The following is a 57,671-nucleotide window of genomic DNA, read 5'->3' as shown; positions in this document are numbered from 1 at the left end:
GGAAAACAACGTTCTCATTCTATCATGTGTTTAACTAGATTAATAGAGACTTATTCCCCAAAAATGAGCCAATGTGGGTTTTATTTACAATAGAAATAGACGGAAATACAACCAGTATATATCTATATACTCATTGAATAGCAATTTGTTTCGCTAATGAATCGATTTGCTGCTTCAACTGATCTTGCCGGTCAGGGAAGTTTGCTAGTAAAGCGTCGAACACCGCTTGATCGTCTCTCGACTGTTTCCGTAAGGTAGCAAGGTAGTAAATAGCCGCCGCAGTATCGTTCGAATCGTCAAAATTAACATCTACAGCGTTGCGAAGCATTCCCTCCGCTTGAGGAATTTCTCCGCGGAAGAAATACACTTGACCTAGCGGTAACGCCAACCCCGGAGTAATACCGAATGCGCGTCCTTGCAGCTGGGCTTCAGGCAGTGCCTCAAGCGCTTTAGCCTTGTCCAACACCCGAACCCGGACCGAGAATACCGTATCCCACTGTGCCTGTGCCTCGTCCGCATTCTGCGATTGGAGCAGGTGGATCCCATACTGAAAATGTACGCTTGCCAATTGTTCATAAAGTGTCATATCCCAGGGAAAATTAGGGATGGATTGTTCGAGCAAAGCGACAGCATCAGGAAATTTATTCTGTAATAGTCTAAGCTGCAGCTCTCTGTAAATAAAAGGTTTGAAATACGGTTCGCGTTTCTTCATCATGGCCAACAACTCTTCAGCCTCGGTTACATACTGTTCATCATTGGTTTGCTGGTACAAGGAATTTAATACCTGTAACTTCAGGTCGACATATTCAGGATGTTTTAATTTGCCGATGGCTTCGTCCAACGGCCCTGTAATCTGATCGACCGAAGCGCCCTGAGCAGCATTGTGTCTGGCCTGAGTGTACAGGTTGTTGCTAGCCAAGTTATTGAGCGAAACCGCCAAGAATACCAGCGAACCAACAAGCAGTAAGGATGGGTAAACATAAACCCATTTACTCTTAGAGAACTTCTCCTGAAATCGAAATGGGCGCAGTTCGTTGGCTGCCAGCATCCCGCCGAGACAAAGGAATACTAAAGCACCCAAATACACGTAACTCATATTGAAGTCAATAATGCTGTGTATGAGTATAGAAATTGCAACTGTGTAAAATATTAAGTAAGGGTGTCGATCTCCTTCCTGTTTTATCCAATACGATCTAAGAAAGTGGTACAGAACCACACCCAACAGTAGTATTAAAGCAAACGAACCTACAATACCTACTTCTACTAGAGTTTGCAAGAAAAAGTTGTGCGCCTGGCGGCTTGTATACGGATTATTTTGATATTTTTCATATAATGTTTGCCAAGCGCCTCCGCCGGCACCGAATACGGGGTAGTCTTTCCAAAGTTTTATCGCATCTTGATAAAATGTTCCCCGTTCCAATACACTGTGCTGGTTCAAGTTAATGTTTTCAATGCGAGTTTGGATGTTATCCGGCAGCATCTTGACAAATCCGCTGTTGCCGAGAAGAAGATAGATGCCGAGAGCTCCAACAATAATTCCTACTATTGGTAGAGCTAAGTTGGTATAACGCTTTACGTCCACCTGCTGCAACTTCTTTTCCAACCAAGATGCTGCAAACCATTGGATGAGCAAGCCAGTCGCAGTGACAATTGCAGAACAGCCGATCAACAATGCCCAAGCCTTGAACGCATCACCGGGAACAAATTGTTTTTGCAATGCGAGTCCCATTACTGTTAACGCGTTAAGAATCAATAAAGTTACGACACCGGCAATAAATAAATGCAAAATAGCGAGCAATTGTCGGGTGACTTTTAGAAATGGAAGAACCAATACAAGAACAATCGGGAATACGACTAAGCCGCCACGGGATAAAGTCAAAATAAACGAAAGCAATGCAGGCACAAGCATAAAGGAAGCTACACCAACAACAACGCGACTTTTGGCACTTACGATGAGTACAATAGTTACAAGGATTGTCGCTATTAGGAAAGCTGCATAACTGTTCGCGTATTGAAAGACAGAGGTGAGACGCTCTCCGTTGGCATCGACCATTACTGCATCTTTGTAAATATTTGATACGTAACCGGATACTTCAGACCAATTGAATAGTCCCCAAATTGATGCGTCACCGAACCAGTTCATGAGACCGAATAGAACGATGATGTATGCGGATCCCACGATGCCGGATATCATAACTTTACTACCGAAGATCGATTTTGAAAGATATGTACCAATTGTGAAAACGAATGCGTAGAAAAGGTACACCCAGAAGGAGAAGGTAGCTGCATGTGAGGAAGAAGCAAAAATAATACTGATCAGATATGCGACAGGAATTAGCCATACAATATGATGAATCATTTGATTGCGTTGCGAAACTCTTTTTGTGAAAAACAAAAACACAGATAAGCTTAATACCGAAAATGACATTAGTGCTTCTGCGGTCAAGATTGCTCCGTCAAATGAAGCCTGACTTCCGTCAAATAGGCCTCTACCGAAAGGGGAGAAAAGTAAGAAGCCGAAAGTGAATAGGATGGTTGCCCAATAAGTAAGGGAGCTTTTTTCTTTGTTAACCCCAGTATGCGCTTGGAAACTATTTCTTGGTTTTGTTGGAACTTGCATGGTTTTCTCCTTTTTTATGTGATAACAAAAATATATTAACACATTTAATAGATCGGTATATAGACCTAAGAGATCAGTCATGCATGGAATATTATTTCATTTCAACTGAGGGGTCACATACAAGTTGCGTTGTTTCATTCATCTGGATAGAAAAATCGGTCTGAGGATAATTTTTTTCAAAAAAGAAGATGATTAGTGGAATTAACTTTCTCTGGTCTTTGATCAGGTGTTTTGTTAAAATATCAATGTCTGTTTCTTCATTTTTCCTTTATTTTTTACTCTAAAGTCGTATTCTACGGAAGGATAATATAACATGTCAAATGTACGAAAAGCCTTAATACCGATTGCTGGACTAGGGTACTTGTTTTTGCCGGTATAGGCTAAGGCGATAAATAAGCTATTCTTTAATGTATTGTAAAGAGGCTATATAATCCGAAATTGTTGATATCATTATTATATTTGTCCTTTGCAAAAACTTGGGCACTTCAGAAGGAGGATGTCCAGAGGACTACTACATAAAGTATAAACAGAATTAGGAGCTAACTATGATCATGATAAAAAAACTCTGGTGTCATCGTGAATTGATTAAACAAATTACAATAAGAGATATTATCAGCCGGTATAAAGGTTCTTATCTAGGGATTTTTTGGTCTTTCTTAAACCCATTATTTATGTTAGCTGTCTATACATTTGTGTTTAGTGAAATTTTTAAGTCGAAATGGAATACCGGCAGCGGTAGTAAGATCGAGTTTGCTCTTATAATCTTTGCTGGTTTGGCAGTTTACAATATTTTTTCTGAAGTAACCACTCGCTCCCCGGGACTTATCGTAGGTAATGCGAATTATGTGAAGAAAGTTGTTTTTCCATTAGAGATATTGCCTATCAGTATCCTTTTTTCTTCATTGATACATTGCATGATCAGTATTAGTGTACTGATTGCAAGTATTTTTTTGTTTCTGGGAGAATTCCATTGGACGATGATATACTTCCCTATTACACTTGCCCCACTCTTACTGTACGCACTTGGTCTAGGTTGGTTTCTTGCAGCTTTAGGGGTTTACCTGCGAGATATAGGGCAGATTGTGGGTATTGCGGTGCAAGCATTGATGATGTTAAGTCCTATTTTTTATCCTATTACTAATATTCCAGATTACCTTAAAACTTTTTTTTCTATTAATCCTTTCACTTATATTGTTGAGGATGCTAGAAACATCTTTATTTTTGGGCAAACTCCAGACTGGATAAGTTTAGCAATAAATACAGCGGTTGGTTTGTTAGTGGTGCTATTAAGTTATATTTGGTTCCAAAAATTAAAAGGAGGGTTTGCTGATGTCATCTGATATCGCGATCTCTGTTCAAAATATATCGAAATCGTACCGAATGTATCCCAGTCCTCAAGATAGACTTAAGCAATTTTTTGTAGGTTCAAAGAAGCAATTCTTCAAAGAATTTTGGGCGCTTAATAATGTCTCTTTTGATGTAAGGAAAGGTGAAAGCGTAGGAATCATAGGGAAGAATGGGTCAGGCAAGAGTACCATTCTACAAATTATTACCGGTACCTTAAAACCAACGAGCGGAGAAGTTAAGTTGAATGGAAAGGTATCTGCACTTCTAGAGTTAGGTAGTGGTTTCAATCCTGAATTTACTGGCAGAGAGAATGCTATTATGAATGGTGCAATCATGGGATTAACGCAATCCGAGATGGTCGATAGACTTCCCCTAATTGAAGAATTTGCAGAAATTGGAGATTTTATTGATCAACCTGTAAAGACATACTCATCCGGGATGTTCGTCAGACTGGCTTTTGCGTGTGCAGTTAACGTAAATCCTGACATTTTAATTGTGGACGAGGCTTTGGCTGTTGGAGATATGCGGTTCCAGTTGAAGTGTATTGATAAGATGAAATCTTTTAAAAAGGAAGGGAAAACCATTCTTTTTGTAAGTCATGACTCTTATGCTGTTAGGAATTTCTGCGATCAAGCAATCTGGATGATGGATGGTCAGGTGCATCTTCGTGGTGATGTAAAGACGGTAACAGAACAATATCAAGATTTTATGAAATATGAAGCAAGTAGAGAAGAAGTACAAGTAGAGCAACGTTCGCAAAATGGAGTAATATTATCTATCGACAATATTACATTTATAGATAGGACTAGAGTTCAAAAAGAAAACTTCAAGTTTGGTGATCCGATAACTGTAGTCGTAGAATATACTCTGCATACTGAGATGAAAGGAATCGTGGGCGGAATCGCTTTGTATGATAAACAAAATAACTATATCTGTGGTTTGAATACCAAGTTGGACTCTTACGCGATTCCCAGTCAGCCGGGCAAATATATGTTGGAACTTACTTATGACCAAATGAATCTACTTCCGGGAACGTATTATGTTGATGTAGGTTTTTTTGAAAGTTCTGCAGTTGTCATACTGGACTATAAATCACGTTTTGATTCATTCAGAATTGATTCAGGGGAATACATCGCTGAAGGTATCACTTATTTACCACATCAATGGAAATGTGAGGGGCTTGTTGGACATGCTAAAGTATGATCACGAATTGAAACTTTCAGAAGAGAATTCTCCATCGATAATATTACGACAAATATCAAAAAACACACGTGTGCTTGAGTTCGGGCCGGCAACAGGTTATATGACCCGTTATATGAAAGAGAGTTTGGGCTGTTATGTCGCTTGTGTTGAGGTTGATCCCGGTTCTGCAGAGGTTACTTCGAAATACTGTGACAGAATGATTATAGCAGACTTGGATGAAATGCATTGGCGAGATGAGTTGAAAGGTGAAAAGTTTGATTTTCTTATTTTTGCTGATGTATTAGAGCATTTAAAAAACCCGTGGAAGGTATTGGAAGCTTCGGTTTCTTTACTTAATGATAATGGCCAAATCGTTCTCTCGGTTCCTAATATCGGGCATAATGCGATCCTGATGAGCCTCTTGCAAGGGAAATTCGAATATAAGGAATTAGGGTTATTGGATGAGACGCATCTTCGTTTTTTTACGAGAGGAGGGCTCCTTCAATTAATAGAGTTTGCGGGTCTTGTACCTGTGCAATTAAACGCAACGATAAGTATGCCAGAATTAACGGAATTTAATCAGTCATATGTTGATTTTTCGAAGCCTGTAAGGGACTTTTTGCAAAAAAGAAAGGATGGCCATGTTTACCAATTTGTATTTACATGCAAGAAACAGTCAGATGTAAATGAAAATGATGTACCGCTTGACCTGATTCCGACTATAGAGAATGAAGTGACTTCGGTGGCTCTTCAGCTTTTTTGGCAGCATGAAGGTAAATTTGATGAGAAGTATTCAATAACATTGCCTTACGAGATGAAAAATGATGCCGTTGAATTTCGAGTTCAACTCCCTTCCCATTACGAAGGAACTCTACGAATCGACCCGGTGAATGTTGCTTCGTTCATTGAATTAGACTATCCTTCCCTATGCGGACACGATGAAAAGCTGTTAAAGAAATTTACGATTGATGAAATGAAATTTTCGGACTCGGTCATTCGTGTACAAGAATCCGAATCATTGAAAATAATTGCATTAGACAATGATCCGCAATTATTTGTTCACTTATCGGGTGATTTGGGGGCTTCGTATTTAAAGATAAAAATTCGTTACAGTGAAGAAACGGTCTATTGTTTGCTGAACGAACTGCAAACCCAGCATGAGCAATTGAATGAAGCATCAATGAAAATATCTGAGGGAGTAATGAAAATTTCTGAAATGAAGCTTCGTCAATCAGAAATGCAAAACAAGATCGAAGAGAATGAACTTGAAAAAATCACATTGTTCTCCAAGATCGAACTACTAGAAACTAACTTAAATGAGAGCAAAGTAGATATTCATAATCTTCGTACCGAAAATCAAGAGTTAGCCCATGCAGTTGAAAAACTGACGGAGCGTAGTTCCAAGCTTCACGTTGAAAACTATAAACTCCAGGAAAAGTTGGCATCAAGAGAGCTTTCGCTCAATCAATCGGAACGCCAACTTCAAGAGAAGAACGAACTATTGAATGGTGTCTACTCCTCCTTTTCTTGGAAAATCACAAAACCAGTGCGTTATTTAGGCAAAATTCTTAGAAATCCTGAAGCTTACGCCCGCAGTATGATCGACATGCTAATTCGTAAACGATATGAATTGCAGTTAAACCCAATCGCAGAGTTGGAACATGTGAAAACCAATGAGTGGAAATCCATTGGTTCGGATCCGCAATTTTATTTAGTTGGGAGATACCCGATTGGGTGGACGAAGCTCCAAATAAATATTTCTCCAATCAGAACAACTCAGGGTAACATGAGACTTTATCTTGATAGAGGTCATTCATTTAATGAAGCGGATAGTTATCACATGGGTTATATTGGCTCAAAACAAACACATTACATCTATTTAGATACCGATTTGGTTAATTTAAGATTCGATCCCTTGGAATCCGAAGGGGAATTTACGATTAACGGTGTATCGTTAACCAAGGTTTCAAAAGCAGAAATTTGGATAAATAATAGTGTTAATAGTGTGAGAAGGAAACTTCGTAAAATATTAAGCTTTGCACGTTTCGCAATGGAAAAAGCAAATGATTGGAAAGCTAAAAGAGGTAGATATCCTACCCTTTCGGAGATTCCTGACTTAGCGAGGAAGGCAATTTATAAATGGAGATCCAACCAGAGGCAAGTATTGAACGATCAATTGAAGCCTCCGCCAGGTTTTGAATTGCAGCAACCATTGGATACTTATGAAGCTTGGCTTGAGGTAAATCAATGGAATGAGCGTAAAGCAGCTATTGTAAGTGAAAAAATAGCCCAAATGAAGAATAAACCGCTATTGAGCATTGTAATGCCGGTTTATAATCCGCCTATTGAGTTTTTGGACAAAGCGATAGATAGTGTACTTCAACAGTTATATCCTAATTGGGAATTGCTAGTCGCAGACGATGCTAGTACAAATCCTAATGTAAAGACTGTTTTGGAAAAGTGGGCAAGGCAGGATTCAAGGATAAAAGTGAAATTCCTTGAAACCAATGGCAATATTAGCGTTGCAACAAATGAAGCAGCTGAGATGGCTAGTGGAGAGTTTATCGTATTGATGGATAATGATGATGTGTTAACTTCTGATGCCTTGGCAGAAGTAGCTTTCTACCTTGGAGAAAATCCAGTAACGGATGTGCTTTATTCGGATGATGATAAGGTGGACATCAAAGGTCGACGATTCGCGCCTCAATTCAAGCCAGACTGGTCACCTGAGCTCTTGCTTTCATACATGTACTTTAGTCATATTTTTGTTATCCGAACTTCTATCTATCGAGAGGTGGGCGGTTTAAGGAAAGGATTTGAAGGTTCCCAAGATTATGATTTGGCTCTTCGAGTAACAGAAAAGGCTCGCCATGTAGGTCATATCCCTAAAATACTTTATCACTGGCGTGTACTGCCAAATTCGACGGCTTCATCCGGTTCGGCGAAGCCGGAAAGCTTTGAAGCTGCAAGAAAAGCTTTACAAGAAGCGTTCGATAGAAGAGGGATTCAAGCGACTGTTTATCAACCAGACTGGGCCCTAAAGGCGGGTTGTGGTATCTTCTCGCATGAATTTCCAGACGATGGTCCGAGTGTTGCCATCATAATTCCGACGAAGAACCAGCATTCGATTCTTAAGGCTTGTATTGATTCCGTGGCCCAAACCACCTACAAAAACTACAAAGTTTACGTTATTGATAATGATAGCGATGATCCGGATACCCTTATGTATTTGGCATCGATTCAGCATCGTGTGTTGAAAATATCTAATCCTAATGGGAAATTTAGCTATGCTTATATCAATAACCAAGCAGTGAAAGCTGTTGAAGAAGAATTTGTTCTCTTCTTGAATAATGATACCGAAGTAGTTAATCCTAGGTGGCTAAGTCAAATGGTAGGATACCTATCAATTGAAGGGGTAGGTGCCGTTGGCGCTAGACTCATATTCCCGGATGGTCGAATTCAACATGCCGGGATCACACATGGATACTATAATGGGATGGCAGGTCCTTCATTTAAATTAATGCCCGAATGGAATAATGGTTACCTAAGCTATGCAAAAGTAGTGCGTAATACTCTTGCGGTAACGGCCGCTTGCTTGTTAACACCTCGCCATTTATTCCTAAATAGCAGTGGTTTCGATGAAAAGCATTTTGCCGTTGCTTATAATGATGTGGATTATTGTTATCGACTCAATGAAGCAGGATACCGGATGGTTTATTGTCCGGATGCCGAACTAAAACATTATGAAGGGTATTCACGGGGATTCGCCGATAACCCAGCTGAGGGAGCAGCGTTTAGGCAAAAATTTGGCAATACGATTGATCCCTATTACAACCCTAACCTGTCGTTGGACAACGAACATTTTGAAATTGCATCCAAAGTGGTTGTAACAGAAGACATGCCTCCGATTAAATCTTTAATGTGTGCTTTTAATTTGAATTGGGAGGGTGCACCATATAGTCAATACGAAATGACGGTCCATCTTAAGAGGAATGGCATCATTGAGCCTATTGTGTATTCTCCGCATGATGGCCCGCTTCGTAGAGCATATGAAGATCAAGGGATTACTGTTGAAGTGTTTGAACACCCACTAGCCGGAGTATCAAACTTATATGCATATGAGAAAGCTATCGGTAAATTCAAAGAACGACTGAATACTTGGAATATTGAGCTTGTTTATGGTAATACTTTGCAGACGTTTTATGCGATTGAAGCTGCTAAGCTCAACAATTTGCCAAGTATTTGGAATCCGAGAGAAAGCGAACCATGGCAAACGTACTTTAGTAACTTTGGTGATGATATTGCAGTTAGAGCGCTGAATTGTTTTAACTATCCGTATAAAATCATATTTGTTGCTAATGCTACAAAAAATGGTTGTTTACCGCTTAATGTTCATTACAACTTCACAACGATTCACAATGGGTTGGATAAGAAGCGGTTATATAAGCTGATGGAAAAATGGCCGCGCTCTCAAGCAAGAGAACATTTGGATGTAAAGTCGGATGAACTAATGGTCCTGCTATTGGGCACCGTATGTGATCGTAAGGGTCAATTGGACTTGGCAAAAGCTGTTGCCTTGCTGGATAAGGAACAGGTAAGTGCTATAAAATGTTTTATAGTCGGTGACCGACCTAGCGAATACAGCAATCAATTGCATGCCTTTAGAGGTAGTCTCCCGGAGATTTATCAAAAGAAAATAATCATTGTTCCTGAAACATCAGATACGGCTTTGTATTATTCTGCCGCAGATATTTTTGTATGCAGTTCAAGGATCGAGAGCTTCCCAAGGGTTATCTTGGAAGCGATGGCGAGCGGCTTACCAATCATTACTACGCCTGCATTTGGAATTACTGAACAGGTACAACAGAATATCAACGGAGTTTTCTATCAACCAGGGGATGTAAGAGCCCTCGCACAGCACCTGAATTCTTTTATCACAATGCCGGATTACCGTCAAAGATTGGCGGTCAACAGTAAACATGTATTGAATCTGCTGAACGATTATGATTCTATGGCCAATTCTTATGGGAAAATCTTTAGAGAAGCATGGCTGAGCGGGAGGTCAAGATAAATGTGTGGAATCGTTGGCATCATTGACCTGGAGAAAGACTCCATACCAGTCGACTTCTTAACAGCGATGAATCAAGTGATGTATAATCGCGGTCCTGATGGTGAAGGACACTTTTTTGAAAAAAACATTGGTATGGCTATGAGACGCCTATCTATTATAGATCTTGAGGGCGGTTGGCAACCTTTTTACAGTAGAAATCAAGAAGTTGTGGCATTTCAAAACGGTGAAATTTATAACTACCGTGTTTTAAAACAGGAGTTGGAATCTGCAGGTTACGTCTTTAAGAGTCATAGTGATACGGAGGTTCTTGCCCACGGATATACGCATTGGGGTTTCCGTGGTATGTTAGAACGAGTTGATGGCATGTACGCCATTGCCATTTATGACAGATCGAAAAGGGAACTTTATCTAGCTAGAGACAGGTTCGGCGAGAAACCGTTATACTACTGTTACGCACATGGAAAGTTTGCATACGCCTCAGATATGCTGGCTCTGGCTGCGTTACCTTGGGTTACTGATGATATCAACTACACAGCTATGGCGAGATATTTAGCCTTGCATTATATTCCTGGTGATACCACCTTATTTAAAAGTATTAGTAAAGTTTTGCCCGGACAATATGCGGTGATTGCTCTAGATAACCCAGTTCCTCAATTGGACTGGTATTATAAGCTCAATGGTAAAAAGGCGCAGCAGCGGTCTGATGATGAATTATTAAAAATTTTAGATGCTGCCGTAGAGTCCAGACTGATTGCAGATGTTCCGGTTGGTGTTTTCTTGTCCGGAGGGTTAGATAGTTCTATTGTCGCGGCTTTAGCGGCCAGAAAGCAGCCCAATATCTGCACCTTTTCTATGGGTTTTGACTCCCATTCGCATGATGAGAGTGAATACGCTTCTTTAGTGGCTAAATCAATTGGGAGCGAGCATTTCAATTTTATTTTTAATGAGAATTCCTTTATTGATCTGCTACCAAAAGTCGCGTACTCGTTAGATGAACCGATTGGAGATCAGGCTCTCCTCCCTTTATTTTGGCTTTGCCAGGAAGCGAGAAAGCATGTTACAGTCGCTCTTGCCGGTGAAGGCGCTGATGAGGTATTTGCCGGGTATGGGTATTACCGTAATTTCCTCCAACAAAAATCCTGGAAAGACAAACTCAAAGTATGGTTAGGTCGTTCAACAGATAACGAGGAATTATTACAATGCGTTGTTAATAATCCAGTACCTATCACTCCATCAGGGTTCCCGCTTTTGACAGACATTGATGGCAGAGAAAGACTGCTCCCTAACCTTAGTATTAGGCAAGTGGATACATGGGAAACCGATTTAATGGCTCTCTTAAACACATCAAGCAACAAATTACAAAGAGCATCTTTGGCTGATTTATATACTTGGCTTCCAGATGACCTGCTTGTCAAGTTTGACAGAATGGCTATGGTTCATAGCTTGGAGGGACGAGCTCCTTTCTTAGCTCCGCAAGTTGTCGAATCAGGTCTATATCTTTCGGATAACCAACGGATCACTAGAGAAACAAGTAAAGTAGCTTTGCGTAAGGTGGCAACGAAAATTCTTCCCCCAGAAATTCTGGATAGACCGAAACAAGGGTTTGTCCTTCCAATGAGAAAATGGATTTCACAATGGTTTGAAGCGAATGGCAATTTCGAGACTTATTTTCGTGGAAAGACTGTTCCTGGTTTGAACGTTGACGAGACTATTCGAATTATTCGGGAAGATATGAATAAAGGGATTCAAAGAGAACGGCTCCTTTTTGCTTTGATTATGTTGGTTGAATGGTATGAGTCGTTCATGCAACGCAAAAGTGAAGTCAAATCAAGGTATTTACAATATCAGTAAAGGATGATCGATTTGAAGGCCATTGTTACCGGCGCGGCCGGATTTATTGGTTCGACTTTAACGCAAAAATTATTGGGTGAAGGGTATACTGTAACCGGCATCGACTCTGTTACAGATTATTACTCATTAGATGTAAAAAAAAATAACATAAGAAAAAACATTGAGCACCCTAACTTCATTTTTTTGGATAAATGTATACTTGATCTCGACTTGAAGACTTTATATGAAGAAAACGATTATGTTTTCCATTTGGCAGGACAACCTGGTGTAAGGGCAAGCTGGGGGACAACCTTTACTATTTACACTAAAAACAATATTGAAGTGACCCAATATATGCTCCAACAAGCCATTGGAGCTTCTAGACTCAAGAAATTCGTATTTGCTTCAACTTCTTCGGTGTACGGAGATGCGGAACAATTTCCAACACATGAGAAGATGCTACCTCAGCCCGTTTCTCCTTATGGAGTAACCAAGCTGGCTGCTGAGAAATTATGTTATTTATACTATCGGAATTTTCAAATTCCTACCGTATCCCTTCGTTTCTTCACAGTTTATGGCCCTGGTCAAAGACCTGACATGGCATTCCAACTTTTATTCTCAGCTTTGAAAGATGATCTCGAATTTACGATGTATGGGGATGGCCATCAAACTCGCGATTTCACATATGTGGATGATATCGTACAAGGAAATTATCTTGCAGCTTTAAAAGGCATCCCAGGAGAAGTTTATAATTTGGGTGGTGGGACGAGAGTCTCCATGCTGGATGTGATTAAAGAAGTCGAACAAGTAACAGGTCGAAAAGTAAAGATTAAATACGGAAATAAGCAAAAAGGAGATGCGAGAGATACATCTGCAGATATAACGAAAGCCAAACAGGAGCTTGGATACGCTCCAAAAATTACTCTTCAGGAGGGGCTTCAAAGACAGTGGTTGTGGAACCAAACCATCTAAAACAGGAAGAGAGGTTATGACATCATGAAAAAACTGGGCTATAAATGGCTTATTATTATATATATTGTTGTACTTATTGGAATAACAGTTGATTATTATACTGGGACCATCACCAACCAGGCTGTACCTGCACAAGCGTCAGCAAAAAATGGCATCATTAATTATACAAGTGATGCCTATGATTCCTTTACTGGTTGGGCTTGGTTTATAGACCCTAAAACCAGTATGAGCATAGGTGTGGCTAAGGATGGCTTTTTGGCTAAATATGGTCCGAAAATACATCCCATCGATATAAAAAATCCGAAACCATGGGACGGAGGGGAGTATTACTGTGATCCAGACACCATCATCATGGCACGGACTAAATCTACTCATAATATTGTTTATGGTGCTTACTTGGAATGGGAGAAAGATAGGTATCTTAGCGATGACAGCCAGTTAGCACGATCGTCGTTCCGATATAATCCACTGGCAGGATTGCGAGACAATCTGCTCCCTGAGGTCGCTAAATATGTTCAGCCTTTGAATTTAGACATCCGTGAGGATCATACTCTGGTATCAGGAAAACCATGGGTGGAAACGACAGTTCAAATTACAAATCGGTACACTGAACCGGCTGATATATTATATATCTACCAAGATGCGGCTTATATGTGGTTACCCGATCAAAATCAGATTAAAGTTCATCCTTTGACGGTTAATGCGAACACAGGTGTCACTAGCAATCAATTTGAAGCGATTCTTACTTCCGAGAAAGTGGTGGTAGGAACTTATCATCAAGAAAAAAATGTTTTCGGGGGTATTTACACCGATAACCAACATGCTTTAGTTGGAGTCTCCTCACAATATCTATTATTTACAGAGAAGGAAGACGATACAACAATTGAAAGAAAATTCGTGGATAATACGCCAAGAACAGTCGAAGAAACAATTACATTAATTCAAGAACAGAGTAAAAATCCGGATGGTAACTATAAAGTCCGGTTTGTCGCATTTCCTGTGATGAATTTGGAGCCAAACAAATCTGTAACGCTTCGATTCTACCGAATGGGTCTCCAAGACGTAGCAACAAATGATATGAATGCAATGGCTCAAAAGATCATTCAAAATATGCCGCAATAATTTCAGGAGGGTTTCTGTTGAAAATAGGAGTGTTTGGCGCCGGATATGTTGGCCTGGTTACGGCAGTATGTCTTGCAGATTTAGGATTTGATCTATGGGTGGTTGAGAAAAACAAAGCGAAATTGGATAAATTAAGGGCTGGAATCAACACCATCTACGAAGCCGGACTAACTGAATTGCTAAATAAGAATATCGAACTTGGTCGAATTCAGTTTACCGACGAAGGGAAGTTTGTTGTAGAAAACAGCGAAGCCATCTTTCTTTGCGTTGGTACGCCATCCAGACCGGATGGCAGTGCAGATATGTCTCAAATTGAATCGGCTATGAAGGAAATTGTTGAGCAGACTGTACAACTTGGACAATACCGACTTGTTGTTGTGAAAAGTACTGTGCCGGTTGGAACATCTGCATGGCTTAGGAAAATAGCATCGATGTATGCCAGAGGCCATGAAAGTTTGATAGATATTGCTTCTAATCCGGAATTTTTGCGTGAGGGCGCCGCAGTGAAAGACTTCATGGAACCTGATCGTATCGTACTTGGATGTTCTAGTGAAAGAGCTAGAGAATTGTTAACATATATCTACCAACAGTTTGACTGTCCCAAAATTGTGACCGATTCAAATACAGCAGAAATAATTAAATATGCAGCAAACTCCTTTTTGGCGACTAAGATTTCTTTTATTAATATGGTTGCTGATCTATGTGAATCCGTTGGAGGAGACATTTCCCAAGTAGCAGAAGGTATGGGGTACGATAAGCGAATCGGTAAAGAATTTTTAAGAGCGGGTATTGGCTTCGGTGGTTCTTGCTTCCCGAAAGATCTGCGGGCCTTTGTACACGTGGGTCAATTGCATAACCTGAATTTTAGCTTGCTTGAGGAAGTTATTAAAATTAACCAGAGTCGTCCTCAACGTGTTATCGCTCGTCTGAAAGAAATGTTATGGGTGCTTCAAGGCAAAAAGATAGCTGTATTGGGACTTACGTTTAAGCCTAACACAGATGATGTAAGGGAAACTCCGGCAGCAGGGCTGATAGCTGCTTTAAAGGCTGAGGGCGCTATTGTTTCTGCAACGGATCCCATTGGAATAGATAATTTTAAAAAAATTTATCCGCTAGAAGCAAAAGATGTACATTTTCATGAAAAACCGGAAATGGCACTTAAGAACAGCCATGCTGTCCTACTGGTAACGGACTGGCCGGAATATAATCAATTAAATTGGGCAGGAATCCGTAATGAAGTCGAACTTCCTCTTTTTTTGGACGGTAGAAACTTCTTGAAAAATCAAACGGGATTAATAGATGATTTTTTATACACCGCAGTTGGAAGCAAGTCAACTGGGGGTAATTAAGTGTATTTCAATAATATCCAAATATTAAGAGGATTTGCTGCTTTAGGTTGTCGTTTTATACCATACCAATGTTTATTTACAAATGATGGGTAGCGTAAAGAGTGATTTTTTTGGACTTTTTGGTGTGAATTTTTCTTACGGGGTTTATTTGTTTTTTGTCATTTCTGGTTTTATTATGGGCATCTTCTTTCTGAAAACAGCGAGCGTTTCTTAGATAGAAGAGTATTGAGAATATATCCACTTTTTCTACTTGCTGTAGTAATTGTTCTGTTCCTAAAAGTTCTGATATTTGGTTCTGTTGAAAACCAAAAGTTATTGATGGCTTTATTATTATTACCTAGTGGAGAGATCAAATATCCGATAAGTATAGAGTGGTCTCTAATTTATGAAGTGTTTTTTTACTTGGTATGCAGTATCTTTAGTTTTAAATATACAAAATAATATTTTTTTCCGTTACTAATTGTTTGGTTGTTCTTCATCTATTTGGGTATTAAATATGAAGTTCCGACATTAATGAAGCCAACTTTTGATAATATCTTTTTCTCAAATTTTAACATTTTATTAATTTTTGGTTGTTTAGCATATTTTACTTACAAAAAGTTACCGAATAATAGAAGTATCGCGTATCTTACGTTAAGTCTTGCATTAATCACATATACAGTTTATTTTTTTCTTAACTCTAACAAGATCTTGTCCAATATCATCCATAGTTGGTGCCCGTTCTGCTCTGTTAATTGTAGGACTGACGCTGTATGAAAGAATTCTAAGCTTGTCTCAAAAACAACAAACTAAGTTGATATTTGTCAGAGAGAAGTTGATCAAATTTGGTGATTATTCGTATGCCTTATATCTTACGCATGTTGCTGTTATTACAATAATTTTCAGTTACGCCAAAAATTATTTAAATATCCAACTAGGTACTCATATTGCAATTATTGCGTTGCTGGTTGCTTTAGCAGTTGGTTGGAAATATGGGGAATTCGATTTCTATTTACACAAGGTTTTGAAACACAAAATCCTTAGAAAAACATAACTCAGTCAATCTTTTATTTATAGGGGGTATTAACTTGAAAGGAATTATTCTTGCAGGGGGTACTGGATCTCGACTTTATCCACTTACTAAGGTAACTAATAAACATTTGCTCCCAGTTGGGAAGTATCCAATGATTTTCCACGCAGTCCACAAACTAAAAGAAGCGGATATTCATGACATTCTCGTTGTTACGGGTAAAGACCATATGGGCGATGTCGTTAATCTGCTTGGAAGCGGAAGCGATATGGGAGTTACATTCACTTATAAAGTTCAAGATGAAGCCGGTGGAATCGCACAAGCGCTTGGTCTAGCAGAAAACTTTGTTAACGGTGATCAGATGGTTGTTATCCTTGGAGATAATGTGTTTTCCGACAGTATAGCCCCTTACGTCTATAACTTTAGGAAGCAACAACGCGGGGCCAAAATTCTGATTCAAGAGGTTCATGACCCGCAACGTTATGGTGTACCGGAACTTAACGGTGAAAATATAGTTTCAATTGAAGAAAAACCTAAACAACCGAAAAGCAACTACGCTGTAACCGGTATATATATGTATGACAGCCGTGTGTTTGATATCGTGAGAACTTTAAGACCATCTACACGCGGAGAATTAGAAATTACGGATGTAAACAACGCTTACATCGAATCGAACGAATTGACTTACGACGTTCTCCAAGGATGGTGGACAGATGCGGGTACCCATGCTTCGTACATTCGAGCAAATGAGTACGCTAAAGATTTAGTATTCGGGCAAGAATTCGGGAAATTAAAACTCTAAATAAAGAGGACTCAAATTATGAGAATTATTGAAACAAAATTATACGGTGTGAAAATTTTGGAACCAAAAGTATTTGAGGATTCTCGCGGTTTCTTCATGGAAAGCTATAACCGAGAAAGTCTCGAAAAAGCCGACATCTTATATCAATTTGTTCAAGATAATCAATCTTTATCGAAAGAAGTCGGAGTGCTCCGAGGGTTGCATTACCAGTTGAACCCAAAAGCACAGACAAAGTTAGTGAGAACACTGACAGGTGCCATCTACGATGTTGTGGTGGATATTCGCAAAGACTCACCTACATTCGGTCAATGGATTGGTGTAATCTTAAGTGAATGGAACAAACGCCAACTGCTGGTACCGAAAGGATTCGCACACGGCTTTTGTACGATTATGCCGAATACCCAAGTCTTCTACAAAGTGGACGAGTACTATTCACCGGAGCATGATCGCGGTATTGCATGGGACGACCCCGATTTAGGAATTGACTGGCCTAGCACATCTCCAATACTTTCCGACAAAGATCAGAAGCATCCAAGATTAAAAGATGCAGAAATTAATTTTTAGAAAAAGGGAGTACATCTTGTGAGAATCTTAGTTACAGGTGGAGCAGGCTTTATCGGAAGCAATTTTGTGCTTTATATGCTGAAACAACAACCAAGCTACCGGATTATTAACCTAGACGCACTTACTTATGCCGGTAACCTAGAAAACCTTTCCGAAGTACAGCAAGAATCAAATTATCGTTTTGTTAAAGGCGACATTGCTGATGCTCAATTGATCGATACGATTTTTCAAGAAGAAAAAATCGGTGCTGTCATTAATTTTGCAGCCGAGTCTCATGTGGATCGCAGCATTACGGAACCGGAGATCTTTGTGAAAACTAACGTGCTCGGCACTCAAGTACTCTTGGATGCAGCAAGGAAATACGGCGTTCAAAAGTATATCCAAATCTCGACCGATGAGGTTTACGGAACATTAGGTGAATCTGGGTTGTTTTCCGAAACTACACCGTTGACACCAAACAGTCCTTACTCGGCAAGTAAAGCCGGCGGCGACTTGATGGTTCGTGCGTACCACGAAACTTATGGTTTACCGGTTAACATAACGCGTTGCTCTAATAATTACGGTCCATATCACTTCCCGGAAAAGCTTATTCCGCTTATGATTACGAATGCTCTGAACGATCAACCGCTTCCGGTGTACGGAGATGGGTTGAATATCCGTGACTGGTTGTATGTAGAGGATCATTGCAGTGCAATCGACTTAGTTCTTCACAAAGGCGTAAACGGTGAAGTTTACAACGTAGGTGGCAACAACGAGCGTACCAACATTGATATTGTGAAGCGTATCCTGAAAGAGCTGAACAAATCCGAAGGCTTAATTAAATATGTTCAAGACCGTCCGGGACACGATCGAAGATACGGAATCGACGCTACAAAAATTCGAACGGAACTCGGCTGGCAACCGGCATATGATTTCGAATCCGGAATTGATAAGACCATCCAATGGTATCTTAATAACGAAACCTGGTGGAAACGAATTAAATCAGGCGAATATTTGGCATACTATGAAAAACAGTACGGCAACAGATTAGGTGCTGTACAATGAAGGTATTAATAACAGGAAGTCATGGCCAGTTGGGCCGTGACGTCGTTAACGCATTTTCTCCAACCTGTACTGTTTTTGCTTTTGGCCGCGATGAACTTGATATTGCAAACACAGAACAAGTGAATGAAAAGATTAGCGCAGTAAAGCCAGACATTATCATTCATTGTGCGGCATATACGGCAGTCGACCTTGCGGAAACGGAAACCGATAAGGCATACCAAGTGAATGCTATAGGTACAAGGAATGTAACGGTGGCTGCTGAGAATGTCGGAGCTAAGATCTGCTACATTAGCACTGATTATGTGTTTGATGGTAAGGGAACATCTCCGTATAAGGAATATGACTCGACAAACCCACAAGGCGTATATGGTCGATCTAAATGGGCAGGCGAACAACTAGTTCAAAGCCTCTCCACAAAATACTTTATTGTGCGGACGTCCTGGGTATTCGGTAAGCATGGGCAAAATTTCGTTAAGACAATGTTGAAGTTTGGCAGGGAAAAAGGTTCGCTAAAGGTTGTTAATGATCAAATCGGTTCGCCGACGTATACGGTTGATTTGGCGGCTTTCCTAAGTGAACTTGTATTTACCGAGAAATATGGTATTTATCATGCATCCAATAGTGATATTTGTTCATGGTTTGACTTTGCAAAGGAAATTTTCACACAGGCTCGTGTAACCGTGGATTTAAATCCTTGCAAAACTGAGGAGTTTCCACGGCCTGCACCAAGGCCGGCGTATTCTGTTATGGACCATATGGCAATACGAACTAACGGATTTAAAGATTTGCCTCCATGGCAAGATGCGCTTAAGCGATTTTTGCGTGAAATCGGAGAGATCGAGTAATGCCTACAGTGAGCGTCCACATAGTTACTTATAACAGCGCGATGGATATTAAAGGATGCATAGAATCGGTACTGTCGCAATCATTTGTCCCGACTGAGATAGTTGTCGTGGATAACGCATCGACGGACGGAACCCGAGAGAAACTCACGTATTATAGCAACATCCGAATCGTGCTTAATGACACAAATAATGGATTTGCAGGCGCTCACAATCAGGCCATTAGAATGACTGATTCAGATTACCTACTAGTTTTAAATCCGGATGTTACGCTGCATCCGGATTATCTTTTGCATTTGATACAATTCATGCAAAGTAACCCTATGTTCGGGACCGCCACTGGACTGCTGTTAAGGAAAGGCCTAAATGAAGAAGTCGATAGCGTCGGTATTACTGTACATAAAAACCGTAGAGTGTTCGATCGTGGAGCGGGCAAACATCCAACGCTTTATCAAGAAAGTGCAGAAGTATTCGGTGTGTCGGGGGCGGCCGCACTCTATAGAAGAGCTATGGTTAAAGAAATAAGTTGGAACGGTCAATTCTTTGACGAAGATTTCTTTGCCTACAAAGAAGACGTTGATGTTTCTTGGCGTGCGCAGTTGTTAGGGTGGAAAGCATATTATTTGTCCGATGCCCTTGCCTTCCATGAGAGAGGTTGGAAAGAGGGGACACGCTTTAGCAGGCCACTATTTGTCAGAAGACTATCATATGTCAATCGGTATAAGATGATATTGAAGAATGACAGTTGGGGACATTTATTGATTCATCTGCCATATGTTTTACCTTATGAAATTGCCAGCCTGGGGTATGCTTTGCTTAAAGATCCGAAACTTCTTGTTGCTTGGGGCGATTTTTTTAAAAAAATATCCGAATTGCTTTCAAAGAGAATGTGGATTCAACAACAGCGCAAAGTCAATTATAAAGATATATATAAATTCTTCGTATAATTTGGGAGTCTTTTCATGGACTTATCTATTATTATTGTCAACTACAACACTAGACAATTAACTTTGGATTGTATATCTTCCTTACTTCAATCCGAGACATCATATAAATATGAAATTGTTTTAGTAGACAATGGGTCATCCGATGGCTCTGTTAATGCTGTTCGATCGCAATTCCCTTCAGTGAACATCATCGTGAACACGGAGAACGTCGGCTTCTCAAAAGCAAACAATCAAGGAATACAACGTGCAACAGGCCGTTATGTACTCCTACTTAATTCGGATACCGTTGTTGAACCATCTACACTAAGTGCGATGATCGACTTCATGGATCGAAATCCGGATGTCGGAACAAGCGGCTGCAAACTGGTTTTACCGGACGGTACGCTCGACGAAGCATGTAAACGCGGTTTCCCGACGCCGCTTGCTTCGTTTTACTATGCTTTTGGCTTCTCGCGGCGTTTTCCAAATGAGCCAAAATATAATCAATACAAGCTCTCACATCTTAATCCCAATGAAGTGCATGAGGTAGACTGCCTGGTTGGGGCGTTTATGATCGTAAGAAGAGAAGTCATTCAGCAAATCGGTGGACTTGATGAAAACTTCTTTATGTACGGTGAAGATATCGATTGGTGTTATCGGATCAAAGAAGCCGGCTGGAAAGTTGTATACTATCCTAAGACAACAGTAATTCATTACAAAGGCGCTAGCAGCAGGCGGAAACCATTGAAAATTATTTACGAGTTCCATAGAGCTATGGTACTTTTTCATAGAAAACATTATTCACGCAAACATTCAATTGTGGTAAATTTTCTGGTTTATGCAGGAATATCCACAAAATTTTTGATTTCATTAATGAAAAATATCATGAAAAATATAATATAATGGGAGTACCTAGAAAGAATAATTGAGTGGTGGAATCGAATGATTCGAAGAAGTTCCGGATTTTTAACGCAAATGTATGCTTTAACGGATTTTATTACCGTACAAATTGTTTTTTTTCTTGCTTGGTGGGTCAAATTTGAAAGCGGCTGGTTGGAGTATGAAAATCCCCTGCCCTTACAAAGTTACTTCCTATGGAGCCTTATTTACGGTGGCATTGCTGTTGTAACAGGGTTTACCGTCGGCTTTTATACTCCGAAACGCAGGAAGAGATTTTCTTACGATCTAATTCGAATTATTCAAGTTCATCTGATTAGTTTGCTTGGATTGCTCAGCATTTTCTTCATGCTTAAGATTGTAGATATTTCCCGTGAGTTCCTTGCTTTATTTTTGATCGGGAATATGTTTTTCATAACAAGCTATCGGTTAGTTGTTAAAGAAGGACTTAAGAATATACGGGAACAAGGATACAATAGACAATTCGTCCTTATTCTTGGTGCAGGTACATTAGGTCGGCGGTTTTATGAGAATTTGCTTCATTACCCAGAGTTAGGGTATGAAGTTATAGGATTTTTAGACGATTTTCATAATGAACATCCATCGCAGTACAGCGATTATAAACCGATCATCGGCGGTATCGATCGATTGGAGTCTGTTTTAAATGATACACTAATCGATGAAGTGATAATTGCTTTACCCCTTAATGCACATGAAAAATTCGGGACGATAATCGCAGTATGTGAAAAAGCGGGAGTAAAAACACTAATAATCCCGGATTATTTCGATTATTTACCGGCTCGTCCGTATTTCGATAATTTTGCCGGTATTCCGTTGATTAACGTACGCGATATTCCATTGGATGAGTTGAGAAATCGAATTATTAAAAGATCGTTCGATATTATTTTCTCATTAGTTTGCATTGTCATTACTCTTCCTTTGTTGTTACTTATCGCAATTGGTATTAAACTAACTTCCCCTGGTCCGGTCATCTTTAAACAGGAGCGAGTCGGACTAAATCGAAGACGGTTTAATATGTACAAGTTCAGAAGTATGCTCCTTCAAACCAATGAACAATCAGACACGGAATGGACTGTAGAAAACGATCCCAGGCGAACAAAGTTTGGCGCCTTCCTAAGAAGGACCAGTCTGGATGAACTTCCGCAGTTTTTTAACGTATTGTTGGGACATATGAGTGTGGTAGGCCCAAGACCGGAACGGCCGTATTTTGTGGAACAGTTTAAAGAAGAAATCCCGAAATACATGGTAAAGCACCATATTCGCCCTGGGATTACCGGTTGGGCGCAGTCAAATGGATATCGAGGCGATACATCGATAAAAGAACGCATTAAACACGATATCTTCTACATTGAAAATTGGACTTTTTTCTTCGATATTAAGATTATTCTAAGAACTATCATTAATGGGTTAATTAATAGAAATGCATATTAATCTGGAGGGCAAGTTGTGAAAATCAAAAAAGCAATCATTCCCGCCGCCGGACTGGGTACCAGATTTCTTCCCGCTACGAAAGCGCAACCTAAAGAAATGTTGCCGCTTGTTGATAAACCAACGATCCAATACATCGTTGAAGAAGCAATTCAATCCGGGATCGAAGATATTCTAATCGTAACAGGGCGGGGCAAGCGGGCGATTGAGGATCATTTTGACTACTCGGTGGAGCTTGAAGAGGCTTTGTTGAAAAAAGAAAAGAAGGAAGTTGTCGACGAGATCAGAGCGATTTCAGATCTGGCGGACATCCACTATATCAGACAGAAAGAGCCTAAAGGATTAGGACACGCCATCTGGTGCGCGAGAAAGTTTATCGGTGATCAACCTTTTGCAGTACTTCTTGGTGATGATATTGTTGTGTCTGAGGAACCTTGCTTAAAGCAGCTAATATCTCAGTATGAGATCAACCATGGTGCGGTTCTTGGAGTCCAAGAGGTATCACCTGCTGAAGTTTCTAAATACGGGATCGTTGCTCCGACTGCAGTCATCGGGGAAGGGTTGTATCAAGTCGGTTCGTTAGTGGAAAAGCCCGCTGTACATAAAGCCCCCTCCAATATTGCCATTATGGGGCGATATATCCTTACGCCTGAAATATTTGAAATCTTAGAAGCTCAAGAGCCGGGAGCAGGCGGCGAAATTCAGTTAACGGACGCAATAAATAAGCTAAATCAAATTCAACAGGTGTTTGCGTATACTTTTGCAGGTACTCGTTACGATGTCGGGGATAAGTTCGGTTTCATCAAAGCAACCATTGATTTTGCTTTACAGAGACCGGAATTGAAAGATCAGGTTGAAGAATATATAGCAAAATTGGTTGAGCAGCGATTGTTGGCGAAAAATTTATAAAGTTGAACGCGAGAAAAATTCAGCTGTATTGCGGATCGGTAAGAGAGCTATAAGCGCAGTAAGCCCCTATTTTCCGCCAGCAGCTTGCATGAATTACAGAGACCTAGAACTTTACCTTGTTCATCAGAATAAAAAGCGAGTCGATCCGTTTTATTTCGGCAAAAGGAGCAAACTTGCCCTTTTGCTGTTTTTTGTTTTTTATTGAGTTTTTTATTCAGCTCTATAACGTTATTTGCGCCGCCAACTTCCTTCACACTATTTTTCTTAACCATAACCCAAATAAGAAAGATTACTAACACTGAAACTCCTATATAAACCCAAAGCATAAGCATTCCTCGCACTAATTTTTATTTGTTATTTTGATGTAGAGCATCTACATAGTCAAGCTGTTGGTATAATGGTTAAAGATTGCAACACGTAACGGAAAGGAAGACTACCCACTACGACCATGATTAGAATGACAAAGAAACGAAGACTCACACCTGCACTGAAGGCAGGCATCGCAGCAATCATCATAGTAATTGCGGCCGCAGCCATATTCCACCGTCCTATTCTAACGCAAGCGGGAAACTACCTCAAACTCGACTGCACGTCACTGCCGGAGAAAGCAGACGCGGTCATTGTGCTCGGCAGCGACGTAGGGGGCGAGCGGACGCGCAAAGCGGCTGAGCTTTACAAGCAAGGGATCGCGCCCAGGCTGATCTTGTCCGACGGCACCCGCATGTCTTGGCGGACGATGGCGGTCGACGAAATGTACGCTCTTGCGGCGGTGTCGGGTGTACCGGAAGAAGACATTTTGCAGGAAAAGAAATCGCGGAGCACATACGAGAACGCGTTGTATACGAAAGAGATGATGCTGGAGCAAGGCTTCGATTCGGCGGTCGTGGTGACGGCGGATTGGCACGCAAGGCGTTCGAAGCATGTCTTTGACAAAGTATACCTGGGCACCGGAATCACGCTCAATTATTGTGGGGCGCAGGACAGCAGCAGCGATTTCGACAATTGGTGGACGGATGGGGAAAAGCAGCAGACGGTGCTGACGGAGTGGGCAAAAACGATCATTTATTGGGTAAAATATTGAGGATTCGCCGGCTTCCTAGTGCGGGAGTCGGTTTTTTTGTGAATGCACAGTCATTTTACGCCGGCATAACATTCCCGATGTAAACTGATATTAGCTTTTTACAAGGAGAGGTTCAACGGAAAAATGCGGCGGTTACATCAACGAATTGCGGTATTGGCGGCGGCTGTTGGTATTGTTGGGATCGTTTTGCCGATTTATGGTGGAGATGGGGTAGCGGCAGGCAGTGAAAAGCCGGAGAACATTGTCCTTACATGGGAGAGCGATCCCCGCTCGTCCGTTAGTGTAACTTGGAGAACATCCTCTGCGTCCGCCGCAAATAGTGTTGTTGAGATTGTTTCGGCGGAGGATGGCGGTACTGCAAAACGTTTTTCCGGGACAAGCTTTGCCCATAAGACCGATGAAGGCGCCATGCGCATCCACGAAGTCGATATCTCGGGCTTGAAGGCCGGAACATCCTACACATATCGCGCAGGCGACGGAACGGAGAGCGGTTGGTCGCAGCCTGGAACGTTCAAGACGGAAGAGGAAGATGAGGCCCGCTTCACATTTCTGTTCACCACCGATACGCAGGCGGTCCCGAACGCATCGGCAACGAACGGTTACGGCATATGGGGCGAAATATTCGGCAAAGCGCTCAAGCAATATCCGGATGCGAAGTTTATGCTGCTCTCGGGCGACATTGTAGACTATGGCAATAAGCAGCGGCATTGGGATTTTTGGTTTGAGGCGGCCAAAGCGTACTTGCCGCGGCTTCCGATCGTGCCGGTGGTCGGCAACCACGATGCGGTCGGGGAGGGAGAGGCCAATTTCCGGGCGCAGTTCCAATTGCCGCGCAACGGACCTGCGGGTGAAGAAGAGCTGGCGTATTCGTTCGATTACGGGAATACGCACATCGCGGTCCTCAATTCGGAGGGCGACCTGGTCGCGCAGGCGGCATGGCTCAAGAAGGATATGAACGCGTCGGACAAGCTGTGGAAGATCGTGTCGATGCATCATTCGCCGTTTCCAAGCCACCCGGATCGAATGAGAGAGTCCCGGAAATACCGCAGCAAGCTCGTGCCGGTCTTTGACGAAGCCGGAATCGATCTCGTGTTGACGGGCCACGACCATGCGTATATGCGCTCCTGGCCGCGGATCGGCGGCAAGTTCAAGCGCGGGGCGGCTGCGTTCGGAGGCACGACGTACATCATTGGCGGCACGGCGGGGCCGAAGTTTTACAGCATGGCGAATTACGGCTGGATGCGGGTGAAATTCGACGAGAACATTCAGATATACTCCGGCATAACGGTTGACGGGAACGAGCTTCGAATGAAAGTGACGACCCGGGACGGGCGGACGGCGGACGCGTTCACGATGCGAAAATTTTCGCGGAAATACGGCACGTATGCGGATGTTGGACCGTCACACTGGGCTTACGGAATTTTGCGCGAGCTTACCGGACAGAACATCTTTAGCGGCGCGACACTTACCGAGTTCCGTCCGCAGCGGCCCGTCACAAGGGCTGAATTCGCAACTCTTCTCGTAAGAGCTTTAGGGCTTGAGAAGCAATATGTGGGGAAGCCGGTGCTGTTCCGGTTCAATGATGTGGGCGTCGAAGATTGGTTTGCGTATACGGTCCACGTTGCTGCGGAAGCGGGAATCGCAAGCGGCATGACGGTTGACCGGTTTGAGCCGAATCGCGCGATTAGCCGCGAAGAGATGGCGGCGATGCTCATGCGCGCTTACGGGGCGAAAGCGGATTCGGCAAAGCCGGAGCCGGCCGCGTCGGCGCCGTTCGCCGATATCGGCGAGGCTTCCGGTTGGGCTCGGATGCACATCGTTCAAGCATCCGCGCTTGGACTCGTCAACGAAACCGGTGCGTTTAAGCCGAAGGATAAGGCAACCCGCGCCGAGAGCGCAGCTGTTATCTACAACTTGCTTCATTCCATAAGATAAGCGGTGCAGCATCGAATCGCCGGTTACCTTTAAGCGGGAGCCGGCGTTTCTTGTCCAAATATTTTTACGTGTACCCCCAAAAAACTACACCATTAGACGAATTCCTATATCAGCAAAAAGTACTACATAACTAGGGAGGATTCAAAATGATGAAAGAAACAACTTGGAAGAGCAAAGTGGTATGGCTTTCGATCGCGGCAATGGTAATGAGCTCGGCTATGGGAGCGGCAGCAGGCGCTGCGCCGGACAAAGCGAAAGGCAAAGCGGAGACGAAGGTGGAAGCAAAGGCGGATGCCAATGCAGATGCGAAGGCGGACGCTTCGACTACGGTTACTACAGAAGTCGATGCCGATGCTACAGTGACTGCAGAAGTTTACGGCAACACGCAAGGATTGCTGAAGGCGATCAAGAACCTCCAGGGTAAGCCTGCAGAAGCAAAGGTGAAAGCTCTTCTTGAGCTTCGCGGTGTGACTGCTGAAGAGATCGCTGCGGCGCTGGAAGCGAGCGGCGACGTTGAAGCTGCGGTAATTGCACAAGAGGAAGCAGTAGCTGAAGAGCCGACGGATGTCGCTGCGGTGCAGGTACTTGCGAAACTGTTGAACAAGGCCGGCAAGAAAGGCATTAAGGCGTTCGTCAACGGCAAGCAGCCGAAGTTCGATGTGCAGCCGTTCGTGAAAGAGGGCCGGACGCTCGTGCCGTTCCGCGCGATGGCGGCTTCGTTGGATGCGGAAGTATCCTACGATGCGGCAACGAAGACGGTAACGGTTATTCGCGGCGACACTACGGTGAAGCTGACGCTCGGCAGCAACGTTGCGCTTGTTAACAAAAACAAGGTAACCCTTGACGTAACCGCTGAAGCGGTGCAAGGCCGTACGGTAATTCCTCTGCGCTTCTTGAGCGAAGCGCTTGGCGCGGAAGTGACTTACGATGCGGAAACGAAAAGCATTATCGTAACTGAAATCGCAACCGAATAATCATCATCCGTTAACAAAAGCCTGAGGCGCAAGCGATTAGCCGCCTTGGGCTTTTTTTACGTAAATTAAAAATAGCCGACAACCTCGCTGTTCAGGTTATCGGTTATCTACGACTTGAGATAACGTTTCAACTGTTCATAAAAGTTTTCTCGCATACCGGCTAATATGACTACGATCAATTCGCCTTCCACATTCTCCTCTACGCGATAAGCTATTTCGTAATTGGTGCCTTGATATGAAACATCGTAACCAAAAATACCGGCTAAATCGCCAGTTTTTGTTGTCCGATATATTGATCGTTCCGGATGGCGGTAATTGCGTCCAGATATACTTTCTTCAGCGGTTTCTTGACAAGTTTTTTAAAATATCATTCAGCCGGCTTTAGGTACGCAACGGGAAGCATCTAGTTCTCCATCACGTCGCCAAATAGTTGTTTTGTTTTCTTGTCGCTGGTAGAATTGTCAGAAACTTCTCGAGATTCGGCAATCAAGTGTTTGATTGCATCGCGGAATTGTACTTGCTTTTCCCTGAATTTAGCGAGCAGTTCATCTCCGGTGAGTCCTTCATTGATCAGGTCTTCCAATATAAGATCCGCAAAATAATCGTTGCCGTTATTTTCTCGAACAGGTCTTATTATAATGTTGTTACCTTGGATGCCAAATCAATTTCATCTTTTATCCCGGCTTGCTCAAAAAATTTTTGAGGTATTGTCACCTGACGTTTGTGAGAGACTCGTGCACGTTTCCATTCCATACGTTCCACCGCCTCGCTCATCATTGCCATATTATACCCCATTGTACTCATTTTTGTTAAAAACGAAAGTGTATCATGTGATAAAATAACAGAAACAGGGTTTTGATTGGAGGTTCGTCATGAAGAAGAAAAATGTCCCCGGTATCGCTGCCGAGTCGCCTGTAACATATGACGTATATGCCTCATTGCCTGACGACGGGAACCGTTACGAGGTGGCGGACGGCGTGCTGGAGCTGATGAGTCCTGCGCCGGGCACACTTCATCAGGTTATCAGCTACGAATTGCAATCCAAGTTAAATTCGGATTGCAGGCAAGAGTACATCATAATTAACGCGCCGATCGATGTAATCTTATCCGATACCGAAGTCCGTCAGCCAGATCTCGTGATGGTGCATCGAAGCCGGATGTCGCTGATAAGTAAACGCGGAATTGAAGGCGTGCCCGATCTGGTTGTGGAAATAATGTCGAGCCATTCCCGCAAGCGGGATAAGGTGCACAAGACGAAAGCGTACGCCAAATACGGCGTTCCGGAATATTGGATCGTGGATCTTTCCAACTATACGCTCGAACAATACGTGCTGAAGCAAGGAATATATGAGCTTATAGACGTGTATGAAGGAGAGGAAACGGTCCGCTCGGACAAGCTCGCTTGCGTTTCATTTTCGATGGGAGAAATCGTCAGGCAATTGCCCGATGTGTTGCGTGAATGAATAGTCCGATTCTAATTGAAGCCTAAAGCGGCAATCTATTGCCTCTTTGGCTTTTTTTCGTTTCCTTGAAGTTGCTTGCGAAGCGCAAAGGCGAGCTGCGGCATGTTTTTCTTATAGAAAGCTTAATATTCAGTTAATACCCTGGTTACAAACTTCCCATATTCTACTTTACATCATAAATAAATATAGAATAGTGGGGAGAGTCGTAACTATGCTGCAAAGTAAGAGAGTCCTTGCAGGACTGCTGACATTGTTCATCGCCGTCGGCGGATGCGCCGCCGCCAATGAACAGCCTGCCGCGCAACAAGCGGCTGAATCGGCCGGAGGACAAGCATCGGGCAAACTGTCGTTCTACACTTCGCAACCGGAGGAAGACGCGACGAAGCTGGTGGAGGCGTTTAACAAGAAGCACCCGGACGTGCAAGTCGCGACGTTCCGGTCCGGGACGGAAGAGGTCATTGCGAAGGTGTTGGCTGAGAAAGAGGCGGGAGGCGTGCAAGCGGACGTTCTGTTGGTCGCCGACGCGGTCACTTTCGAAGGCTTGAAGAAGCAAGATTTGCTGTTGTCTTACAAATCGCCCGAATTGGACAAGATCCCCGAATCGATGGTCGATCCGGACGGTATGTATTCCGGCACGAAAGTGATCTCCACGGCGCTTGCCGTCAATACGGAGAAAGTGAAAAGCATGCCCGACTCTTGGTCCGTGTTGGCATCCGCCGAGAATAAAGACGCGGGCATCATGCCTAGTCCGTTGTACTCAGGCGCCGCCGCGTACAACGTAGGCGTGTTCACGCGCACCGACGGGTTCGGATGGGATTTCTTAGATGGAATGAAGGCCAACAATATGTCGGTGGTCAAAGGCAACGGAGCGGTTATGAAGGCGGTAGCGTCCGGAGAGAAATCGTACGGCATGGTCGTCGACTTTATGGTCGTGCGCGAGAAGGCCAAGGGCTCGCCCGTGGAGCTTGTGTATCCTTCCGAAGGAGTGCCGGTCATAACGGAGCCGGTCGGCATTATGAAGGATGCGAAGAACATGGAAGCCGCGAAAGCTTTCGTCGATTTCGTGCTCTCCGAAGAAGGGCAGAAGGTGGCCGCCGAGATTGGCTATACGCCGGTTCGCGAGGGCGTGCAAGCGCCTGAAGGGTTAAAAAACGTATCCGAATTGAAAGTGCTGTCCTCGGATATTTCGGTATTGACCGAAGCCCGTGAAGAGGATAAGAAGCAATTTACCGCATTGTTCGGACAGTAAGCGGATTGGAGCGGGTTCATCATGACGAATTCTAATCCGGGAGCGATTCGGGCGGGCAAAAGGGTCATTCTCTTGCTCGCCGCCGTTTCGCTTATTTTTTTCTTCATTTTGCCGGTAGTTAAATTGATATGGTTAAGCTTTCGTTACGAAGGCGGCGTCTCCATAGCGAATTATGCGGAATTACTCCAAGAATCCCGAACTTGGAAGACGATGGCCGACACTTTCGTCATAGTTTCGGGCGCGACCGTTCTATCCGTACTGCTTGGGGCGGCATCGGCGTGGATAATGGCCTATACCGACGTGAGGCATAAGAAGGCATTGCACGCGGCAATGCTGCTGCCGTTCATCCTTCCGTCCTATGTTTTGACGCTGTCATGGTCGTCTTTCATGGGCGCGCAAGGCTTCGCCGCGCAGCTGCTCCAAGCGTTCGCGCCCGATGCGAAACCGTGGAGCATGTACAGCGTCGGAGGCATTATTTTTGTGATGGGTGTGCACCATTTTCCGTTAGTATATTTACTGACCGTGAACGTGTTGAGGAAAATACCGAGAGATTTGGAGTGGGCCGCGAGAGCGGGAGGGGCGGGAGCGATCAAGACGTTCTTGTTCGTAACGGTACCTCTTGCACTTCCGGGATTGGCAGGCGGCGCGCTGCTCGCTTTCTTGGCCGGTCTCGACAATTTCGGGATCCCCGCGTTCTTGGGCATTCCCGCTAACATTTCTGTCTTAAGCACTCTTATATATGAAGAAATCATCGGGTTCGGTCCGTCCGCTTTTGCCAGGGGGGCGGTGTTGTCGGTAATGCTTGGTGTCGTGGCTGTGACCGGAACGCTTCTGCAGTGGCTTGCCGTTAGGAAAATCAAATCGGCCGAGACGACGGTTCATGCCGACGACACTGCGCGTTATAAGCTGGGCGGCAATCGTCGCCTGTGGGCGGAGACGCTGCTATGGCTCTTCCTGGTCGCCGTTACGGCGGTTCCGCTTCTTTCCATGCTCGCGACTTCCTTGAAGAGGGCTTATGGGCTGCCATTTACCGTTGAAAATATAACGTTTGCGCATTATCGGTACATTATGCTGGAAAATCCGAAAGTATGGCAGTCCATTGTAACGAGCCTCGAGCTTTCCGCTGCGGCGCTTGCCGTATGCTTGGTTGCGGGGACATTGTTGGCGTACGTCCGCGTGCGGCGGCCTTCCCGGCTTGCCCGTCTCGCCGAAGCGGTCGTCGGAATACCTTACGCGCTTCCCGGGATCGTGTTCGGCCTGTCGATGATTCTCGTATGGATGGAGCCGTTGCCCGGGTGGAGGCCCGATATTTACGGCACGGTGCGCATTTTGTTTATTGCTTATGTGTGCCGCTTTCTGATTTTGCAGCTTCGCGCAAGCATTGCGGCTTTCGCGCAAATCGACCCTTCCGTGGAGGAAGCCGCGCGCATATCCGGGGCCGGCCGATGTAAGACTTGGATGTTCGTACTGCTGCCGCTGCTTCTGCCCGGACTTATCGGCGGCGCGGTTCTTGTCTTCTTGACGGCTCTTACGGAATTGACCGTATCCGCGCTGCTTTGGTCGCCGGGCGCAAGGACGATCGGGGTGGCCATATTTAACTTTGAGCAGGCCGGGGATACGGTGTATTCCACCGCGCTGTCCGGTTTGGTCGTCGCTATGATCGCCGCGGGCATGGGGGTTGTAGGTCTATCGCAAAAAGCATTGCAGAGAAAAGGAGTCCGCCGCCCATGAGCATAGAGATGATCGGAGTCGGCAAACGATTCGGAAGCTTTGAAGCCTTGAAATCCGTTGATATCGCTTTTGCGGACGGGGAATTTGTCGCGATTTTCGGTCCGTCGGGCTGCGGCAAAACAACGCTGCTTCGCCTGTTGGCCGGGTTTGAACAGCCTGATGCCGGCGAGATTTACATGAACGGGGCGCTCGCCGCCAAACCGGGCTTCGCGCTGCCGCCCGAGAAGAGAAGGATCGGCATGGTGTTTCAAGCATTCGCATTATGGCCGCATATGAATGTGACCGAGCATATCCGGTTTCCGATCCGCCACCATCGCGCAACGCCTCAATCGATACGAATCCGCGAGAACGAACGGATCGGCGAGGTCTTGAGCATGACGGGATTAAACGGACTTGGCGGCCGGATGCCTCATGAATTGTCCGGAGGACAGAAGCAGCGGGTAGCTCTTGCCAGAGCGGTTGCCGCCGAGCCGTCGCTGCTGCTGATGGACGAGCCGCTCAGCAGCTTGGATGCCATGCTGCGTCAGGAGATGCGCCGGGAAATTCAATCCTTGCATCGCCAAACCGGTACCGCCGTCCTGTACGTCACGCATGACCAAAGCGAAGCCCTGGCCATGGCCGACCGCATCGTTGTGATGAAGGACGGACGCATCGAACAGGCCGGTCCGCCTGAAGAAATATACTTGCGTCCGCAATCCGAGTTTGTCGCAAAGTTCGTATCGAGAGCAAATCTTGTCCGCGGACGGTGGGAAGGCGAAGCTTTTATTCCGGACGGCTCCGGCGGTGATGTAGAATGGAAGGGCGGCAGTGTGGCGGACTGCTTTAAATGCCGCGGCATTTACCCGGTCCGTCCCGAACAGCTGCGTTTGAGCCCGCCCGGGGGCGGTCCGGGAATTGCCGGCGAAGTGGCGAACGTGCAATTTCAGGGGAAAGAGTTCCATTACCATATTCAAGTGGAGCAGCATCTTTGGGAAGTGTATTCGCCGTTGCGTTTTAGGTTGAATGAGAGGGTCGTTGTTAATATATCGGAATAAAGGTTTAAACAAACTATCACATTCCCATACTTGTAGTAATAGACTGCAGTATGGGAGTTGAGCGCGCATGAAAGACGACGAACGTTACGAAAGAGGCGGCGCCAGGGAGTCGGATCTGTCGGTGTGGCGCGGCATTTTGTTCGGGATTGCGATCGGCGCGGTTTTGTGGGTCGGGATCCTGTGGCTGGCGTGGGAGCTGCTGTTTTAAGAAGTTAATGTAAACGCAAAGCATCATCGTCATCGATCCGAACGAAAAGAATAACCGGAATTCCCGTTCAGGGGGTTCCGGTTTTTTTGCATTATAGAATTTTTCAAATCTTCTCCTCCAGGTGCGGCGCCGGCAGCACGAACTTGACCGGGATCACCGCTTGCTGCGGCGCATAGTTCGATTCCATCTGCCGGATTAAGAGCTGGACGGCTGTTTGTGCCAGCTTCCTCTCGTCTTGCTTCACATAAGGGATACCCGGTATTTCCGGGTCGTCGAAGGAGATGAGCTCGATCGGACCCGCATTGGAGTTTCTCCGGGGGGAATTTATGGCTCGGAAAGTCAGATTGGTCATCTCCGCCGTTAAGGCAAATGCAGCTGTAATCTGAGGATGGGAGGAAATAAATTCCGTTAAATAGGGAAGGGCATTTTCGTTGCGCAAAATGTTCAGCGGAACATGGCACCAGAGGCTTTTGTCGATGGAGATGCCTTTGTCGATGTAGGCTCGTTCAAATCCGTTGGTCCGGTCCTCGATCGCAGTATTTACATTTTCCGGAGAAATGAGGGCGATATGACGGTGCCCTTTATTGAGCAAGTAGGACACGGTCTCGCAGACGCCGCCAAGATTATCGGAAGTGATCGTATAGGTCTCGATGTTCCGGAGAAACCGGTCGATAAAGACGAAAGGGAATTTATCCAGAGACAGCCGCAGCAGGGATTCGTTATATTTTTCGTCCTCGGTGGGGAATACGACGAGTCCTCTTACGTTCGATTCGGTGAGCTCGCGGATGGCCCGGGATTCTTCGGCGGACGATTCGCGCGTCAACCGGAGAACCATATGAAACCCCGCCTCGCGAAGAAAGTATTCCAAATGCTCGACCAGCTGCTGAATCACCCGGGTTTTCATAGTCGGAACGATGAAGCCGATAAAGTTGTTTGCCTCCTGAACCGAGGCGGAACTGCTCCTCAACTGTTCGCCGTTGATCGCCGGCGATACAAAGGTTCCTTTCCCCTGAATCCGGATGACAAGACCTTCATCCGCCAAAGCGGCCAGCGCGTTCTTGACCGTAATTTTGCTCACCTTGTATTCGTCCATGAGTTCTTGCTCGGACGGAACCCGGTCTTTCGGACGCAGATTGCCGGAAATGATTCTTTCTTTAATATCCTGATGGATTTGCTTATAGAGAGCAGTCTTAACCAATATCCTCACCTCGTTAATGTATAATAACTCGAAAAAGAAAAACATAACAACTAAAATATTATAATCAATTGATTATATAAACTATATTTTTAATTGAGTATAATTTGATTGTAAAGCGCTTTCAAAACGGTAAGGAAGAATGTTTGACGCCATTTAAAGGAGGAAGTTTTGATGAGAGTGTTAAAAATTCGAAGTAAGCGCATGTTTGCCGCAATGTTGCTCGTACTTATCATGTCATTAACTGCAGTATTGCCGGTATTAGCCGCGGAATGGACACTTTCCGGAAATGTTGAAGCTCATGACCCTACCGTAATTAAAGAAGGCAATATGTGGTGGATGTTCTATACGGGGGATTACCTCAAAGTCAAGTATTCCAACGACGGGAAGAGCTGGAACCAGGGCACTCCCATCTTTACCGGCACGCTGTCTTGGTGGCACAACTATGTAAATAGAACCGAAAATGTTAATGAAGTATGGGCTCCGGATATCATTTTTGAGAACGGCAGATACTGGCTCTATTATGCTTACTCCGAATTTGGCACAAACAAGTCCCTGATCGGTCTCATGTCCTGCTCAAGCATATTGGAAGGGGATTGGAGAGATGAAGGGCTTGTCATATACTCCGACTCCACAAAGGACTATAATGCTATAGATCCCGGCATCACAAAGGATACTTCCGGCAATCTATGGATGTCTTTCGGCTCCTTCTTTTCCGGCATCAAGCTTGTACAACTTGACCCTTCAACCATGAAACCTGCATCAGGCGCAACCATTCACTCCATCGCAACCAGGCCGGGTGTAACCAATAATCCTATAGAAGGCGCTAAAATTGTTTACACACAGGGCTACTATTATATGTTCGTAGCTTTTGACTATTGCTGCAGAGGTTCGGATAGCAACTATAAGATCGCTTACGGCCGTTCAAAAAGCATTACGGGACCTTACGTAGACAAGGCCGGAACAAGCATGATGGATGGCGGCGGAACGATACTTGAAGTAGGAGATTCCAGGTGGAAAGGTCCCGGGGGACAAGAACCTTTCTTTGACGGGAACCAATGGATCATGGTCCGTCATGCGTACGATGCAAACAACAACGGTTTCCCGACGCTTCGTATTCGCGATCTGTATTGGGATGCTGAGAAATGGCCGTCTTACAGCGCCAGCAGCGGGTATTACAAGATACAAAACCGCGGTTTTTCGTCGCTTTATCTCGATGGACTTGGCTTCACGAATAATGGTGCCGACTTGGGTCAGTGGTCAAGCAGTTCCAGCTACAACCAGCAGTTTGAAATCGTCAATCTCGGGAATAATTACTACAAGCTAATTAACCGGGCTACCGGCTTGAGAGTTGACGGTATGGGGCGCACCAGCGCGGGCTCAAATGCAGGACAGTGGAGCGACAGCAGCAGCTTCAATCAGCAGTGGGAAATTATCGATGCCGGCAGCGGCTATATGAAGTTCAAGAACCGCGCCACGGGCCTGTACCTGGACAATGGCAACCAGTCGGCGAATGGCTCCATTGCCAAACAGTATGGCGACAGCGTAAGCTACAACCTCCAGTGGAAGCTAAATAAGCAGTAAATAATGATTACAATATAAAACCTCCCTTCTTGGAGGTCAGACTGCCGAGAAAGTCTCTCGGCAGTCTATTTTTTGTGCCGCGCTGCTTCACAATAACTTAATACGCCGCTGACGATACGTTTACACAAATTCAATAGAATTAGTTCGCTAGAATCATAGAGTTACTACGGCTGCGGTCGTTTAGAGGAGGGTGTTTATGCAGCTGAGAATGGCCGTTTTGCCTGTTGTCGCGGCGTGGATGATCTTAATGTGCGGGTTACCGGCGGCGGAGGCGCATTTTTCATCGACGGGGTATTCGGACATTTCCATTGGAGAGAAGACGCTCGAATACAATCTGTTCCTGGCGGAACACGACATAGCCGAAGCGATGCCGGCGGTTGATGCGAATAAAGACGGCGCCGTCACGGACGGGGAGCTGGGGCAATCCAGCTCGGAGCTCGAAAAATTCGTCAACAATTATGTGATCATCACAGGCGACGGAAAGCTCGCCGAACCCGAGCTCAAGAATGCGCAAATGGCGGAGCGAGCGAAGATGCGAATGGTGGAGCTCGACATCGTGTTTGAGTTTGCGGAGCCGGTGCAGCTCTATCAATTGCAATATGCCGTATTTTTCGACGGGTTGGCCGAGGATCACCGCAGCTTCGCCACGATCCGGCTGGGAGATCAAGCCGTCGAGCAGGTGTTGAACAGGAGTAACAACATCATTCAGATCAAGGGCATAGGCGGCGCGGAAGGAAGCGGAGCGGCAGTCGGAGGCGGAGGAGAACGTTCTTCTTGGCTTGCTGTCGCACGCGATTACACGGCGATGGGGATGGAGCACATCTGGTCGGGGATCGATCATTTGCTGTTTGTTTTCGGCTTGATCGCCGTCGAGCGGGACAAGCGTGCGCTCCTCAAGCTATTAACGGCGTTCACCGTCGGGCACAGCATTACGCTTGTACTAGCGTCGCTTGAACTGGCGTCTGTGTCCCCGCTTCTCGTTGAGCCGTTAATTGCGTTAAGCATTGTGTATGTCGCTGTGGAGAACGTTTTCGCTAAGAAAAACAAAGAACGGCGCTGGCAGATCGCCATGCTGTTCGGCTTGATTCACGGCTTTGGGTTCGCGGAGCTTCTGCAGGGCACGTTGAGCAACGGCAATGTGGCGCTGCCGTTACTGTCGTTCAATCTCGGAGTGGAACTCGGCCAACTCGCGGTAGTGGCGGCCGTGCTGCCGATGCTCTGGGCGCTGCGCAGATGGACAAGCTGGACAAGTCGTCCTTACTGGACGTATGCAACTTCCGGAACGATCGGCGCGCTCGGGCTGTTTTGGTTCATCGAACGTGTCGCAGGAATGTAAGAAAAACAAACCGTAGGAGTGAGAATGCATGTTGTCGCGCAGTATAAAAAGATGGCTGTCATTGCTGACGGCGAGCTGTTTGCTGTTCGGAAGCTGGATCCCGCAAATCGTTGCGGAAGGCGAGCAACTGCCCGCGCCGGAGCTGATCGTTACGGAAATTCATCCGGACGTATCCGGAGCGGATGAGTACGAATTTTTCGAGGTGTACAACAATTCCAACCGGGTGATCGTGTTGAACGATTACACGTTCTTGTACCGGTATACGTCAGGCAGCGGCGCTGACTTGACGCTGACGTTCCCGCAGGCGGTGGTCGAGCCGCAGCGGACGATAGTGTTCTGGTACAACAACGCGGGCCGGACGGCGGCCCAATTCAACGCGAAATACGGCGTGAACATATCGGGCGGCGGCATTGTCGAAGTCGGCGGTTTCTCCGGTATGGCGAACAGCGGCAACCGGGCGATCGTGATCAGAAACCCGCAAGGGGTGGAAATCGCCTCCGCGAGCTACCTGCAGACGGACGTCGGCGCAGGGTTGGGCGTGCATTACAAGTGGAGCGGGACGGGGATCGAGGAGGAGAAATTTGCCGTGAAGGCGGCTCCGACGCCCGGAGCGGCCGACCCGGCACAACTGCCCGGCACTCCGGTCGACCTGCCTGAGGAACCGGACAACCGGCCGCCGCACATCGAGCATTCGCCGGTTACGGAAGCGGATTATTCCAGCGATATTACCGTTGCCGCTAACATTACGAATTACGAGGATACGGTAACCGATGCCGTATATAACGATCCCGTAACGGCATCGCTGTTCTATAAAACCGCTTCCGCGGCCGATTTCGCGTCGGTACCGATGGCCCCGGCGGGAGACAGCCTGTACTTGGGCACGATTCCTAAGAGCGCGTTGGTAGAAAATCAACTGCTCTATTTCATCCAAGCGAGGGACAGCAGGAACACGGTAACGACCGATACGTATGGCGTTGAAGTGAAGTTCCCGGACATCGACTTTGACCAAATGCCTCCGTTCTTAATTACCGAGCTCGTCCCCGATTCTACCAATGTTAATGGGGCGGACGGTTACGAGTTTGTCGAAATTTACAATAATACGGATCGCGCAATCAATTTCAAAGACTACAAACTCCAATACCGTTATACCGATTCCGGTCCGGAAGCCGATGTGATTTGGCCGGCGGAGGTGGAGGATATCGTTATCCCTTCGCGCGAAACGCTGGTGTTCTGGGTCATCAACGGGCGAAACGACAGCTTGACTGTGTCCGATTTTAACGCCAACTACAAAGCGAATTTGAAAGAAAACGAAGATATCGTCCGTGTCCACGCCGGCGGGATGGCCAACGGAGGAAAGCGCGGCCTCATCGTATCCACCAATACAAACAACGATTTGATCGTCGCCTCTTACGACAATGATGCGGAGACGGTAGCGAATAAAGGGATATTCTACAAATATCCGCTCAACGGCTCCCGCGACATGGTCAAATACAGCGCGGGAACCGAACCGGCCACTCCGGGAACGATTAGCGCCGGCCAAGTGCCGCCGATGCCGGTCAAGCTCCCGGAAGATACGCAGCAGCCTGTCGTCGCGGATTTGACGGAACTGACGGAAGTCGATCAATCGAAAGACTTCGAGCTCATTGCCGACGCCAAGGATGAGAACGGCGTAAAGAGCGTAGCGGTATTCTATAAGACGAACCTGCAAACCGAATATATCAAGCGTTATTTGGAAGAAAGTTTTGCGGATACATTTTATCATCATAAAATTTACTCTCCGGAACTGATCGGCAAATCATACATCGATTACTATTACGTGGTGTCCGACGGCACGCACGAGGTGGCGAGCGACACGTACCGCATCCGCATCGCCGGGGGACCGGACCGATCGGCGCTGCGCTTGAACGTGAAGGAGGGCGAATTCGTCGCCGGCTCATATATTCTGAAAGCCACTTCGGAGCAGCTTCCGCCAGAACAGTTGAGCTTGCTCATCGACGATTCCGAAGCGGGCCAAGATACGTACCCGGCGTTGGAGAACGACGCGTATTTCGCTTTCGATGCGACGGGCGTCAATTACTATTTCAAGAACGGCGTGACCGTCGGCGAGGAAATATTGCGCATATTCGACGATACGATCAACAGCTGGGAGACGTTGACGGTTCCGGTTGCGGCGGATCGGTTTCAGCTTGGGGACAATATCGTTTCGATCCGGGCCGGTTCGAAGGCGTCGCCTTTCGACACGCGTCCGGAAGAAAATAAGGACGATTTCGACGTCCGGAATGTCCGGTTGGTGTTGGCCGACGGCGCCGAAGTGTACGACCCGCTGTATGCCGACCGTGAAGCGGTCATCAAGATGGGGGACAGCGCTGGGAAACATCCGGTGATCGATTTCCGCTTCAGCCTCGGTTCGGAGCATCTGAGATCGAAGGCGTACCGGTGGGACACGACGCAAGCCGCGGACGGAGTTCATCGGATTAAAGTGACCGACGGCAGCAATCTTGAAGTGACGAAGCAGGTCATCGTGGACAATACAGCGCCTGAGATTGATGCGACGGTTGCCGAGGGCCGCGAGTATAAAGGGACTTTCACCATTAATGCTGCTGTAACGGATGCCCTTGCGGGTGTGGACCAAGTGGAGGCGTCGTTGGACGGCCGGACGATATCGCTGCCGTACGAAGCCTCGTCCGCTTCGCTGCCCTCCGGGAATCATGTGCTGCAAATTGAGGCGAAAGACAAGGTCGGGAACGTGTCGCGCAAGACGGTCGCATTCACGACGCCCGAGGAGCATCCGGACAAGCCGGAGCTCGTAACTCCGAAGCAAGGAGCCAAAGGAGTGACCGCCGGCGCTGAATTAACCGTTACGGTGTCCGACCCGACGAACGACGAGATGAACGTTTCGTTCTACAGAGGGTTCAAGTACAACGCGGCGACTTTAGACGCTTTCGCGGGGTTTGAGAACGCGGTGGACCGCGAACCGCCGTTGACGATGATCCCGGAAGGAGAAACGGCGTTCGACGAGGAGGCGTACCGGAAAATCGGCGCGGCGGACGGCGGCTATCTCGTGACGGATGCGGTAAGCGAGTTTCCTTATCAACGCTATCAGGTGAAGCTGGATTCGTCTGTGAAGCCGTCCGATCCGGTGGAAATCGTGTGGAAGGGCAACTCCCTCGAAGGCCGAAAAGTGACGATGTATGCGTGGAAACCGGCTGCCGGCGAATGGGTGAGTCTTACGACCCATGTCGCAGGTGCGGAAGATTTCGAGTTGAAGGCGAACGTGACGGCCGGCGAGTACACCGTTGACGGCGGGTCGATGCATGTTCTTGTGCAGGATGAAATTCCGCCGACCCCGGACGACTACGATTATTCGTTCGTGTGGATGTCCGATACGCAGTATTATTCCGAGAGCTATCCGCATATTTACAAGTCGATTGTTGATTGGATCGCCGCCAAGAAGGACGAGATGAAGATCAAGTATGTGGTCCACACCGGCGATCTTGTGGATGAGGCGGATAAGCCGTATCAATGGGAAGTGGCGTCCGAGAACATGAAAGTGCTGGAAGACGCGAACATTCCGTACGGCGTGTTGGCGGGCAACCATGACGTGTACGGCAAGCTGGGAGCGTACGACCAGTATTGGAAGCACTTCGGGGAAGACCGCTTCAAGAAGCAGCCGACCTACGGCGGTTCCTTGGACAACAACCGCGGTCACTACGATTTGATCTCGTCGAACGGCAACGATTATATATTCGTTTACATGGGATGGGGCATCGGCGACGAAGAAATCGAGTGGATCAACGAAGTCGTCCGGCAGCACCCGGACCGTATGGCGGTGTTGAACTTCCACGAGTACTTGCTCGTTTCGGGCAACCGCAGTCCGATCGCGGAGAAAATTTTCCAGAAAGTCGTCGTCCCGAACAAAAATGTCATCGCCGCACTCTCAGGCCATTACCATGATGCGGAGCTGTTGGTGGATGAAATCGACGACAACGGGGACGGGCAGCCGGACCGCAGCGTGTACCAGATGCTTGCCGATTACCAGGGCGGTCCGGAAGGCGGACAAGGATACATCCGCTTGATGCAGTTCGATATAGACAACAACAAGCTTCATATCAAGACGTACTCGCCGTACCTGAACGACTACAACTTCTACAACACCGACGAGTACCCGGGCAAGGACGAATTTAGCTTGGATTTGGATCTGCAGCCGAAGACGAAGCGTGTGGCGACCGATTATGTCGAAGTGAACGTGTATTCGGACCAATTGATCGGCACGGCTGCCGGCGTTGCCGGCGGGGAGACCGCTTCGGCAAGCTGGCTCAACCTCGCGCGCGACACGGTATATCAATGGTACGCGGTGGCTTATGACTCGTTCGGCGGGCGGACGTTATCGGATATTTGGTCGTTTGCGACCGGTTCCGCCTCATCATCGATTCGCTTTGAGGTTCGCCCGACGGTGTGACGAACGGGAATGTGGCCGTAGCGTTCGGATTGGCCGGCGGCGATGGGATTGTAGAGGCAAGGTGGGCCGAAGGGGAGCGCGATATCGCCTTCTTCTTGGAAGGCGGCGGCTCGCTGCTCCCGGCGGGCGTTCAAGAGTCCACGGTCAGCGAGAACGGTGTGTACACGATTTATGTGAAGGATGCGGCGGGCAATCTGATGGTGGAGCGCGTTGACATTCGTACCATTATCCGCACGCCTCCCGCGGTCTCGTTGGCGCCGGATGTTACCGTTCCTACGAATCGCGCCGTTAATGTGAAGGTGACTGCGGAGGTTGCGGGCGGCGAAGCCGGGAACTCTGTGACCGTGCTGAAGTGGGCTGAAGGCAGCCGTACGGCTGACTACTTCGCGGGCGCGGGTACGGCGATCGGCCTGGATAACCGCTCGTTCGCTGTGACCCGAAACGGCGCATACACCGTCTACGCGAAGGATGCGGCGGGGAATGAGTCGGTGGCGGCAATTGAGGTAAGGAACATATTCACAGTTGCCCCGGTATTGACGTTGAAAGCGACGCCGCTTCACCCGACGGGCAACGACGTGACCGTTCAAGCGTACTACAAGATTGACGGAGAGTCGGACGGAAACTCGCTTGCAGTAATGAAATGGGCGGCGGGCAACCGGACGGCGGATGATTTCGACACGACCGGAACGATTTTATCGGCTGCGGACCCCTCGTTCAAAGTTATTGCGAACGGCGCATACTCGGTGTATATTCGGGATGCGGCGGACAATGAGACGGTGAAAACGATCGCGATCGACAACATTCGGGGCAGGGGCAACGAGCATAGAAACGACAACGGCTTGAACAAAGGCAAGTAGATAGAGAATGGTTGGAAATTGCCGAGTCTCCGAGTAAAGGAGTAATTGATCGCTATTAACGACCTTGGACCACGATACCCTCCAAAGGACGTTAATAGCGGATATTTTGAGGCTGCGGAGAACGGAGTTTGTTCGCATTAAGGCGTGGGAGCGAAAAAATTTCGGTTACACGCCGCTAAAGCCGCATTCTAGCGACACAGCCGATTACGCGCATCATTTAATTATGAACACTAGTTCACGATAACGCCGTCCGGAATTCATTTCCGGACGGTTCTTTGTGTCGTTGCCGCTTTCTCAGCCGTCCAAATGCTGTCGTCCGTCAATTCGTCTTCCTCGATAAGGCGGATGCGCTGCAGCCACGTTTCGGGGGCGAGACCGCTCCGGACGGCGATATGCAGACGTTCTGCGCTATCCTCGCAATTATCGAACCTGCCCAACCGGTTAATAACGGCGTGGTATGCAATGACAACACTGCGGGCTTGAGACGGGAGATAGCCGAAATGATGAACGAGATGAAACCATATTCCCCGTTCATAACGATCCAACCGGATCCGAGCCTTCGACATCATAGTGCCACCTGCTTCCGAAAAATGTGTAATAACCCGTCAACCGAAGCGATTGCTCCAATACCTCTTTCGAAAACACAACTTGATTGCCAAGCTCCGTCGTGTCCCTCCTGCGCCCCCGCTTCGATCGGACAATTTGATTAAAAAACCAATTAGGATCATCGGTTTTGTTAAGTTTTATTGCGGTTTCGACTATCTTTCCGGTATCGTTGTCGGCTACCGGTCCGATGATGAGGTCTGGATGGACCGGGCATGGGTCGTAGTCTATTTCCGCTTTTGTACGATGATCCAGAACGAATTTCGCCCAGAATACGGTTTCCGAAATATAAACGAGCGGTTCAAATACCGTTCCTTCCGCGATAAATTCAATTTCCAACACACATGGTCTCGGCGTCTCGGGTCCGGCGTATTTCTTTGCGGTGTCGCGCGCCCATTTTTTGGCCTGGCTGATCGAAGTCGTAGTATAGAATCCGGCTCCGAAATCCCGCTTCGGCCGCCAATATGTACTATTGAGAAGCCGTGTGCGAAAGGAGTCGAGATTCAGGTCAATCGTGCCGTGATACAGCGTTTGCGGATACATTATTTGCTCCATGCGCACAACCTCCACAAACCAAGAATCTAGTACTCTAGCAATCTGTTTTTTGCTTTTGTGATATAGTATTTTCATAGGGTATGAAAGGTTTGTGCGGACGTGGAGATGTCGAAATTGTATTCAAGCTAAGAAGGAAGTTTGAGCGAAATAAAGGAAAATCGTACGCGTTATAGTGTGGCTGGCGTGGCTGCGCGGTGAAATCGACCGGCGCACCGGGCGCAAGCCGGAAGTGTCCGAGCGGGATTGGGGGATATTTCTAAAGCAGGTTGGCGAACCGATAAGAACGGTTCTGCCTGAAGAGCTCCATCCGTTCGGAGAGATGGTGTCGGCGATTCTTTTCCTACGCAGGGCGGTTCAAAAGTGATCATTTCGTTCTTTCCGTATATTCGATCGGACTTTTTGTCAAAAAAAGTAGAATTTTTTCGCAATTTGCATATTACCATATTGTCACAGTAGAGGGATTCTACTATAATAGGACGTACGACCCACTAGATTTCAAGCGCGTTAAATTCTCTTGACAGGAAGGAGGTTATTGATGTAATGGCTCAGATGGATTCGTTGACTAAGCAGCTGAACATGGCGTTCACTAGATTGAACGACGAGCTCGCCTCCCTGTCATCCGGAATCGTATTTGTGCAAATTCGCAATAATGTGATCGGCAAGTTCGGGATTCGTCACGACCCGTTCGAGACAAGCCACACCCGGCCTTTCATGGCGGCTGCGGGAATGAGTGAGGCGCAGCGCAACGATTTCCGCCGTATGGCGGTTCAGGCGCTCTCGCACAAGGTAGGCTGGACGCACGGCGAAATCCAGTTCGAATTCGCGATCCGGCAAGGAAAGCTTCGCTTGAGCATAACGTTCGAATCGAATTACAACATGGCCAACCTGCTGCCGAAGTTCGAAATAGGCGGCGGCCCGTCCTGGAACAATTCGAACGAATTCGAAGTAGAAGGCGCATAAATCGCGTTACGCATATACATACCTTTGCAACGACAACAAGTTTAAAGGCAAAACCGCCGAAAGGCGGCGACGCAAAGCTAAAGGGGCTAAGACCTGACGGACATTCGGTCGGGAGATCGCCAGCCAGCTGCCGCAATACCGGAACCGTGAAACGGACGAAGCACGTACCGGCTCATTCGCAGCGATCAACTGTGGGTGGGCCTGTTTTAATTTCACGAATGTTTGGGGATGTGAATAATGAACAAAGTTTGCAGTATGGCCGCTATTTTGACATTGACCGTACATTTTGTATTACCCATGTATATGGCGGGCGACGCCAAAAGCGCCGCGGTCGGGGACCGGGGCGTGGAGAAGGTGTATAAGAGCGGCGTGCTTGAACGGAAGTTCAGGCTGCGCTCGAGGTTAAACACGCAGCTGCTGTATAAGAAGTGATTTAAGGAGCATTCCAATATTCGCATTCCGTGCTTGTCATGCTCGTCATGCTCGTCATGCTAGTCTGCATAAATGTCCAACCCCCCTCATAGACATGTTATCGAACAGTCGAAACTGATGCGGAGGGGTGGACCTCGATATGATGAAACGATGGGCCTGGATCACAGCGCTCACGCTGACGATGGCGATGCTGCTGGCGGCATGCGGAGGGGCGAAGGATGCGGCGGGTGTGGTATCGGATTTGGAGAAGCTGACGGGCAAGCTGGACAGCTATCATGCGGTAGGAACGTTGAAGGTGAATACGGGCCAGCAGCCGCAAGAGTACGGGGTGGAGGTCTGCTATCAAAACCCCAGCTATTATCGAATCGCGCTTACGAATAAAGAGAAAGACATCACGCAGATCGTGCTGCGCAACGACGACGGCGTATTCGTGCTCACGCCGCACCTGAGCAAGAGCTTCCGTTTCCAGAGCGATTGGCCGAAAAACCAAGGGCAAGCCTACCTGTTCGAGACGCTGGCGCAAAGCATCGTGAACGACGAAGAGCGCCAGTTCACGACGGAGAACGACTCCTATGTATTTGACGTCGAGGCGAACTATCAGAACGCTTCGCTCGTGCGCCAGAAAATTTGGCTGAACAAGAAGGATTTGGCGCCGCAGCGCGTCGTCGTGACCGATGGGGACGCGAACGACATGGTGACGGTCGAGTTCTCGGAATTTAAGTTCGGCCATCAGTTCGACAAAGATTACTTCGATATGCAGCGCAACATGACGAGCGTCTCGATTTCGTCGGTTCCGGTGATGGCGGAGGAAGACAAGGGCAAGGAAACCACTAAGGGGAAGGAGAAAGATACGGCATCGAACCAATTCGGCATCGTTTACCCGACGTATCTGCCTGAGGGTGTGGCCGAGAAGAGCGTCACGGAGCAAAAGTACGGCGATACCGACGCGATCGTCCTCCGCTTCACCGGCGAGCATAACTTTACAATAATAGAAACACCGGAGAAGATTGCGCAGACGGTGTCCAGCATGTCCGGCACCGTCGTCGATGTGGAGCTCGGCTCGACGATCGGAGTGATGTTGGGCGAAGAGATGAAGACGTTAATGTGGACGGCCGACGGCATCGATTACCGGTTGATGTCGGGCGATATGACGAGCGAAGAGATGGTGAAAGTCGCGCAATCTATGATCGGGCAAACCGGGAAATAAGTGCAGGGAAAAATTGGGACGGTTGAGAGGGTCCGGCGGGAGCACAGTTCGTTGACAGGGGGAGCGATCCCTTTTAAGATAAAACAATGATTCTGTTTCCGGCGGTGACTTCTCTTGGATTCGTATCGAATGACGCGGGCCGAGGTGGATCTCGACGCTCTCCGGCACAACCTGGGAGAGTTTCGAAGAAGCTTGGGCCCCGATATCCGTTTAATGGCGGTAGTGAAAGCGAATGCATACGGACACGGCGCGGTGAAGGTGGCGGAAGAGGCGGTCGATTTCGGCGTCGACTATTTGGCGGTGGCGTTCCTGGACGAGGCGATTGAGCTGAGGAGTCACGGCATACAAGCGCCTGTGCTCGTGCTCGGATACACGGCTCCGGAGGGCGTTCGGGCGGCGCGCGAGCACGGCGTGACGCTGACGGTGTTCGACCGCCACGTGCTGAGGGCCGCTTCCGAAAGCGGCAGCCGCGGCGATCCGCTGCGCATTCATGTGAAGATCGACACCGGCATGGGCCGGGTAGGCATTCACGATATGCGGGAAGCGTGCTTATTTATCGAAGATGCGTTGGCGTCGCCCGGCGTCGAGGTGGAAGGACTGTTCACGCACTATGCTTGCGCGGACGAGGAGGATAAGACCTATACTCGCTCGCAGTTCGCCAAGTTCGACGAGGTCGTCGGCTATTTCCGGGCGAAAGGGATCACCTTCCCGTATTTGCACGCGGGCAACAGCGCAACAGGCATCGACACGCCGGAGTTGACGTGCAACATGCTTCGACTCGGCGTGAGCATGTACGGGTTGTACCCCTCCGGTGAGGTGGAGCGCGGACGAGTCGATTTGCGGCCGGTGATGTCGCTGAAGACGGGCGTCGTTATGGTGAAGGAGCTTCCTCCGGGAAGCGGTATAAGCTACGGCATCAACTACGTGACGAAAGAGCGGGAACTCATTGCGACGCTTCCGGTCGGTTACGCGGACGGCTACACGAGGCTGTTGAACGGCAAGGCGGAGGCGCTCGTCCGGGGACGAAGGGCGCCGGTCGTGGGAAACATCTGCATGGACCAATGCATGATCCGGCTGGACGGAGAGGCGGCGCGGGAAGTGGCCGTCGGGGATGAGGTCGTGTTGTTCGGCCGACAAGGCGGCGAGACGATACCGGCCGACGAGCTCGCCCGCAAGCTGGGAACGATCAATTACGAAATAACGTGCATGATTTCGCACCGGGTGCCCCGCGTGTATGTAAAGGACGGCCGCGTCGCGTTGTCCGATAATCCTCTGTTGGATAGGAAATAAGGCGTGGTGCATTTTACCAACAGGAAAATCATAAGATGATAGAGGAAAATACGGCTTTACAGCGAATATGTATAAAGCCGCAATATGCGTACGCATAAAGCTATACCCACGCAGCATGCATCATAAGTGATATACTCACGGCATATACTAAGTTTTGTATAATTTGCCTTCCTCTACGCAATAATGGTAGTAGCAATCCAGTCAATCGTTGTTCGCTGTAATGTTTTGACCGGAAGGACGGAATTTTTGGGGGTGCGTTAGTCGGTGTCCAATGTGCAAAACACCAAGAGAATCATGATCTCGCTGCCCGATCACCTGCTGCAAGAGGTGGATGGGATCGTCGAGAAGGAAAACTCGAACCGCAGCGAATTCATCCGGCAAGCGATGAAGCTTTATCTCATGGAGCGGAAAAAACGACACCTTCGCGAGTCGATGCAACGCGGATATATGGAGATGGCCAAGATCAACTTGACCATGTGCTCCGAAGCGTTCTTGGCAGAAGAAGAAGCAGAGAGCACTCTCAACCGCTTAGTAAGCGGGGTGTAGCCATTGATCGTCAAGCGTGGGGACGTCTTTTTCGCAGACTTGTCTCCGGTCGTCGGCTCCGAACAGGGCGGCGTACGGCCGGTATTGGTGATTCAGAACGACATTGGCAATCGTTTCAGCCCGACCGTCATCGTGGCGGCCATTACGGCGCAAATCCAGAAAGCGAAGCTCCCGACACACGTCGAAATCGATGCCGAATCGCACGGGTTCGACCGGGACTCCGTTATATTGCTGGAGCAGATCCGCACCATCGACAAACAACGTCTAACGGATAAAATCACGCATCTGGACGAAGAGACGATGAAGAAAGTGGATGATGCGCTGCAAATCAGCGTCGGATTGATCGAATTTTGACCGCAAGCGAGGGGCAGCCCTCGTTTTTTTGTGTTGAGGAGAAGGGGAGAAGATGAATCATGAGTGAAAAAAGTCACGCGACAACCGGAACAGGCGAAACAACCGCAACCGCGGCGGCGGGCGCGGAACAGTACATAGCGGCGGAAGAGTTGGTGTGGACGGAGGAGCAGGAGCGCGCCGCGGCGGAACGGGTCGCCGCCGCAATCGCCGCGGATACCGGGGCGTCGGTGCGCCAAGTAAAGACGACGGTCAGCCTCCTCGACGAGGGGAACACGATTCCGTTCATCGCCCGTTACCGGAAAGAAATGACGGGGGAGCTCGATGAGAACAAGCTTCGCGAGATCGAGGACCGGTTGAAGTATTTGCGCGGCTTGGAAGAGCGCAAGAAGGAAGTGCTGCGCCTGATCGCCGAGCAGGGCAAGCTTACGGCGGCGCTGCGCGATGCGGTTGGGCGCGCCGCGAAGCTGACGGAAGTCGAGGATTTATACCGTCCTTATAAGCAGAAGAGAAAGACCCGCGCATCCGTGGCGAAGGAGAAAGGCTTGGAGCCGCTCGCCGGGTGGATACTGAGCCGTCCCCGGACGGGGGCGCTGCTTGCCGAGGCGGAGAAGTATGTGAGCGAAGAGAAGGGCGTGGCTTCCGCCGAAGAAGCGGCTGCCGGCGCGCTCGATATTATCGCCGAGATCATCGCAGATGACGCCGAGGTGCGCGCATGGGTTCGCCGCTACACGACGAATTATGCCGTGCTCGTCACCGAAGCGAAGGATTCGTCCGTGGAATCGGTATACGAGATGTACTACAACTACCGGGAGCCGGTCAAGAAGCTGCCGCCGCACCGGACGCTCGCCATCAATCGCGGGGAGCGGGAGCAGGTGCTGAAGGTGAGCCTCGAATTGGAGCCGGTTCCGATCTATCAATGGATAGGGCGGCGCTACGTGCGCGAGGACTCGGTGGTGCGGGATGCGATGGAGTCGGCCGTGGAAGACGCGTACAAGCGGTTGATCGCGCCGTCGATCGAGCGCGAGGTGCGCGCGGAGCTGACGGAGAAGGCGGAGGAGCACGCGATTACGATATTCGCGGAAAATCTTCGCAACCTGCTGCTGCAGCCGCCGGTTCGGGGCAAAGTCGTGCTCGGCGTCGACCCCGCGTTCAGAACCGGCTGCAAGCTCGCCGTCGTCGACGATACCGGCAAGGTGCTCGATATCGCAGTTACGTATCCAACGGCACCGCATAATAAGGTCGCCGAAGCGGAGGCGGTCTTCAAGAAGCTGATCGATAAGCACGGCATCGATCTCATCGTTATCGGCAACGGTACCGCCTCGCGCGAAACCGAGCAGTTCGTGGCCGGCTTGATCGGCAAAATTTACGAGGAATCCGGCCGCAGCCTGCAGTATTTGATCGTCAACGAAGCGGGCGCCTCCGTATATTCGGCCTCCAAGGTCGCGCAGGAGGAGTTCCCTGAATTCGACGTGGCGGAGCGGAGCGCCGTGTCGATCGCGCGCCGTCTGCAGGATCCGCTGGCTGAGCTTGTGAAGATCGATCCGAAGGCGATCGGCGTCGGGCAATACCAGCATGACGTCGCGCCGAAGCGCCTGGAAGAATCGCTAGGCGGGGTCGTGGAGTCCGCGGTGAACCACGTCGGCGTCGACGTAAACACCGCCTCGCCGTCGCTGCTTTCGTACGTAGCCGGCGTCAGCTCCACGATTGCGAAAAATATCGTGAAGTACAGGGAAGAGAACGGCAAATTCACGAGCCGTTCCGAGCTTGCGCGCGTGCCGAGGCTCGGCGCGAAGACGTTCGAGCAGTGCGTCGGCTTCCTGCGCGTTCCGGAAGCGGTGAACCCGCTCGACAACACCCCGATCCACCCCGAGTCGTATCCGGTGGTGGACAAGCTGTTCCGCGAGCTCCGCTTGGAGCTCGACCGGCTCGGCTCTGACGATTTGCGCCGTCTCATCGACGCAGTCGATCCCGCTCAGCTCGCTTCGCAGCTCGATGTCGGCGTGCCGACGCTGCGCGACATCCTCGACAGCTTGAAGCGCCCCGGCCGCGACCCGCGCGAGGAGCTGCCTCCGCCGATATTCAAAACCGGCGTGCTCAAGCTCGAGGACCTCGCCGTCGGCATGGAGCTTCAAGGCACGGTGCGCAACGTGACCGACTTCGGCGCGTTTGTCGACATCGGCGTGAAGAACGACGGGCTCGTCCATATTTCGCAGCTGAGCAACCGGTTCGTGAAGCATCCGATGGACGTCGTGTCCGTCGGCGACAACGTCACCGTCTGGGTGCTCGGCGTCGATCTGAACAAAGGACGCGTCTCGCTCACGATGAAAGGCCCGAACGCATAAAAATAACGCCCTTCCCCCGCACGTTGCGGAGTCAAGGGCGTTATTTGCAGCGATAAATTCAGGAAAACCGGCTTAATAGTCGTGAAAGGCGACAAATCGAGCGTCACGTCGGCGAGGTGGTGGATAAAACACCCGCAAGTGTAAACAAAGCGAGAGCCATCGCCAGTTCCACCCGAACTCCGATAATAAGCCTCCGTAGTTGCACCTCGTCTGACGTGCTCATCCTCGGCATGACGACCCAACGGTGTACGCCGGCCAACAGCAAAATGAGGACAAAAAGAACAATCTTCATAAACAGTATCCTGCCGTATGGAGTGACCGCCAAATCGTACAACGACGGCAGACGGACCAAGCTGAGCGTAAAGCCTGTTCCGAACACGATCACCATCATGGGCAGGGCGACACGCGAAAAGGTTCTCGTCAACGCATCCACAATTGCCAACCGGCCAACCGCATCCCGACCCGCTGCAAACGACGCATAGACGATACCCAATATACCTCCGAACCAAACGATCGAAGCGGCAATATGAGCCGTATGCGAAGTTACCGTCAACCAACGGTCCGGACCGTCGGAGAAAGCGTGACCCGTCCAGGGAAACGTGACGATTAGGCAAAGCATCGCAATAGAGATCGACACACTTCTTGTGCGGAAAGACAATGAAGAGACGCGGAACAAGCCTAAGACGGCAGCAGCCAGTAAGACGCGCGCAACCGCGGCTTGACCGACGGTTGTGGAGAAGATCAGCGTACCGAATCGGCCATATTCGAGCTCCTCCGCGAGCATGAGAATATGAGTGATCCCCGTAAGCAAAAATACCACAATGCCCGCGGCGGCAGCTCCTCCGGCAATTGCAGTTGTACGAGCTTGCATCGCATGCGCTGCCGGCGTCGCATGAACGAGCCAGCGGAAAAACGCAAGACCGCCCAACACCGCCAGCGTCAATACCTCCATGATCCGCAGCAATGGCATCAGAGTATGGAGGAATCCGGTTGTACCTTCAGCCTCCGCTTGACTGTGATGGTGAGTGTGTTCGACAGGCAACGTTGCCGGGTCCGGTAATGGTTCGGATACAGATCCGGTTGCGGCTTCGGAACCTGCCCCGGAAGCCTCGGGAGCAGCCCCCGAAGAAGCCTTTGAACCGGTAATGGCCTGCCCTTCCTGTTGACTGTCCTCCTGTTGCTGTTGCGGACTGTCCCCCGGCAGTTTATTCTCCGGTTCGGCTGCTTCACTAGGTGTACTATCGCTTGTGTCTGCCGCTGACGGTGAAGCCGACTCCTTGGAATCAGCCGTAGAGGTTGATTCCTTCGGAGCGGAAGAAGCGGACTGCTCCTTGTCACTGGCAGGCGGGGGCTGCTCCTCGGGAGCGGACGGCGCGGAAGGCTCCACGGCAGGAGAATCGTCCAACGACACCGTCTCTTGCGGCTTCACTTTAGCGAGCGGTACCCCGACGGAAAACCGGAACGTGCCTTCCGTCACATGGCTGTCAACGGACAGCACTTGCCAGCGCACTTTATAGACGCCGTCCGCCAGCTTCGGGAACGTTAGCTTCAAGCCGTTATCGCCCGCTCCGGACAGCTCCGCCGGCACCTCTTTCCCGTTCTCGTCCGACAGCGTAAGCTTGCTCACATCAGTATCGATGTTTTCCGTGAATGTGACCGTGATCCGCTCAGGCGAAGCGTCGAGCTCCGACTCCTGTTTCGGATCGGAAGCTTTGACGTAGGCGTGAGCGGAAGCGGGAGCCGGAGCCGCGAAAAGAAGCGCCGGCAAGATCAGCAGCACTGCAATGAAGCATACAAAGTGCCGCGTCATTACTTCGTGTAAATATAGACTGCAGGACGCTGACCGCCGACGGCGGGGAAGTATTCGACCGCGAACCCGGACTGCTCCGCCGCTTGCCGGACGCCCACGGAACCGGAGCCCTCATAATTCGGGTTTACATGGGACCGGATAAACTCCGCATCCGCGAGCAGCGTGCCGCCACTCAATGCAAGCCCATTCGCTTCGACCTCTTTGCCGCCAACGTGCACGACCGGCAGCGGGTTGACAGTCTCCGCTTTCAACGAAACCGATCCGTTCTGCACAATGAAGGTCATCGTAGCCTCATAGTTAGTCTTGTCGTATTTTCCTTCTTCCTTCTCATCTGTTGCCGGCTTGGCGCGGAGCAAATAGTAATCCGCAGGCCCCGCGGCAAAGGTTACGACACCGTTAGCGTCTGTCTTCAAGGACTGCGAGTCGGACGTGCTGCGGCGAATAAGCGCAGCTTCTGTATCCGCCAGCGGCTTGCCCTTCAGCAGCAGCTGAACCGAGACGGTTTGGTTCGGCTTGACGGCGGCCGGGTTGAACTGCGGAATCCATTCCGCGCGGTCGGAGCTGGCCGGTTTGCTAAACCCTTTCAAATTCGACACGCGCTGCATGACCGGAATGTCGGCGACGGCGACGAACGATTTGGCGCTGCGCAGCGTGCGGCTCGCAACGTCCCCGTGTTTGAAAATACTGTCGCCTTCCACCGACACGATGTACGCTCCGGGCGTGGACGAAGAGAAAGAAGCGACGTAGTAGTTGTTCATCTCCGGACTGTCGGTCTCCGTCACTTCGCCGGTATAAAACAACGTGCCCGTAATATCGGCTTTTTTGCCGGCCGGCGTCATGACGTACACTTTCGTCGTTTCCGGGCTCCACTTGCCGTCGATGCGATAGCTTGCATGGTGGTTGCTGTGGTTGCCGAGCATCAGTTCGACATATGTCACTTCGCCTGCAGGCGCGATCGGAGCGTTCGTTTGCGACCAGCCGTCATGCGCCCAAGCGGGAACCGCAAACATCAGCAAGAACGCCGATACAATGATGGAAAGAAACGTTTTTCTCATAACAAATAACCCCTCCCTGAATTAAGCAACTCAAGTGTAGTACATGCCCAAATAGCGGGGTATGACTCGAAGGGGCTATTTGTGTGACGAAAATGTTACCCTTTAATCCAGCCTTTCTCGTAGGCGTAGCGCGTCAATTGGACGCGGTTTTCCAATTGGAGTTTATATAGAATGCTCTTAAGATGGTTTTTCACCGTATGCTCGGAGATATACAGCATTTCTGAAATATGCTTGTTCGAATGACCCTTTGCAACCAGTTGAAGCACTTCCTTTTCCCGTTGGGAGAGAGGGTTTTGTTGAGGCGCCGGCTGCGAAACGGCAAATTCCCTGAGGATCCTGTTGGCGAGCTCCTTCGACATAGGGGCTTCGTCCAGCGCGACGGCTCTCAAGTATTCAAGCCAAGAGGAAGGCTGCAAATTTTTCAGCAAGTAACCTTGCGCGCCTCTCTTGATCGCTTCGAATAGATTCGTTACGTCATCCGAGACGGTGACCATTACGATCTTGCATTCGGGCGCCGATTCTTTAATGAGCTTTGTCGTTTCCAGTCCGTCCAAACCGGGCATGTTGATATCCATTAAAATAATGTCCGGGCACAATTCCCGGGCCATCCGGATCGCTTCATGCCCGTCCGCGGCTTCGGCGACGACGGAAAACATCGGATCGCCTCCGACGATCTCCCGCATGCCGAGCCGCGCGTGTTCGTGGTCGTCCACCAGGAGGATGCGGTACACCTTGTCCGGCAATGTAATCACCTCTTCTCAATGACAAATTCCGTTCGGCCCGCATTCCGGCCCAGCTCGAACGACCAACCCATCTCCCGGGCCCGCTCCTTCACGATTTGCAATCCATAGCCGCCGGAAGCCGGCTGAGCCGGCCAATCCCCGTCGTCGGAGACGCGGCATATCCACCCGTTCGCGCCCGCCGGCGCGCTCTCTATCCATACGTTCCGGCCGCCGGAATGCTTCTGAACGTTAATTAAAGCTTCGCGCAAGCAGGCGTAAAGCTCCACCTTGTCCCGGGGAGTCAACCGCTGTTCCGGCAAGCGCCAATCGGTGCGGACCGTCAGGCCGGAATCGTTCTCCGCGCTTTCGAACAACCGTTGAAGCATGTCCGTCCAGGGCAGCGTTCCCGTCCCGGGAGGGTAACGCAAGCTGGCGATGGCCTGCCGCACGTACCCGTTTACTTGGTGCACCGTCTTGCGGATCGTTTCAATAGAAGCCGCCGCCGCCGAACCCGGTTCGCTCTCCAGCTTGTCCACTTTAACCGACAGCAAAAACAACGACTGCGCAATTCCGTCGTGCAGCTCCCGTGCAATGCGCTCGCGTTCGTCCATGGCGGACCGGATCGCGTTCGCCTCGTTCAACTGCCGTTGAATGCTCTCGAGCATCCGGAACAGAGGAAGCGATATGGCCATCGTGACGCCGAGCACAATCAGCGGAGCGAGCCAGTTTCCGAGCTCCATGGAAAGAAACGGAATATGGAACTCATGGCGGATGAATTCCCACAGCCATATCGTTACCGTCGGAACGATGAGGATCATCCATTTAATTTGTTTATACGACATGTCGCACACTTCCCCAATGATTGCGAAAACCGGGCATCCCATCATAGAGTTCTGCGGGCCCGGTTTGCAAGTTATTCCATGTTTGAAACTGCGGAGTGATCTCCCTTCGTCCGGTAAAAAAACCAACAGTCGTTCAGCAGCCGTATCTGCCGCCGGTCTTTTCTCCGGTATGCGCGCATCAGTTGATTGTAAAGCCACTGCGGCAACGTTCCCAGCCCCCAATCTTTGGTTTTCTTTCATTATACGTGGGCGAATGGGAAGGTGTGCAGGTCCTATGCGGTTTATGGAAACGTTTTTCGAGTTATTCGTCCATCTCTTCCTCATACCACTGCTCAAGCTGCGCCTGGAGCGCCCGAATCTCCGTGAGCAGGGAGACGAGCGGATAGCTTCGCTCCTTTATGCCGGCGAACGTCCCCTCCAGCCGGTTCATGTATTCCAATCCGCCGGTTAAGGTATAATCTTTGTTCACGAGCTCGAGAGCGTCGCACTCGGCGACCGCTTGCGGCAGCGCAGGAACATTCTCCGCGGTCAGCTTTCCGATCTCTTTATGCAGACGGTGGTGAAGCGCAGTCAATTGGTACGCGTGAGAAGCGGGCATCTCGACGAAGTCGAGCGCCTTCCCGTCAAAAAGCACAATATAACGCATGCTTGGTTTCGTCACGTCCGTAAATCCCCTTCCGATAGTACGATTCTCATACTTGACAGTGTAGCTTACTCATTAGTTACAATTCAAGATGGGACGGCTGAAGGCGCATGTCCCGCCAACAAATGGGGGAGCGGTAACATAACATGACGGATTCACAACTGCAAGCGTGGGTGGAGCGGGTGTCGCTCGAATCGTTCGGACGGCCCTTCCTGCACCGGGCGACGTTCAATTCGCGGCTGCGGACGACCGGCGGGCGGTATTTGCTCAAGTCGCATAACATCGAGATCAACCGCAAACAATATGATACGTACGGTTCTGAAGAGACGGAGAAGATCATCAAGCACGAGCTGTGCCACTATCATCTTCATCTCATGAAAAAAGGTTACCGCCACACCGACGCAGACTTTCAACGCCTGCTGGCGCAGGTGGGGGGATCGAGGTATTGCCAAGCCGTGCCCGGCACGATCCGGCGTCTGCCGGTGAAATATTTGCTTCGCTGCGTCGACTGCGGCATGGATTACCCGCGCAAGCGGATCGCCGATCCGCGCCGGTACCGGTGCGGCAAATGCAGGGGGAGACTGAAACTTTTACACCTTGACTAGGTCGCGCCGGACATGATAAATTATTTTATGCATTCCCCGATAGCTCAGTTGGTAGAGCACTCGGCTGTTAACCGAGTTGTCACAGGTTCGAGTCCTGTTCGGGGAGCCATTTTTTTTTTAGTCGGGCTTGGAGAGATACCCAAGTGGCTCAAGGGGACCCTCTGCTACGGGGTGAGACTGCGTAAGCGGTGCGAGGGTTCGAATCCCTCTCTCTCCGCCATATCTTTACGAATGTGCCGCCCGCGGGCGGATTTTTTTGTTTCCGGTACACGATGCGCCTGGATTGCGCGGAATAAGGTGACTAATGAGACGCGAAATTGGTGGGCGCTTAAACTGGAGTATCTCCGGTTAGGAAGGTGCAGCGGGCCGAAAATGGACGCTGTAACCGGAGTTTCTCCGGTTAGAAGGGCGCAGGTCGCCGAAAATGGACGCTGTAACCGGCGTATCTCCGGTTAGGAAGGTGCAGCTGGCCGAAAATGGACGCGGTAACCGGAGTTTCTCCGGTTAGTAGGGAGCAGCTAGCCGAAAATGGACGCTCTAACCGGAGTTTCTCCGGTTAGGAGGGTGCAGCTAGCCGAAAATGGACGCTGTAACCGGGGTTTCTCCGGTTAGGAGGGTGCAGCTGGCCGAAAATGGACGCTGTAACCGGAGTTTCTCCGGTTAG

The 57,671-nt window shown here is 48.4% G+C and carries 49 protein-coding genes, 2 tRNA genes and 1 riboswitch; of the genes, 38 read left to right on the top strand and 13 right to left on the bottom strand.

The genetic code is table 11. The features are described from left to right. Positions 1-130 precede the first annotated feature (130 nt). Positions 131-2,620, bottom strand: coding sequence for an O-antigen ligase family protein (locus JET16_RS28165; RefSeq protein WP_199624329.1), 2,490 nt, complete (start codon positions 2,618-2,620; stop codon positions 131-133). 551 nt (positions 2,621-3,171) lie between these two features. On the opposite strand from JET16_RS28165, the gene JET16_RS28160 reads away from it, so the two are divergent. From JET16_RS28160 to galU, 15 genes are all read left to right on the top strand, one after another. Further along, the gene (locus tag JET16_RS28160; protein ID WP_233532381.1) at positions 3,172-3,960 is read left to right on the top strand and encodes an ABC transporter permease; all 789 of its coding nucleotides are present in this window, start codon (positions 3,172-3,174) and stop codon (positions 3,958-3,960) included. Continuing rightward, positions 3,950-5,170, top strand: a complete 1,221-nt coding sequence (locus tag JET16_RS28155) for an ABC transporter ATP-binding protein (protein WP_199624323.1) — start codon at positions 3,950-3,952, stop codon at positions 5,168-5,170. Before JET16_RS28160 ends, JET16_RS28155 begins: the two co-directional genes overlap by 11 nt. After that, positions 5,157-10,220 carry a glycosyltransferase gene (locus JET16_RS28150; protein WP_199624302.1) on the top strand — a complete coding sequence of 1,688 codons (5,064 nt, stop codon included), beginning with the start codon at positions 5,157-5,159 and terminating at the stop codon, positions 10,218-10,220. Before JET16_RS28155 ends, JET16_RS28150 begins: the two co-directional genes overlap by 14 nt. Further along, entirely contained in the window at positions 10,221-12,071 is a 1,851-nt protein-coding gene (gene asnB / locus JET16_RS28145; protein WP_199624289.1) for an asparagine synthase (glutamine-hydrolyzing), read from the top strand. A 12-nt stretch (positions 12,072-12,083) separates the two neighbouring features. Continuing rightward, positions 12,084-13,022, top strand: a complete 939-nt coding sequence (locus JET16_RS28140) for a GDP-mannose 4,6-dehydratase (protein WP_199624275.1) — start codon at positions 12,084-12,086, stop codon at positions 13,020-13,022. A gap of 24 nt (positions 13,023-13,046) precedes the next feature. After that, positions 13,047-14,144, top strand: a complete 1,098-nt coding sequence (locus tag JET16_RS28135; protein ID WP_199624273.1) for a hypothetical protein — start codon at positions 13,047-13,049, stop codon at positions 14,142-14,144. Between the two features lie 17 nt (positions 14,145-14,161). Next, positions 14,162-15,493, top strand: coding sequence for a UDP-glucose dehydrogenase family protein (locus JET16_RS28130; protein ID WP_199624266.1), 1,332 nt, complete (start codon positions 14,162-14,164; stop codon positions 15,491-15,493). 1,067 nt (positions 15,494-16,560) lie between these two features. Next, positions 16,561-17,304, top strand: a complete 744-nt coding sequence (locus JET16_RS28125; RefSeq protein ID WP_199624245.1) for a sugar phosphate nucleotidyltransferase — start codon at positions 16,561-16,563, stop codon at positions 17,302-17,304. An 18-nt stretch (positions 17,305-17,322) separates the two neighbouring features. Further along, entirely contained in the window at positions 17,323-17,868 is a 546-nt protein-coding gene (rfbC, locus tag JET16_RS28120) for a dTDP-4-dehydrorhamnose 3,5-epimerase (protein WP_199624242.1), read from the top strand. 18 nt (positions 17,869-17,886) lie between these two features. Continuing rightward, on the top strand, positions 17,887-18,912 hold the full coding sequence (rfbB, locus tag JET16_RS28115; protein ID WP_199624239.1) for a dTDP-glucose 4,6-dehydratase: 1,026 nt from the start codon (positions 17,887-17,889) through the stop codon (positions 18,910-18,912). Beyond that, on the top strand, positions 18,909-19,757 hold the full coding sequence (gene rfbD, locus JET16_RS28110; protein ID WP_199624236.1) for a dTDP-4-dehydrorhamnose reductase: 849 nt from the start codon (positions 18,909-18,911) through the stop codon (positions 19,755-19,757). The genes rfbB and rfbD overlap by 4 nt, the downstream gene beginning before the upstream one ends. Then, entirely contained in the window at positions 19,757-20,701 is a 945-nt protein-coding gene (locus tag JET16_RS28105) for a glycosyltransferase family 2 protein (protein WP_199624233.1), read from the top strand. Before rfbD ends, JET16_RS28105 begins: the two co-directional genes overlap by 1 nt. A gap of 15 nt (positions 20,702-20,716) precedes the next feature. After that, the gene (locus tag JET16_RS28100; RefSeq protein ID WP_199624230.1) at positions 20,717-21,583 is read left to right on the top strand and encodes a glycosyltransferase family 2 protein; all 867 of its coding nucleotides are present in this window, start codon (positions 20,717-20,719) and stop codon (positions 21,581-21,583) included. A 39-nt stretch (positions 21,584-21,622) separates the two neighbouring features. After that, positions 21,623-23,029, top strand: a complete 1,407-nt coding sequence (locus tag JET16_RS28095; RefSeq protein ID WP_199624227.1) for an undecaprenyl-phosphate glucose phosphotransferase — start codon at positions 21,623-21,625, stop codon at positions 23,027-23,029. 15 nt (positions 23,030-23,044) lie between these two features. Then, positions 23,045-23,935 carry a UTP--glucose-1-phosphate uridylyltransferase GalU gene (gene galU, locus JET16_RS28090; RefSeq protein WP_199624215.1) on the top strand — a complete coding sequence of 297 codons (891 nt, stop codon included), beginning with the start codon at positions 23,045-23,047 and terminating at the stop codon, positions 23,933-23,935. A 47-nt stretch (positions 23,936-23,982) separates the two neighbouring features. Here the strand turns inward: galU and JET16_RS28085 are convergent, their stop codons facing one another. After that, entirely contained in the window at positions 23,983-24,261 is a 279-nt protein-coding gene (locus tag JET16_RS28085) for a hypothetical protein (RefSeq protein ID WP_199624213.1), read from the bottom strand. A 131-nt stretch (positions 24,262-24,392) separates the two neighbouring features. Here JET16_RS28085 and JET16_RS28080 point away from each other — a divergent pair, with 131 nt between their 5' ends. From JET16_RS28080 to JET16_RS28070, 3 genes are all read left to right on the top strand, one after another. Further along, a complete protein-coding gene (locus tag JET16_RS28080) occupies positions 24,393-25,016 on the top strand; it encodes a YdcF family protein (protein ID WP_199624212.1) in 624 nt (207 codons plus the stop codon). 123 nt (positions 25,017-25,139) lie between these two features. Continuing rightward, positions 25,140-26,951 carry an S-layer homology domain-containing protein gene (locus tag JET16_RS28075; protein WP_199624211.1) on the top strand — a complete coding sequence of 604 codons (1,812 nt, stop codon included), beginning with the start codon at positions 25,140-25,142 and terminating at the stop codon, positions 26,949-26,951. Between the two features lie 146 nt (positions 26,952-27,097). Then, positions 27,098-27,925 (top strand): copper amine oxidase N-terminal domain-containing protein, encoded by an 828-nt coding sequence (locus JET16_RS28070; protein WP_199624210.1) that lies wholly within the window; start codon positions 27,098-27,100, stop codon positions 27,923-27,925. 107 nt (positions 27,926-28,032) lie between these two features. Here JET16_RS28070 and JET16_RS30410 read toward each other — a convergent pair whose 3' ends face one another. Continuing rightward, positions 28,033-28,182, bottom strand: a complete 150-nt coding sequence (locus tag JET16_RS30410; RefSeq protein WP_325176795.1) for a type II toxin-antitoxin system RelE/ParE family toxin — start codon at positions 28,180-28,182, stop codon at positions 28,033-28,035. Positions 28,183-28,328: 146 nt separating this feature from the next. Then, positions 28,329-28,508 (bottom strand): hypothetical protein, encoded by a 180-nt coding sequence (locus JET16_RS28060; protein ID WP_199624209.1) that lies wholly within the window; start codon positions 28,506-28,508, stop codon positions 28,329-28,331. Positions 28,509-28,797: 289 nt separating this feature from the next. Between JET16_RS28060 and JET16_RS28055 the strand changes: the two genes are divergently transcribed. The 5 genes from JET16_RS28055 to JET16_RS28035 all read left to right on the top strand — a co-directional run bounded on the left by JET16_RS28055 (position 28,798) and on the right by JET16_RS28035 (position 33,610). Further along, positions 28,798-29,388: a Uma2 family endonuclease gene (locus JET16_RS28055; RefSeq protein WP_199624208.1), complete on the top strand. Its 591-nt coding sequence runs from the start codon at positions 28,798-28,800 to the stop codon at positions 29,386-29,388. Between the two features lie 211 nt (positions 29,389-29,599). Beyond that, the gene (locus JET16_RS28050) at positions 29,600-30,637 is read left to right on the top strand and encodes an ABC transporter substrate-binding protein (RefSeq protein WP_199624205.1); all 1,038 of its coding nucleotides are present in this window, start codon (positions 29,600-29,602) and stop codon (positions 30,635-30,637) included. Between the two features lie 21 nt (positions 30,638-30,658). Then, positions 30,659-32,368 carry an ABC transporter permease gene (locus JET16_RS28045; protein ID WP_199624203.1) on the top strand — a complete coding sequence of 570 codons (1,710 nt, stop codon included), beginning with the start codon at positions 30,659-30,661 and terminating at the stop codon, positions 32,366-32,368. Continuing rightward, positions 32,365-33,402, top strand: coding sequence for an ABC transporter ATP-binding protein (locus JET16_RS28040; RefSeq protein WP_199624200.1), 1,038 nt, complete (start codon positions 32,365-32,367; stop codon positions 33,400-33,402). Before JET16_RS28045 ends, JET16_RS28040 begins: the two co-directional genes overlap by 4 nt. Positions 33,403-33,469: 67 nt before the next feature. Beyond that, positions 33,470-33,610 carry a hypothetical protein gene (locus JET16_RS28035; protein ID WP_199624198.1) on the top strand — a complete coding sequence of 47 codons (141 nt, stop codon included), beginning with the start codon at positions 33,470-33,472 and terminating at the stop codon, positions 33,608-33,610. Between the two features lie 103 nt (positions 33,611-33,713). Here JET16_RS28035 and JET16_RS28030 read toward each other — a convergent pair whose 3' ends face one another. Next, the gene (locus JET16_RS28030; protein WP_199624196.1) at positions 33,714-34,808 is read right to left on the bottom strand and encodes a GntR family transcriptional regulator; all 1,095 of its coding nucleotides are present in this window, start codon (positions 34,806-34,808) and stop codon (positions 33,714-33,716) included. A 171-nt stretch (positions 34,809-34,979) separates the two neighbouring features. On the opposite strand from JET16_RS28030, the gene JET16_RS28025 reads away from it, so the two are divergent. From JET16_RS28025 to JET16_RS28010, 4 genes are all read left to right on the top strand, one after another. Beyond that, positions 34,980-36,389: a family 43 glycosylhydrolase gene (locus JET16_RS28025; RefSeq protein WP_233532379.1), complete on the top strand. Its 1,410-nt coding sequence runs from the start codon at positions 34,980-34,982 to the stop codon at positions 36,387-36,389. 196 nt (positions 36,390-36,585) lie between these two features. After that, complete coding sequence (locus tag JET16_RS28020) at positions 36,586-37,725, top strand: HupE/UreJ family protein (protein WP_199624194.1); 1,140 nt, start codon at positions 36,586-36,588, stop codon at positions 37,723-37,725. 28 nt (positions 37,726-37,753) lie between these two features. Beyond that, on the top strand, positions 37,754-42,184 hold the full coding sequence (locus JET16_RS28015; RefSeq protein ID WP_199624191.1) for a lamin tail domain-containing protein: 4,431 nt from the start codon (positions 37,754-37,756) through the stop codon (positions 42,182-42,184). Then, the gene (locus JET16_RS28010) at positions 42,181-43,041 is read left to right on the top strand and encodes a hypothetical protein (protein ID WP_199624187.1); all 861 of its coding nucleotides are present in this window, start codon (positions 42,181-42,183) and stop codon (positions 43,039-43,041) included. The genes JET16_RS28015 and JET16_RS28010 overlap by 4 nt, the downstream gene beginning before the upstream one ends. Positions 43,042-43,298: 257 nt before the next feature. On the opposite strand, the gene JET16_RS28005 is transcribed toward JET16_RS28010, so the two are convergent. Both JET16_RS28005 and JET16_RS28000 read right to left on the bottom strand, forming a co-directional pair. Continuing rightward, positions 43,299-43,610 carry a hypothetical protein gene (locus tag JET16_RS28005; protein WP_199624186.1) on the bottom strand — a complete coding sequence of 104 codons (312 nt, stop codon included), beginning with the start codon at positions 43,608-43,610 and terminating at the stop codon, positions 43,299-43,301. Beyond that, the gene (locus tag JET16_RS28000; protein ID WP_199624184.1) at positions 43,573-44,199 is read right to left on the bottom strand and encodes a DUF3990 domain-containing protein; all 627 of its coding nucleotides are present in this window, start codon (positions 44,197-44,199) and stop codon (positions 43,573-43,575) included. The genes JET16_RS28005 and JET16_RS28000 overlap by 38 nt, the downstream gene beginning before the upstream one ends. A gap of 172 nt (positions 44,200-44,371) precedes the next feature. Between JET16_RS28000 and JET16_RS27995 the strand changes: the two genes are divergently transcribed. The 8 genes from JET16_RS27995 (at position 44,372) to JET16_RS27960 (ending at position 51,330) form a co-directional block, all read left to right on the top strand. Next, positions 44,372-44,563: a hypothetical protein gene (locus JET16_RS27995; protein ID WP_199624181.1), complete on the top strand. Its 192-nt coding sequence runs from the start codon at positions 44,372-44,374 to the stop codon at positions 44,561-44,563. 176 nt (positions 44,564-44,739) lie between these two features. Beyond that, positions 44,740-45,159 (top strand): O-methyltransferase, encoded by a 420-nt coding sequence (locus JET16_RS27990; RefSeq protein ID WP_199624179.1) that lies wholly within the window; start codon positions 44,740-44,742, stop codon positions 45,157-45,159. 36 nt (positions 45,160-45,195) lie between these two features. Continuing rightward, a riboswitch (cyclic di-GMP riboswitch) is annotated at positions 45,196-45,294 on the top strand. 102 nt (positions 45,295-45,396) lie between these two features. Next, positions 45,397-45,591: a hypothetical protein gene (locus tag JET16_RS27985; RefSeq protein WP_199624175.1), complete on the top strand. Its 195-nt coding sequence runs from the start codon at positions 45,397-45,399 to the stop codon at positions 45,589-45,591. 139 nt (positions 45,592-45,730) lie between these two features. Continuing rightward, complete coding sequence (locus JET16_RS27980; protein ID WP_325176794.1) at positions 45,731-46,798, top strand: DUF4367 domain-containing protein; 1,068 nt, start codon at positions 45,731-45,733, stop codon at positions 46,796-46,798. Between the two features lie 129 nt (positions 46,799-46,927). Beyond that, positions 46,928-48,088: an alanine racemase gene (gene alr / locus JET16_RS27975; protein ID WP_407673216.1), complete on the top strand. Its 1,161-nt coding sequence runs from the start codon at positions 46,928-46,930 to the stop codon at positions 48,086-48,088. 294 nt (positions 48,089-48,382) lie between these two features. Further along, positions 48,383-48,634, top strand: coding sequence for a CopG family ribbon-helix-helix protein (locus JET16_RS27970; protein WP_199624349.1), 252 nt, complete (start codon positions 48,383-48,385; stop codon positions 48,632-48,634). 3 nt (positions 48,635-48,637) lie between these two features. Beyond that, positions 48,638-48,988, top strand: a complete 351-nt coding sequence (locus JET16_RS27965; protein WP_199624154.1) for a type II toxin-antitoxin system PemK/MazF family toxin — start codon at positions 48,638-48,640, stop codon at positions 48,986-48,988. Between the two features lie 59 nt (positions 48,989-49,047). Beyond that, positions 49,048-51,330, top strand: a complete 2,283-nt coding sequence (locus tag JET16_RS27960; protein ID WP_199624152.1) for a Tex family protein — start codon at positions 49,048-49,050, stop codon at positions 51,328-51,330. 103 nt (positions 51,331-51,433) lie between these two features. Here the strand turns inward: JET16_RS27960 and JET16_RS27955 are convergent, their stop codons facing one another. From JET16_RS27955 to JET16_RS27930, 6 genes are all read right to left on the bottom strand, one after another. Beyond that, positions 51,434-53,140: a copper resistance CopC/CopD family protein gene (locus JET16_RS27955; RefSeq protein ID WP_199624148.1), complete on the bottom strand. Its 1,707-nt coding sequence runs from the start codon at positions 53,138-53,140 to the stop codon at positions 51,434-51,436. Further along, entirely contained in the window at positions 53,140-54,195 is a 1,056-nt protein-coding gene (locus JET16_RS27950; protein ID WP_199624146.1) for a DUF4198 domain-containing protein, read from the bottom strand. The genes JET16_RS27955 and JET16_RS27950 overlap by 1 nt, the downstream gene beginning before the upstream one ends. Before the next feature lie 95 nt (positions 54,196-54,290). Continuing rightward, positions 54,291-54,947: a response regulator gene (locus tag JET16_RS27945; RefSeq protein WP_199624143.1), complete on the bottom strand. Its 657-nt coding sequence runs from the start codon at positions 54,945-54,947 to the stop codon at positions 54,291-54,293. Further along, entirely contained in the window at positions 54,944-55,759 is an 816-nt protein-coding gene (locus JET16_RS27940) for a sensor histidine kinase (RefSeq protein ID WP_199624135.1), read from the bottom strand. The genes JET16_RS27945 and JET16_RS27940 overlap by 4 nt, the downstream gene beginning before the upstream one ends. Positions 55,760-55,830: 71 nt before the next feature. Further along, positions 55,831-55,965: a cortex morphogenetic protein CmpA gene (gene cmpA, locus JET16_RS27935; protein ID WP_199624132.1), complete on the bottom strand. Its 135-nt coding sequence runs from the start codon at positions 55,963-55,965 to the stop codon at positions 55,831-55,833. Between the two features lie 95 nt (positions 55,966-56,060). Beyond that, on the bottom strand, positions 56,061-56,405 hold the full coding sequence (locus JET16_RS27930) for a hydrolase/acyltransferase (RefSeq protein WP_199624335.1): 345 nt from the start codon (positions 56,403-56,405) through the stop codon (positions 56,061-56,063). 143 nt (positions 56,406-56,548) lie between these two features. On the opposite strand from JET16_RS27930, the gene JET16_RS27925 reads away from it, so the two are divergent. From JET16_RS27925 to JET16_RS27915, 3 genes are all read left to right on the top strand, one after another. Next, positions 56,549-57,007: a SprT family protein gene (locus tag JET16_RS27925; RefSeq protein ID WP_199624122.1), complete on the top strand. Its 459-nt coding sequence runs from the start codon at positions 56,549-56,551 to the stop codon at positions 57,005-57,007. 33 nt (positions 57,008-57,040) lie between these two features. Next, positions 57,041-57,116 (top strand) — tRNA-Asn (locus JET16_RS27920). Between the two features lie 20 nt (positions 57,117-57,136). After that, a tRNA-Ser gene (locus tag JET16_RS27915) sits at positions 57,137-57,227 on the top strand. The last annotated feature ends 444 nt before the right edge of the window (positions 57,228-57,671 follow it).

It is taken from the genome of Paenibacillus alkalitolerans (assembly GCF_016482785.1).
In the GTDB taxonomy this organism is placed as follows: domain Bacteria; phylum Bacillota; class Bacilli; order Paenibacillales; family YIM-B00363; genus Paenibacillus_AE; species Paenibacillus_AE alkalitolerans.
The sequence above is the reverse complement of the archived record's forward strand: the minus strand, read 5'-3'. Positions and strand labels throughout refer to the sequence as shown.

Excerpts from the sequence above, each read along its gene's own strand:
- JET16_RS27930 (WP_199624335.1), bottom strand. The coding sequence starts at position 56,405 with ATGCGTTATATTGTGCTTTTTGACGGGAAGGCGCTCGACTTCGTCGAG.
- JET16_RS28025 (WP_233532379.1), top strand. The coding sequence starts at position 34,980 with ATGAGAGTGTTAAAAATTCGAAGTAAGCGCATGTTTGCCGCAATGTTG.
- JET16_RS28070 (WP_199624210.1), top strand. The coding sequence starts at position 27,098 with ATGATGAAAGAAACAACTTGGAAGAGCAAAGTGGTATGGCTTTCGATC.
- JET16_RS28050 (WP_199624205.1), top strand. The coding sequence starts at position 29,600 with ATGCTGCAAAGTAAGAGAGTCCTTGCAGGACTGCTGACATTGTTCATC.
- JET16_RS27925 (WP_199624122.1), top strand. The coding sequence starts at position 56,549 with ATGACGGATTCACAACTGCAAGCGTGGGTGGAGCGGGTGTCGCTCGAA.
- JET16_RS27985 (WP_199624175.1), top strand. The coding sequence starts at position 45,397 with ATGAACAAAGTTTGCAGTATGGCCGCTATTTTGACATTGACCGTACAT.
- JET16_RS28045 (WP_199624203.1), top strand. The coding sequence starts at position 30,659 with ATGACGAATTCTAATCCGGGAGCGATTCGGGCGGGCAAAAGGGTCATT.
- JET16_RS28100 (WP_199624230.1), top strand. The coding sequence starts at position 20,717 with ATGGACTTATCTATTATTATTGTCAACTACAACACTAGACAATTAACT.
- JET16_RS28105 (WP_199624233.1), top strand. The coding sequence starts at position 19,757 with ATGCCTACAGTGAGCGTCCACATAGTTACTTATAACAGCGCGATGGAT.
- JET16_RS27950 (WP_199624146.1), bottom strand. The coding sequence starts at position 54,195 with ATGAGAAAAACGTTTCTTTCCATCATTGTATCGGCGTTCTTGCTGATG.
- JET16_RS28015 (WP_199624191.1), top strand. The coding sequence starts at position 37,754 with ATGTTGTCGCGCAGTATAAAAAGATGGCTGTCATTGCTGACGGCGAGC.
- JET16_RS27990 (WP_199624179.1), top strand. The coding sequence starts at position 44,740 with ATGGCTCAGATGGATTCGTTGACTAAGCAGCTGAACATGGCGTTCACT.
- JET16_RS28165 (WP_199624329.1), bottom strand. The coding sequence starts at position 2,620 with ATGCAAGTTCCAACAAAACCAAGAAATAGTTTCCAAGCGCATACTGGG.
- JET16_RS27940 (WP_199624135.1), bottom strand. The coding sequence starts at position 55,759 with ATGTCGTATAAACAAATTAAATGGATGATCCTCATCGTTCCGACGGTA.
- JET16_RS28135 (WP_199624273.1), top strand. The coding sequence starts at position 13,047 with ATGAAAAAACTGGGCTATAAATGGCTTATTATTATATATATTGTTGTA.
- alr (WP_407673216.1), top strand. The coding sequence starts at position 46,928 with ATGACGCGGGCCGAGGTGGATCTCGACGCTCTCCGGCACAACCTGGGA.
- asnB (WP_199624289.1), top strand. The coding sequence starts at position 10,221 with ATGTGTGGAATCGTTGGCATCATTGACCTGGAGAAAGACTCCATACCA.
- JET16_RS28055 (WP_199624208.1), top strand. The coding sequence starts at position 28,798 with ATGAAGAAGAAAAATGTCCCCGGTATCGCTGCCGAGTCGCCTGTAACA.
- JET16_RS28095 (WP_199624227.1), top strand. The coding sequence starts at position 21,623 with ATGATTCGAAGAAGTTCCGGATTTTTAACGCAAATGTATGCTTTAACG.
- JET16_RS27980 (WP_325176794.1), top strand. The coding sequence starts at position 45,731 with ATGATGAAACGATGGGCCTGGATCACAGCGCTCACGCTGACGATGGCG.
- JET16_RS27960 (WP_199624152.1), top strand. The coding sequence starts at position 49,048 with ATGAGTGAAAAAAGTCACGCGACAACCGGAACAGGCGAAACAACCGCA.
- JET16_RS28160 (WP_233532381.1), top strand. The coding sequence starts at position 3,172 with ATGATAAAAAAACTCTGGTGTCATCGTGAATTGATTAAACAAATTACA.
- JET16_RS28035 (WP_199624198.1), top strand. The coding sequence starts at position 33,470 with ATGAAAGACGACGAACGTTACGAAAGAGGCGGCGCCAGGGAGTCGGAT.
- JET16_RS28155 (WP_199624323.1), top strand. The coding sequence starts at position 3,950 with ATGTCATCTGATATCGCGATCTCTGTTCAAAATATATCGAAATCGTAC.
- rfbD (WP_199624236.1), top strand. The coding sequence starts at position 18,909 with ATGAAGGTATTAATAACAGGAAGTCATGGCCAGTTGGGCCGTGACGTC.
- JET16_RS28075 (WP_199624211.1), top strand. The coding sequence starts at position 25,140 with ATGCGGCGGTTACATCAACGAATTGCGGTATTGGCGGCGGCTGTTGGT.
- JET16_RS28085 (WP_199624213.1), bottom strand. The coding sequence starts at position 24,261 with ATGCTTTGGGTTTATATAGGAGTTTCAGTGTTAGTAATCTTTCTTATT.
- JET16_RS28080 (WP_199624212.1), top strand. The coding sequence starts at position 24,393 with ATGACAAAGAAACGAAGACTCACACCTGCACTGAAGGCAGGCATCGCA.
- JET16_RS27970 (WP_199624349.1), top strand. The coding sequence starts at position 48,383 with ATGATCTCGCTGCCCGATCACCTGCTGCAAGAGGTGGATGGGATCGTC.
- JET16_RS28020 (WP_199624194.1), top strand. The coding sequence starts at position 36,586 with ATGCAGCTGAGAATGGCCGTTTTGCCTGTTGTCGCGGCGTGGATGATC.
- JET16_RS28040 (WP_199624200.1), top strand. The coding sequence starts at position 32,365 with ATGAGCATAGAGATGATCGGAGTCGGCAAACGATTCGGAAGCTTTGAA.
- JET16_RS28005 (WP_199624186.1), bottom strand. The coding sequence starts at position 43,610 with ATGATGTCGAAGGCTCGGATCCGGTTGGATCGTTATGAACGGGGAATA.
- JET16_RS28150 (WP_199624302.1), top strand. The coding sequence starts at position 5,157 with ATGCTAAAGTATGATCACGAATTGAAACTTTCAGAAGAGAATTCTCCA.
- rfbC (WP_199624242.1), top strand. The coding sequence starts at position 17,323 with ATGAGAATTATTGAAACAAAATTATACGGTGTGAAAATTTTGGAACCA.
- JET16_RS28000 (WP_199624184.1), bottom strand. The coding sequence starts at position 44,199 with ATGGAGCAAATAATGTATCCGCAAACGCTGTATCACGGCACGATTGAC.
- JET16_RS27955 (WP_199624148.1), bottom strand. The coding sequence starts at position 53,140 with ATGACGCGGCACTTTGTATGCTTCATTGCAGTGCTGCTGATCTTGCCG.